At 42.1% G+C, this 56327-nt stretch carries 69 protein-coding genes and 1 tRNA gene (2 of these 70 only partly in view); 52 read left to right on the top strand and 18 right to left on the bottom strand.

Annotation, left to right across the window (positions count from 1 at the left end):
- Both metH and metF read left to right on the top strand, forming a co-directional pair.
- Nucleotides 1-902: the final stretch of a methionine synthase gene (gene metH / locus QEP06_RS11535; RefSeq protein ID WP_285270355.1), read on the top strand. It extends 1759 nt beyond the left edge of the window; the window shows 902 of its 2661 coding nt (coding positions 1760-2661); the start codon falls outside the window, past its left edge; it ends in the stop codon at nt 900-902.
- 134 nt (nt 903-1036) lie between these two features.
- Nucleotides 1037-1993, top strand: a complete 957-nt coding sequence (metF, locus tag QEP06_RS11530; RefSeq protein ID WP_285270354.1) for a methylenetetrahydrofolate reductase [NAD(P)H] — start codon at nt 1037-1039, stop codon at nt 1991-1993.
- 34 nt (nt 1994-2027) lie between these two features.
- Here metF and QEP06_RS11525 read toward each other — a convergent pair whose 3' ends face one another.
- The 5 genes from QEP06_RS11525 to QEP06_RS11505 all read right to left on the bottom strand — a co-directional run bounded on the left by QEP06_RS11525 (nt 2028) and on the right by QEP06_RS11505 (nt 6621).
- Nucleotides 2028-2705 (bottom strand): hypothetical protein, encoded by a 678-nt coding sequence (locus tag QEP06_RS11525; RefSeq protein WP_285270353.1) that lies wholly within the window; start codon nt 2703-2705, stop codon nt 2028-2030.
- A 96-nt stretch (nt 2706-2801) separates the two neighbouring features.
- Nucleotides 2802-3596 carry an SDR family oxidoreductase gene (locus QEP06_RS11520; RefSeq protein WP_285270352.1) on the bottom strand — a complete coding sequence of 265 codons (795 nt, stop codon included), beginning with the start codon at nt 3594-3596 and terminating at the stop codon, nt 2802-2804.
- Nucleotides 3597-3608: 12 nt separating this feature from the next.
- Nucleotides 3609-4829: a 3-phosphoshikimate 1-carboxyvinyltransferase gene (locus tag QEP06_RS11515; RefSeq protein WP_285270351.1), complete on the bottom strand. Its 1221-nt coding sequence runs from the start codon at nt 4827-4829 to the stop codon at nt 3609-3611.
- A 69-nt stretch (nt 4830-4898) separates the two neighbouring features.
- On the bottom strand, nt 4899-5225 hold the full coding sequence (locus tag QEP06_RS11510; protein ID WP_285270350.1) for a nucleotide pyrophosphohydrolase: 327 nt from the start codon (nt 5223-5225) through the stop codon (nt 4899-4901).
- Nucleotides 5226-5241: 16 nt separating this feature from the next.
- Nucleotides 5242-6621 (bottom strand): hypothetical protein, encoded by a 1380-nt coding sequence (locus QEP06_RS11505; protein ID WP_285270349.1) that lies wholly within the window; start codon nt 6619-6621, stop codon nt 5242-5244.
- Between the two features lie 189 nt (nt 6622-6810).
- Here QEP06_RS11505 and QEP06_RS11500 point away from each other — a divergent pair, with 189 nt between their 5' ends.
- From QEP06_RS11500 to QEP06_RS11475, 6 genes are all read left to right on the top strand, one after another.
- Nucleotides 6811-7062 (top strand): type B 50S ribosomal protein L31, encoded by a 252-nt coding sequence (locus QEP06_RS11500; RefSeq protein WP_251834055.1) that lies wholly within the window; start codon nt 6811-6813, stop codon nt 7060-7062.
- A 136-nt stretch (nt 7063-7198) separates the two neighbouring features.
- Nucleotides 7199-8359, top strand: a complete 1161-nt coding sequence (locus QEP06_RS11495) for a GlmU family protein (protein ID WP_285270348.1) — start codon at nt 7199-7201, stop codon at nt 8357-8359.
- 98 nt (nt 8360-8457) lie between these two features.
- The gene (gene trhO / locus QEP06_RS11490; RefSeq protein WP_285270347.1) at nt 8458-9813 is read left to right on the top strand and encodes an oxygen-dependent tRNA uridine(34) hydroxylase TrhO; all 1356 of its coding nucleotides are present in this window, start codon (nt 8458-8460) and stop codon (nt 9811-9813) included.
- Nucleotide 9814: 1 nt separating this feature from the next.
- Nucleotides 9815-11062 carry a peptidase U32 family protein gene (locus QEP06_RS11485; RefSeq protein WP_285270346.1) on the top strand — a complete coding sequence of 416 codons (1248 nt, stop codon included), beginning with the start codon at nt 9815-9817 and terminating at the stop codon, nt 11060-11062.
- The gene (locus tag QEP06_RS11480) at nt 11062-11292 is read left to right on the top strand and encodes a ferredoxin (RefSeq protein WP_251834051.1); all 231 of its coding nucleotides are present in this window, start codon (nt 11062-11064) and stop codon (nt 11290-11292) included. The genes QEP06_RS11485 and QEP06_RS11480 overlap by 1 nt, the downstream gene beginning before the upstream one ends.
- Before the next feature lies 1 nt (nt 11293).
- Nucleotides 11294-11881 (top strand): 5-formyltetrahydrofolate cyclo-ligase, encoded by a 588-nt coding sequence (locus tag QEP06_RS11475; RefSeq protein ID WP_285270345.1) that lies wholly within the window; start codon nt 11294-11296, stop codon nt 11879-11881.
- Here QEP06_RS11475 and QEP06_RS11470 read toward each other — a convergent pair.
- Nucleotides 11818-12402 (bottom strand): hypothetical protein, encoded by a 585-nt coding sequence (locus tag QEP06_RS11470; protein WP_285270344.1) that lies wholly within the window; start codon nt 12400-12402, stop codon nt 11818-11820. The genes QEP06_RS11475 and QEP06_RS11470 overlap by 64 nt on opposite strands.
- Nucleotides 12386-13543 (bottom strand): hypothetical protein, encoded by a 1158-nt coding sequence (locus QEP06_RS11465; RefSeq protein WP_285270343.1) that lies wholly within the window; start codon nt 13541-13543, stop codon nt 12386-12388. Before QEP06_RS11465 ends, QEP06_RS11470 begins: the two co-directional genes overlap by 17 nt.
- 179 nt (nt 13544-13722) lie before the next feature.
- Between QEP06_RS11465 and QEP06_RS11460 the strand changes: the two genes are divergently transcribed.
- Complete coding sequence (locus tag QEP06_RS11460; protein WP_251834047.1) at nt 13723-14052, top strand: hypothetical protein; 330 nt, start codon at nt 13723-13725, stop codon at nt 14050-14052.
- Between the two features lie 54 nt (nt 14053-14106).
- Here the strand turns inward: QEP06_RS11460 and QEP06_RS11455 are convergent, their stop codons facing one another.
- The 9 genes from QEP06_RS11455 to QEP06_RS11415 all read right to left on the bottom strand — a co-directional run bounded on the left by QEP06_RS11455 (nt 14107) and on the right by QEP06_RS11415 (nt 24507).
- Nucleotides 14107-14901, bottom strand: a complete 795-nt coding sequence (locus tag QEP06_RS11455; RefSeq protein WP_425256202.1) for a TrmH family RNA methyltransferase — start codon at nt 14899-14901, stop codon at nt 14107-14109.
- Nucleotides 14873-16378: a DNA recombination protein RmuC gene (locus QEP06_RS11450; RefSeq protein ID WP_285270342.1), complete on the bottom strand. Its 1506-nt coding sequence runs from the start codon at nt 16376-16378 to the stop codon at nt 14873-14875. The genes QEP06_RS11455 and QEP06_RS11450 overlap by 29 nt, the downstream gene beginning before the upstream one ends.
- Nucleotides 16379-16429: 51 nt before the next feature.
- Nucleotides 16430-17191: a DUF5995 family protein gene (locus QEP06_RS11445; protein ID WP_251834045.1), complete on the bottom strand. Its 762-nt coding sequence runs from the start codon at nt 17189-17191 to the stop codon at nt 16430-16432.
- Between the two features lie 332 nt (nt 17192-17523).
- Nucleotides 17524-17605, bottom strand: a tRNA-Leu gene (locus QEP06_RS11440).
- Between the two features lie 52 nt (nt 17606-17657).
- Nucleotides 17658-18494 carry a cyanophycinase gene (locus QEP06_RS11435; protein ID WP_285270341.1) on the bottom strand — a complete coding sequence of 279 codons (837 nt, stop codon included), beginning with the start codon at nt 18492-18494 and terminating at the stop codon, nt 17658-17660.
- 52 nt (nt 18495-18546) lie between these two features.
- Entirely contained in the window at nt 18547-20832 is a 2286-nt protein-coding gene (cphA, locus tag QEP06_RS11430) for a cyanophycin synthetase (protein WP_285270340.1), read from the bottom strand.
- Between the two features lie 214 nt (nt 20833-21046).
- Complete coding sequence (pncB, locus tag QEP06_RS11425; RefSeq protein WP_285270339.1) at nt 21047-22225, bottom strand: nicotinate phosphoribosyltransferase; 1179 nt, start codon at nt 22223-22225, stop codon at nt 21047-21049.
- 92 nt (nt 22226-22317) lie between these two features.
- A complete protein-coding gene (locus tag QEP06_RS11420; protein ID WP_251834041.1) occupies nt 22318-22794 on the bottom strand; it encodes a Dps family protein in 477 nt (158 codons plus the stop codon).
- 84 nt (nt 22795-22878) lie between these two features.
- Entirely contained in the window at nt 22879-24507 is a 1629-nt protein-coding gene (locus tag QEP06_RS11415) for a leucine-rich repeat domain-containing protein (protein WP_285270338.1), read from the bottom strand.
- Nucleotides 24508-24581: 74 nt separating this feature from the next.
- On the opposite strand from QEP06_RS11415, the gene QEP06_RS11410 reads away from it, so the two are divergent.
- The 34 genes from QEP06_RS11410 (at nt 24582) to rplQ (ending at nt 45134) form a co-directional block, all read left to right on the top strand.
- Nucleotides 24582-26192: an ArnT family glycosyltransferase gene (locus QEP06_RS11410; RefSeq protein ID WP_285270337.1), complete on the top strand. Its 1611-nt coding sequence runs from the start codon at nt 24582-24584 to the stop codon at nt 26190-26192.
- 90 nt (nt 26193-26282) lie between these two features.
- The gene (rpsL, locus tag QEP06_RS11405; protein ID WP_031503575.1) at nt 26283-26696 is read left to right on the top strand and encodes a 30S ribosomal protein S12; all 414 of its coding nucleotides are present in this window, start codon (nt 26283-26285) and stop codon (nt 26694-26696) included.
- Between the two features lie 26 nt (nt 26697-26722).
- The gene (rpsG, locus tag QEP06_RS11400; protein WP_122027051.1) at nt 26723-27199 is read left to right on the top strand and encodes a 30S ribosomal protein S7; all 477 of its coding nucleotides are present in this window, start codon (nt 26723-26725) and stop codon (nt 27197-27199) included.
- A 6-nt stretch (nt 27200-27205) separates the two neighbouring features.
- Entirely contained in the window at nt 27206-29323 is a 2118-nt protein-coding gene (fusA, locus tag QEP06_RS11395) for an elongation factor G (protein ID WP_251834038.1), read from the top strand.
- A gap of 19 nt (nt 29324-29342) precedes the next feature.
- Nucleotides 29343-29648: a 30S ribosomal protein S10 gene (gene rpsJ, locus QEP06_RS11390; RefSeq protein ID WP_015806753.1), complete on the top strand. Its 306-nt coding sequence runs from the start codon at nt 29343-29345 to the stop codon at nt 29646-29648.
- 297 nt (nt 29649-29945) lie between these two features.
- Nucleotides 29946-30794: a GLPGLI family protein gene (locus tag QEP06_RS11385; RefSeq protein WP_285270336.1), complete on the top strand. Its 849-nt coding sequence runs from the start codon at nt 29946-29948 to the stop codon at nt 30792-30794.
- A gap of 254 nt (nt 30795-31048) precedes the next feature.
- A complete protein-coding gene (gene rplC / locus QEP06_RS11380) occupies nt 31049-31675 on the top strand; it encodes a 50S ribosomal protein L3 (protein WP_251834036.1) in 627 nt (208 codons plus the stop codon).
- Nucleotides 31666-32295: a 50S ribosomal protein L4 gene (gene rplD, locus QEP06_RS11375; RefSeq protein ID WP_251834035.1), complete on the top strand. Its 630-nt coding sequence runs from the start codon at nt 31666-31668 to the stop codon at nt 32293-32295. Before rplC ends, rplD begins: the two co-directional genes overlap by 10 nt.
- Nucleotides 32296-32298: 3 nt before the next feature.
- The gene (rplW, locus tag QEP06_RS11370; protein ID WP_251834034.1) at nt 32299-32586 is read left to right on the top strand and encodes a 50S ribosomal protein L23; all 288 of its coding nucleotides are present in this window, start codon (nt 32299-32301) and stop codon (nt 32584-32586) included.
- Between the two features lie 86 nt (nt 32587-32672).
- Nucleotides 32673-33494: a 50S ribosomal protein L2 gene (gene rplB / locus QEP06_RS11365; protein ID WP_251834033.1), complete on the top strand. Its 822-nt coding sequence runs from the start codon at nt 32673-32675 to the stop codon at nt 33492-33494.
- 2 nt (nt 33495-33496) lie between these two features.
- Nucleotides 33497-33775 (top strand): 30S ribosomal protein S19, encoded by a 279-nt coding sequence (gene rpsS / locus QEP06_RS11360; RefSeq protein WP_088358800.1) that lies wholly within the window; start codon nt 33497-33499, stop codon nt 33773-33775.
- A 2-nt stretch (nt 33776-33777) separates the two neighbouring features.
- A complete protein-coding gene (gene rplV / locus QEP06_RS11355) occupies nt 33778-34179 on the top strand; it encodes a 50S ribosomal protein L22 (RefSeq protein ID WP_251834032.1) in 402 nt (133 codons plus the stop codon).
- Nucleotides 34180-34186: 7 nt separating this feature from the next.
- Complete coding sequence (gene rpsC / locus QEP06_RS11350) at nt 34187-34942, top strand: 30S ribosomal protein S3 (protein ID WP_251834031.1); 756 nt, start codon at nt 34187-34189, stop codon at nt 34940-34942.
- Between the two features lie 93 nt (nt 34943-35035).
- Complete coding sequence (rplP, locus tag QEP06_RS11345; RefSeq protein ID WP_015806740.1) at nt 35036-35461, top strand: 50S ribosomal protein L16; 426 nt, start codon at nt 35036-35038, stop codon at nt 35459-35461.
- 12 nt (nt 35462-35473) lie between these two features.
- The gene (gene rpmC / locus QEP06_RS11340; protein ID WP_251834030.1) at nt 35474-35662 is read left to right on the top strand and encodes a 50S ribosomal protein L29; all 189 of its coding nucleotides are present in this window, start codon (nt 35474-35476) and stop codon (nt 35660-35662) included.
- A gap of 12 nt (nt 35663-35674) precedes the next feature.
- The gene (rpsQ, locus tag QEP06_RS11335) at nt 35675-35932 is read left to right on the top strand and encodes a 30S ribosomal protein S17 (RefSeq protein ID WP_088263399.1); all 258 of its coding nucleotides are present in this window, start codon (nt 35675-35677) and stop codon (nt 35930-35932) included.
- Entirely contained in the window at nt 35932-36300 is a 369-nt protein-coding gene (gene rplN, locus QEP06_RS11330) for a 50S ribosomal protein L14 (protein ID WP_251834029.1), read from the top strand. The genes rpsQ and rplN overlap by 1 nt, the downstream gene beginning before the upstream one ends.
- A gap of 17 nt (nt 36301-36317) precedes the next feature.
- Nucleotides 36318-36644: a 50S ribosomal protein L24 gene (rplX, locus tag QEP06_RS11325; protein WP_285270335.1), complete on the top strand. Its 327-nt coding sequence runs from the start codon at nt 36318-36320 to the stop codon at nt 36642-36644.
- Between the two features lie 10 nt (nt 36645-36654).
- Entirely contained in the window at nt 36655-37206 is a 552-nt protein-coding gene (rplE, locus tag QEP06_RS11320) for a 50S ribosomal protein L5 (RefSeq protein WP_251834027.1), read from the top strand.
- Between the two features lie 2 nt (nt 37207-37208).
- On the top strand, nt 37209-37478 hold the full coding sequence (gene rpsN / locus QEP06_RS11315; RefSeq protein ID WP_122027063.1) for a 30S ribosomal protein S14: 270 nt from the start codon (nt 37209-37211) through the stop codon (nt 37476-37478).
- 148 nt (nt 37479-37626) lie between these two features.
- On the top strand, nt 37627-38025 hold the full coding sequence (gene rpsH, locus QEP06_RS11310; RefSeq protein WP_285270334.1) for a 30S ribosomal protein S8: 399 nt from the start codon (nt 37627-37629) through the stop codon (nt 38023-38025).
- Nucleotides 38026-38042: 17 nt separating this feature from the next.
- A complete protein-coding gene (gene rplF / locus QEP06_RS11305) occupies nt 38043-38588 on the top strand; it encodes a 50S ribosomal protein L6 (protein ID WP_251834025.1) in 546 nt (181 codons plus the stop codon).
- Between the two features lie 19 nt (nt 38589-38607).
- A complete protein-coding gene (gene rplR, locus QEP06_RS11300; protein ID WP_251834024.1) occupies nt 38608-38955 on the top strand; it encodes a 50S ribosomal protein L18 in 348 nt (115 codons plus the stop codon).
- Between the two features lie 19 nt (nt 38956-38974).
- A complete protein-coding gene (rpsE, locus tag QEP06_RS11295; protein WP_122027067.1) occupies nt 38975-39496 on the top strand; it encodes a 30S ribosomal protein S5 in 522 nt (173 codons plus the stop codon).
- Nucleotides 39497-39506: 10 nt separating this feature from the next.
- Nucleotides 39507-39683, top strand: coding sequence for a 50S ribosomal protein L30 (gene rpmD, locus QEP06_RS11290; protein WP_251834023.1), 177 nt, complete (start codon nt 39507-39509; stop codon nt 39681-39683).
- A gap of 76 nt (nt 39684-39759) precedes the next feature.
- Nucleotides 39760-40206, top strand: coding sequence for a 50S ribosomal protein L15 (gene rplO / locus QEP06_RS11285; RefSeq protein ID WP_251834022.1), 447 nt, complete (start codon nt 39760-39762; stop codon nt 40204-40206).
- Nucleotides 40207-40215: 9 nt separating this feature from the next.
- Entirely contained in the window at nt 40216-41595 is a 1380-nt protein-coding gene (gene secY, locus QEP06_RS11280; RefSeq protein WP_251834021.1) for a preprotein translocase subunit SecY, read from the top strand.
- A 7-nt stretch (nt 41596-41602) separates the two neighbouring features.
- Nucleotides 41603-41818, top strand: a complete 216-nt coding sequence (gene infA / locus QEP06_RS11275; RefSeq protein WP_015806726.1) for a translation initiation factor IF-1 — start codon at nt 41603-41605, stop codon at nt 41816-41818.
- 138 nt (nt 41819-41956) lie between these two features.
- Nucleotides 41957-42073, top strand: a complete 117-nt coding sequence (rpmJ, locus tag QEP06_RS11270) for a 50S ribosomal protein L36 (protein WP_007839480.1) — start codon at nt 41957-41959, stop codon at nt 42071-42073.
- A gap of 9 nt (nt 42074-42082) precedes the next feature.
- Nucleotides 42083-42460: a 30S ribosomal protein S13 gene (gene rpsM, locus QEP06_RS11265; RefSeq protein ID WP_055041710.1), complete on the top strand. Its 378-nt coding sequence runs from the start codon at nt 42083-42085 to the stop codon at nt 42458-42460.
- A gap of 19 nt (nt 42461-42479) precedes the next feature.
- Nucleotides 42480-42869, top strand: coding sequence for a 30S ribosomal protein S11 (gene rpsK / locus QEP06_RS11260; RefSeq protein WP_251834020.1), 390 nt, complete (start codon nt 42480-42482; stop codon nt 42867-42869).
- A gap of 95 nt (nt 42870-42964) precedes the next feature.
- Complete coding sequence (gene rpsD, locus QEP06_RS11255; RefSeq protein WP_251834019.1) at nt 42965-43573, top strand: 30S ribosomal protein S4; 609 nt, start codon at nt 42965-42967, stop codon at nt 43571-43573.
- Nucleotides 43574-43604: 31 nt separating this feature from the next.
- Entirely contained in the window at nt 43605-44600 is a 996-nt protein-coding gene (locus QEP06_RS11250) for a DNA-directed RNA polymerase subunit alpha (RefSeq protein WP_285270333.1), read from the top strand.
- 6 nt (nt 44601-44606) lie between these two features.
- Complete coding sequence (gene rplQ, locus QEP06_RS11245; RefSeq protein ID WP_251834017.1) at nt 44607-45134, top strand: 50S ribosomal protein L17; 528 nt, start codon at nt 44607-44609, stop codon at nt 45132-45134.
- Nucleotides 45135-45356: 222 nt separating this feature from the next.
- Here the strand turns inward: rplQ and QEP06_RS11240 are convergent, their stop codons facing one another.
- Complete coding sequence (locus QEP06_RS11240; protein WP_285270332.1) at nt 45357-45716, bottom strand: hypothetical protein; 360 nt, start codon at nt 45714-45716, stop codon at nt 45357-45359.
- A gap of 272 nt (nt 45717-45988) precedes the next feature.
- Between QEP06_RS11240 and eno the strand changes: the two genes are divergently transcribed.
- The 8 genes from eno (at nt 45989) to QEP06_RS11200 (ending at nt 54274) form a co-directional block, all read left to right on the top strand.
- Entirely contained in the window at nt 45989-47281 is a 1293-nt protein-coding gene (gene eno, locus QEP06_RS11235; RefSeq protein ID WP_251834015.1) for a phosphopyruvate hydratase, read from the top strand.
- 82 nt (nt 47282-47363) lie between these two features.
- A complete protein-coding gene (locus QEP06_RS11230; RefSeq protein WP_251834014.1) occupies nt 47364-48650 on the top strand; it encodes a citrate synthase in 1287 nt (428 codons plus the stop codon).
- Between the two features lie 161 nt (nt 48651-48811).
- Nucleotides 48812-48970, top strand: coding sequence for a hypothetical protein (locus QEP06_RS11225; protein ID WP_285270331.1), 159 nt, complete (start codon nt 48812-48814; stop codon nt 48968-48970).
- A gap of 298 nt (nt 48971-49268) precedes the next feature.
- Entirely contained in the window at nt 49269-49544 is a 276-nt protein-coding gene (locus QEP06_RS11220) for a hypothetical protein (RefSeq protein WP_251834012.1), read from the top strand.
- A gap of 1 nt (nt 49545) precedes the next feature.
- A complete protein-coding gene (gene paaZ / locus QEP06_RS11215; protein WP_285270330.1) occupies nt 49546-52035 on the top strand; it encodes a phenylacetic acid degradation bifunctional protein PaaZ in 2490 nt (829 codons plus the stop codon).
- A 45-nt stretch (nt 52036-52080) separates the two neighbouring features.
- The gene (locus QEP06_RS11210) at nt 52081-52770 is read left to right on the top strand and encodes an SMUG2 DNA glycosylase family protein (protein ID WP_285270329.1); all 690 of its coding nucleotides are present in this window, start codon (nt 52081-52083) and stop codon (nt 52768-52770) included.
- Nucleotides 52770-53537 (top strand): enoyl-CoA hydratase/isomerase family protein, encoded by a 768-nt coding sequence (locus QEP06_RS11205; protein WP_251834009.1) that lies wholly within the window; start codon nt 52770-52772, stop codon nt 53535-53537. Before QEP06_RS11210 ends, QEP06_RS11205 begins: the two co-directional genes overlap by 1 nt.
- Before the next feature lie 8 nt (nt 53538-53545).
- Nucleotides 53546-54274 (top strand): SDR family NAD(P)-dependent oxidoreductase, encoded by a 729-nt coding sequence (locus tag QEP06_RS11200; protein WP_285270328.1) that lies wholly within the window; start codon nt 53546-53548, stop codon nt 54272-54274.
- A 38-nt stretch (nt 54275-54312) separates the two neighbouring features.
- Here QEP06_RS11200 and aspS read toward each other — a convergent pair whose 3' ends face one another.
- Entirely contained in the window at nt 54313-56085 is a 1773-nt protein-coding gene (gene aspS, locus QEP06_RS11195) for an aspartate--tRNA ligase (RefSeq protein WP_285270327.1), read from the bottom strand.
- Nucleotides 56086-56215: 130 nt separating this feature from the next.
- Between aspS and QEP06_RS11190 the strand changes: the two genes are divergently transcribed.
- Nucleotides 56216-56327, top strand: partial view of a thermonuclease family protein gene (locus QEP06_RS11190; RefSeq protein ID WP_285270326.1) — the 5' portion only. Its footprint extends 374 nt past the window's final position; 112 of the gene's 486 nt are visible here — the first part of the coding sequence; the start codon lies at nt 56216-56218; its stop codon lies off the right edge, out of view.

The following is a 56327-nucleotide window of genomic DNA, read 5'->3' as shown; positions in this document are numbered from 1 at the left end:
CGCGAAAATTGGGCGTTCAGGTGATTGAAGACCAGGATTTAAGTGAAATTGCCGAATTTATAGATTGGTCACCGTTTTTCCGGAGTTGGGAATTACACGGCAAATATCCGGAAATTTTGGATGATGAGGTTGTGGGTCGGGAAGCTACAGAACTTTTCCAGGACGCGCAGCAAATGCTCCGGCAGATTATTACTGAAAAGTCGCTAAAAGCCAAAGGGGTCATCGGGATCTTTAAAGCAAACGCGGTGCACGATGACGACATTGCTGTGTACGATAAAAATGGAAGTCAAATTTCAACTTTTCATACACTCCGTCAGCAAGTAAAGCGTTCTGCGGGTAAAGAATATTATGCACTTGCCGATTTCATCGCGCCCGAAACATCTGGTGTACAGGATTATATCGGATGCTTTGCCGTAACGACGGGTTTCGGGACCGAAGAGTTGGTGCAGAAATATAAGAACAGTCACGATGATTATAATGCGATCATGGCGAAGGCATTATCTGACCGGTTGGCTGAAGCATTTGCAGAGTTTCTTCATCAAAAAGTTCGCACTGAAATCTGGGGTTACGCTTCTGACGAATATCTCCGGAATGAGGATCTGATTGCCGAAAAATACCGTGGCATTCGGCCTGCACCCGGTTATCCGGCCTGTCCCGATCATCTCGAAAAACTCACCATCTGGCAGTTGCTTAATGTAAAAGAAAATATTGGTCTTGAACTGACCGAAAGTCTCGCAATGTTTCCTACGGCGGCTGTTTCAGGGTATTATTTTGCAAACCCGCACGCGAAATATTTCGGTGTCGGGAAAATTACCGAAGACCAACTCACCGATTATGCGAAACGTAAGAATGTAGATATTGATTTTGCCCGAAAATGGCTTCGTCCGAACCTGAATGAGTAGATGCCGGAAATCCTGCGTGAGCGATTGCAGTGGAAATCCCGCAGGCCACGCCGAGGAATTGAAACGGAAAGCGCGGTTCTGAGCAAGGGCGCAAGCCCGAGTGAAGAACACGCCCAAATAAATCAAAATAATTAATGAAAATAACCGAACACATAGAAAAAGCGCAGGGCAAAACCCTGTTTTCACTCGAGATTGTACCGCCGCCAAAGGGCACCGGCATTGAAGATCTTTATAAAAACATAGATCCGCTGATGGAATTCAAGCCGCAATTCATCGATGTGACGACTTCGCGTGAAGAATATATTTATCTCGATAAAGGAAACGGACTGATGGAACGGAAAATCACGCGTATGCGGCCGGGCACACTAGGGATTTGCGCTTCCATACAACACAAATACAGTGTAGATACCGTTCCGCACGTGCTTTGTGGCGGTTTTTCGCAGGAAGAAACCGAGTATTTACTTGTTGACTGTATGTATCTTGGCCTTGAGAATGTGATGGCACTGCGCGGCGATGCGATGAAAGGGGAGAATCACTTTGTGCCAACTGCGGGCGGCCACCGGAATTCGGTGGATCTCGTGCGGCAGATTGATAATTTAGGAAGAGGGAAGTTTCTGCATGATGAAAGTGCCTGCAGCGATAGGAGTAAATTCTGCATTGGTGTGGCCGGATATCCCGAAAAACACATTGAAGCGCCATCGATGAAAAATGATCTGAAATGGCTGAAGCAGAAGGTGGATGCGGGTGCAGATTACGTGGTTACGCAGATGTTTTTCGACAATAAAAAGTATTTTGAATTTGTGCGTCAGGCTCGTGAAATGGGAATCAGCGTCCCAATAATTCCCGGCATCAAGCCGATCGCGACGAAATCTCACCTGCAGATGCTGCCAAAAGTCTTCAAGATTGATTTGCCGGAAGATTTGATTTCGCAGGTTGAGAATGCTAAGAACAACGCGGCTGTGCAACAGATCGGTATTGAATGGACCGTGAACCAATGCCGTGAACTACGTAAGTTCGGTGTACCGGTGCTGCATTTTTATTCGATGGGAAAAAGCGATAATATCAAAAAAATCGCGGCTGAGCTGTTCTAATAAAAAAGCGAAGATCATTTCTTCGCTTTTATATTTAATTATTTAAAAAGTTGTTCAGTTTTATCAGATCCGGCTCTGAAGTAAGCTTGATTTTATTCATTTTGATGAAATTTGAAAGTTCAGCTTCACGTTCCGGAAAATTCGGTATCAGGTCCTTTGTATTTTTAGGAATTCTAATCAAACCTGTTTCGGTTTTGATAAAATAGGCCGGCTTCAGTAACTCGAATCTCGCGGGAGTTCCGGGAATCATAGAGTTAGGTGCAGGAACAGCATCGTGGAACTTTGTTATCACCTTTTTGAGCAGACGGTTTTTTCCGCCTGAAAGTTCGAAAAAGTAACCTGCATTCTCATCATGTGTATTGACCAAAACCAGTTTTTCGCCGCTGTTTTCGAAAATGAATTTAGGATAAGATTCTTCCCGCGGAATTTCAAAAACATCTGTATTAACCAATATTTCTACCGTATCCAAAAAGCTGTTGTAGCGAATCGGCACAGAGGCTGAGGTATCGCCTACACGAGCAGGCAGAAATGTTCTGTTGTAATACGGTATGCCCTCAATATCGCTATACTTTATCTTTTGTTTGCCGTTGTTTACTTCGTCGATTAGTTTAGTCCACTTGGCTTGTCTGGCGACCTCGCCCACGGTAATTTGTTGTGCATGAAGGGATACGGACACCGCAAAAAGACTGATTATTGTGTAAATTGTTTTCATCTTTTTTAAAAAATCGGTATTAAAGGTATTGCAAATATACATTATGTGTGAATATGATAAATGTCTTTGCAGATATTATTATTAAAAATGCAAGATTTATGCTTTGTCTAAACTGTTATACTTGCGCATCAGGTTTTCATACATATTTTGCGGAAGCATCCATTTAAGCGGAACACCTATTTTTTGACCGAATTTCCCAAAATAGAAATGTGCTTTCCAACGGCTTGAAGCCAGCAATTTCTCAATATAACGGGCTACTTCCAACGGTTCTGTGCCCTGGTCAACGTGCGAATTCATCAGCGCGTAAACTTTATCGAAAGTTGTGCGGTAGGGTTCGCTGACATTTGTTTTGACGCGGTTTTCGGCAATGTTGGTTTTAATGTCACCCAAATGCAGCGTGCAGGCATCGATATTCCAGGGTGATATTTCGTAGCGGATCGCTTCGGTGACCTTATCGAGGGCAGATTTAGAAGCTGAATAGAATCCGCGGAAAGGCAGGCCCATCTCAGAACCGATGCTTGAAATATTGATTATTTTACCGCTTCGCTGCCCGCGCATTGCCGGCAGCACCGCACTCATCATCTGCACAGCGCCAACCAGATTCAGGTTGAACAGGTTCAGGATTTCTTCTTTCGACGAATCTTCTACCGGACCAACCATTCCCATTCCGGCATTGTTGATCAATACATCGATGCGCCCCGATTTGCTTAAGACTTCCTGAACTGCCTTTTCTACCGCTTCGGCCATGGTGATGTCTGTCGGAATTGTAGTGAAGTAGGGAGATTCTACATTTTTTCGGCTCAAACCAAAAACCTGATGCCCATTTTTGCCAAAGTATTCAGCAAGTACGAAACCGATTCCGGAAGATGTTCCGGTGATTACAATTGTCATCTTATTTAAATATTACTCAGTTAGATACGAGAAATCCTTCCAAAAATCAGGATATGATTTCTCTACCACCTCAGGATTTTCGATTGTTAACGGCTTTAATAGACTGAACGGCGCGAAACTCATGGCCATCCGGTGATCATTGTATGTTTTAATGGAAATCGGCTCGGCGGGACTGAAGAAATGTACAGAGCAGATTTCCGCATCAGTAATCTCAGTTGCACAGCCAATTTTAAATAGTTCATTCTGAAGCGCGACAAGCCTGTCTGTTTCTTTTATTTTTAAGGTTGAAAGACCACAGATCTCAAATGGAATTTGAAGCGCGGCAGCTGTGACACAGATCGTTTGCGCAATGTCTGGCGCGTCGCGAAGATCCAGTTTTATCTTTTTAGGCAATTCAAATGAAGTTTCCGGATAAAGTGAAATCTTCGATTCTGCACCTTCCGAAATGGTGTTAACACCAAAACATTCCCAGTAGATTTCGCGCAGAACGGAGTCGCCCTGTAATGAAAACGGCTTGAAACAGCGTAGATTAAGGCTTTCTCGTGAGATTGCCGCCACAGAATAAAAGTACGATGCAGAGCTCCAGTCACTTTCCACCACGAATGGTGCGGACGAGAGATTAGCGGGATCAAACCCAGCAAAAATCTTTATTGTGTCGCCTTCCCATTCATTTGGGATCTCAAGTGTTCTGAGGATTTTCAAAGTCATTTCAAGATAAGGCCTGGAAGTAACTTCGCCCTGGAGTTTTATTTGCAAACCGTTGTGAAGTTTTGCACCGATGAGCATCAGTGAGGTGATAAACTGGCTGGATACGTTTGCGGGAATAGAAACGGTGCTTTTGGTAAGCTTTTTTCCGGTTATTTTTAATGGCGGAAAGCCTTCATTTTCCAGATACTGAATTTCCGCTCCCAATGTTCGAAGCGCATCGACAAGAAATTTTATGGGACGCTGCTTCATGCGCTCAGAGCCGGTCAGCGTAACGGTTCTGCCTTCATCAATTGCGAAATACGAGGTGAGGAAGCGCATCGCCGTGCCGGCATGATGCACATCGATGATTTCAGAATCGCTTTCCAGCGCTTTTTGCAGCAACTGTGTGTCTTCAGAATTCGAAAGATTCTGGATCCGGAGATTTCCGAACAGCTTCTGTAAAATGAACAAACGATTCGAAATGCTTTTCGAACCGCTTATTTCAATGGTTTTATTGGCTGCAATTGTGGTTTTGTCTAAAAACATTTAATTATAAATATGAGCGCATTCCTAAAGTTCAGCATCTGGTATTTCTCCGAAACGTCCGCGAATCAGCTACTTTAGTTTGTCGTTATTTTGATGACGGTCGAAATCTCGTTCGGTTTTTTTCTTCATTTTATTGTCGAAAGCCTGCTGCAAATCGGTTCCGGTTTGGTTTGCCAGACATAAGGTAACGAACAGCACATCTGCGAGTTCTTCGCCAAGATCTTTGTTTCTGTCGCTGTCTTTTTCGCTTTGTTCGCCATATCTGCGGGCGATGATCCGCGCCACTTCGCCTACTTCCTCAGTCAGCATGGCCATATTGGTGAGCTCGTTAAAGTAACGGACACCGATAGTTTTAATCCATTCGTCTACCTGTTGCTGAAGATTGGTGATTTCCATTGTTCGGTAAACTTGGTTATTCGTAAGCGCCTATCGTAGGAGGATTCTTTCTGGCAACTCCGGCGATATCTGTCGGAAAACCGGCGAGATTCGCACCTTTACCTTTTGCCGGTGAATCGTCTTTTACCCTTAAATTCATTTTGTGGGTGAAATAATTCTGGAATTTCGGGTCTTCATTTTTAATGTTGGTCCCGTCAACAGTATAACCTGCGTCAGTACCGTATTTGAGAAGGTTGTTTTGGAAAACCATCGCGAAAGTCTGTCCCGACGTCTGTTTGAACACGATCGCGTTTTCTTTTTCCGTGTAAATGATTGAATTCCGGATATTCAGCGTCAGCGGCCCGTTCTCCACCGTCGCTCCGTTTTGGTATTCATTCGTGGCATAGATGCCAAGCGCCGGCATGGCGGAGTTCAGATTCCAGTAATTGGCGATGGTCGCGTGAGTGATGTTGTATGTTCCGCCTTTAAAAATACCTATCGCTGCTTCACCAAAATTGTTCATTACCAGATTCGATGTACTGATGTTCGACTTTACCGCGAAAATACCGTACTCCTCGAAAGTATGGATGATCGTATTGCTGATGTTTGCCTGGGTTTCCGTCATTTCGAGTCCGCGTATTCCGCCAAAAAGCTTCGCATAGTTCATGTTGAGTTTAGCTCCGCTCCCGAACTGGATTCCTTTCCAATTTTTCGGAATGGTATCGTAGCGCGTGTCATTGCGGTCACCACGGAAGATCACTTCACTGTTGAGCTGGCCATTCACATTGAGTGTTGCGTTTTCAGAAATCTTTAATCCACCGTTCTTAAAGAAATAGACTTTCGTGCCCTGTTCTATGTTTAATGTTTTGCCGTCTCCCAGCGTCAGGTCACCAAAAATAATTTTAGCTTTTTCGCTGTTCCAGGTGGTGTTTTGCGTCAGAATATTTGGGTTCGTTTCATTTTGAATGAAAAATTCAGCATCCTGAACAACCGAAAAGAGGGTAACATGCTGATTTCCTGCCGGCGACTGTATTTGGATACGGTCTTCCGCGATCGCTTCAGTTGCATTGGCAACGGGCGCAATTTCTACGAAAACATACAAACTGTCTTTTTTTCTTAAAGCCACATTATTGAATTCAGTGCCTGATTTGCCGTCAAGATTGATCCGATATGGAGATGTGGCGCCGGTTTCAAGACTGATTTTAGGAATCATAACGTCTTTGTCTTCATCATTATAGATTTTCACGGCATAGGTTTCCGATCTCACCTGATTGTAAACTGTATCAAGAAAGAGTGTATCGGCCGAAAAACGCAGCAGTTGGGAAGGGTTTTCGAAGCTAATATCGTCGCGGCTACAGGCTGTGGCAGTGAGCATCAGCCAAAAAGCACCGGCAAAAAGAAATAGGAATTTATTCATCGAAATTTGTACGTTGTATTGTTTTCAAATTTAACTAAAATTGTGGAACGGAAAAATAGCGAAAAATTCCGTAGGAGTTTTTGCGAATTACGAAAATATTTGTACTTTTGCGGTCTAAAAAATTAGCGGAGGAAAATCCATTACTACTTCTGAAGCAAAACTTTAATTTTTACTTTAAAATTTTTAATTATGAAAAACGGAATCCACCCGGAAAATTATAGACTTGTTGTTTTCAAAGATATGAGTAATGACGAGATGTTCCTTTGCAAATCTACAGCTGATACGAGAGACACCATCGAGTATGAAGGACAGGAATACCCTTTGATCAAGATGGAAATCTCTTCTACATCTCACCCTTTCTACACTGGAAAAGTGAAATTGGTAGATACCGCAGGTAGAGTAGATAAATTCATGAGCAAATACAAAAAATTCTCAAAATAATCTTTGAGGATACAGAGAATACAAAGTCTTTCAGGTTGCTGAAGGACTTTTTTTTATTGTAAATTTGGGATGCGATGGTGAAAATCATTCCACTTTCTTAACACTTAACTTCAATTCAAAATCTAAAATCATACGTATGCAGCTTGTTTTTTCTGATGCCCAGTTTTGGGAAGATTTTTTACCGCTAACATTCACAAGACCTGTTGCAGAGATGCGTTGCGGGATCCTCACGTTTTCCGAGCGGTGGCAAAAACTGTTGGATTCGGCCCAAATTTCTTACATCACGGAAGACTTTCTTCAGGAAAAATTTCCAAAACCCGAAAAAGTAGAAAGCCTGTTTTTGGTTCCAAATTTTCTTCCGACCGAAAAGGTTTTAGGTCAAATTAAGGATTTGAAAACGGGCGAAGCGCTGGTGTACGATAATGAACTGCTGGCTGTAAAAATCAATATGGACAATTTTTCGTTGAACCAAATTGAAAAAATGACCGATATCGAGGAAAAACTCACGTTCTTCAAACAGCCCACCGATTTATTCTCTTTCAATGAGGAAGCGATAAATTTTGATTTTGACTTGCTCACAAAAGGCCGAAAATCTGCGGAACTTTCCGAAACGAATGGTTTTTTAGGGAATAAACAGGATTTATTCATCGAAGAAAGCGCGGCTGTGGAGTTTTCAACCTTAAATACAAAAACCGGAAAAATCTATATCGGTAAAGATGCTGAAGTGATGGAAGGCTGCAACCTACGCGGCCCGATCGCACTTTGTGAAGGTTCGAAATTCAATTTAGGTTCAAAAATTTACGGAGCAACTACCGTCGGACCACATTCTAAAGTAGGCGGTGAGGTGAATAACATCGTGATTTTTGGATATTCAAACAAGGGTCATGACGGTTTCGTGGGCAATTCTGTGATCGGCGAGTGGTGTAATCTGGGCGCTGATACCAATTCTTCGAACCTTAAGAACAATTATGCAGAAGTAAAACTTTGGAATTACAGAACTAAAAGATTTGCAAACACCGGGCTACAGTTCGCCGGACTGATAATGGGCGATCATTCAAAATCCGCGATCAATACTCAGTTTAATACCGGAACTGTGGTTGGTGTTGCGGCGAATATTTTCAAAAGCGGCTTCCCGCCAAACCTGATCGACAGTTTTTCGTGGGGCGGAATGAAAGGTGATGAAAAATTCAAGCTTGAAAAAGCTTACGAAGTCGCTGAACTGGCGATGGCACGCAGAAAAGTTGCGTTTACGCCACAGGACCGCGACATTCTTAATTTTATCTACACCAATTTCTAATTCTCAATTCTCAATTCTCAAATCTCCAATCCCCAAATTTTCAAATTAGAATCAGTATCTTTGCACCCATAATTTTTCTCACTTAAACCGTTTATAGAATGCAACTGTACAACACTTTAAGCGCAGAAGAAAGAGCCCGTCTTATTGATGAAGCCGGTAAGCAACGCCTTACTTTGTCTTTCTATGCGTACGCCAAAATCTCAGATCCCAAAAAATTTCGCGACGAACTCTTTATAGCCTGGAATGCACTTGATGCGCTCGGCCGTATTTACGTTGCTCACGAAGGAATTAATGCTCAGATGAGTATTCCTGCCGAAAATCTCGAAGCATTCCGCGAAACTTTGGAAGTGTACGATTTCATGAAAGGCATCCGACTGAATGAAGCTGTAGAGCACGATGACCACTCATTTTTAAAGCTTACGATAAAGGTTCGTAACAAGATTGTTGCAGACGGTTTGAATGATGAAACCTTCGATGTGACCAACAAAGGAATTCATTTGAAGGCCAACGAATTCAATACTTTACTCGAAGATCCGAACACAATTGTGGTTGATTTCCGCAATCATTATGAAAGTGAAGTAGGGCATTTCAAAGGCGCGATAACGCCTGATGTAGAGACTTTCCGGGAAAGTTTACCAATCATCAATGATAAACTGCAGGATTTCAAAGAGGACAAAAACCTGCTGATGTACTGTACAGGCGGGATCCGCTGCGAAAAAGCCAGTGCGTATTTCAAACATCAGGGTTTTAAAAACGTTTTTCAGCTTGAAGGCGGCATCATCGAATATGCGAGACAGGTAAAAGAAGAAAATATAGAAAGTAAATTCATCGGTAAAAATTTCGTTTTTGATCACAGGTTGGGCGAAAGGATTACAGATGACATCGTTTCACAGTGCCACCAGTGCGGAAAACCGTGCGATAATCATACAAATTGCTTCAATGACGCGTGTCATTTGCTCTTTATTCAGTGTGATGAATGCAAAGCTGCGATGGAAAACTGCTGTTCTCCAAGATGTCTTGAAACCATTCATTTGCCGCTCGAGGAACAGGCAAAACTTCGAAAAGGTCTGCAGGTAGGTAATAAGATTTTCCGCAAAGGTAAATCTGATGACTTGAAGTTCAAGAAATCTGGTGAACTGCTAGATAAACCTTTAGCAAAGGCGGTTACAAAGAATATCCGGCAAAAAATTTCGGTGAAAAAAATGCTGATTGGCAAAGCTGAACATTATTATCCTAAGTCGAAAGTCGCTCAGTTTCTGCTTGAAGACGGCGAAGTTTCTGTAGGTGATAAAATTTTAATTTCCGGACCCACAACCGGTGAGCAGGAGATGGTTTTAAATGAACTTTTTGCGAACGGAAACGCTTGCGAAACAGCGAAAGCAGGCGATCAAATAACGTTTCCTTTGCCATTCAGAGTTCGTCTTTCCGATAAGTTGTTTAAGATTTTAAATTAAAATGACGGCTTCAGGAAAAATGGAGTTGATGTCACCAGCCGGTGATTTCACTTCGATGCAGGCTGCTTTGGACAGCGGTGCAGATTCCGTTTATTTCGGTGTAGAACAGCTGAACATGCGCGCACGGGCGTCGATGAATTTTACAATCGATGACTTACCGGAAATTGCCAGAAGATGTTCGGAGAAAGGAGTTCGAACGTATCTAACTTTAAATACGATCATCTACGATCACGATTTATCTTTAATCAGGACACTTTTAGACAGGGCGAAGGCTGCCAATCTTACGGCTGTAATTGCCATGGATCAGGCTGTAATTTCGTACGCTCGACAGATTGGGATGGAGGTTCACATTTCCACGCAGATCAACGTCACCAACATCGAAACCGTGAAATTTTATGCGCTGTTTGCTGATACGATTGTGATGAGCCGCGAGCTCAGCATTACTCAAATAAAAAAAATCTGCGACCAAATCGTTAAAGATGATGTACGGGGACCTTCCGGAAACCTTGTTGAGGTGGAAATTTTTGGTCACGGTGCCTTATGCATGGCGGTTTCGGGGAAATGTTATTTAAGTTTACATTCTCATAATTCATCGGCGAACAGAGGCGCCTGCAAACAGAACTGCCGAAAAAAGTACACAGTTATCGATCAGGAGACGGGTTTTGAGATAGAACTCGACAACGAATATATGATGTCGCCGAAAGACCTGTGTACCATCAGTTTCCTCGATCAGGTGGTTGAATCAGGAGTAAAAGTTCTGAAAATTGAAGGTCGCGGCCGCGCACCGGAATACGTAGCGACTGTTACCAAATGTTACCGCGAAGCGATCGACGCCATCTTCGACGGAACCTACTCACCCGAAAAAGTGGCTGACTGGATGGCTAGGCTCGAAACCGTGTACAACCGTGGTTTCTGGTCTGGTTATTATTTAGGTCAGGAACTCGGCGAATGGTCTGAAACCTCGGGTTCAAGTGCGACGCAGAAGAAAGTGTACATCGGAAAAGGCCGCCACTTTTATCCAAAATCAAATGTGGCTGAATTCTTAATTGAAGCGTACGACCTCGCGGTAGGCGACAGAGTTTTAATCCAGGGACCTACTACGGGTTCGCAGGAAATGCTGCTTGAATCAATGATCGTCGATCAAAAACCTGCCGCAGAAAAAGCTTCAAAGACTGATGTCATCACTTTCAAAACAGATTTTCGTGTGCGACCTTCGGACAAACTCTACAAAATTGTACCGAATAACTGATGGTGATCGTGACCTTGCAGCGCGAAAAGTGCATTGGCTGTAACTACTGCGCAGAATTTGCGCCTGAATTCTTCCGGATGTCCAAAAAAGACGGTAAATCTGTGTTGCTGAAAACACTCGATAAAAAGGGTTTTTATACATTCAAAACGCCTAATCATGAGGCTTTTGACCCCTGTGAAAAGGCTGCAAAAGCCTGTCCGGTAAAAATAATTTCGGTAAAAGCGATATAAAATGACCAAAGCTGACATCAGAATAAAATACCGACAAAAGCGTACGATGCTCTCGCAGCAGGACGTAGCGGAATTGTCCCGGAAGATTTTTGAAAATTTCAGTAAGTACTTTGAGCTAACTGAAGGTCAGAATATTCACTGTTTTCTTACAGCATACTCTAAGGAGGAAGTACAGACTGAACTTTTCATTCAATATTTCAGGATCAGTAACTGTAAGATTTTCGTTCCGAAAGTTGTGGGTGAGAAGATGATCGCGGTAGAACTGTTACCGCAAACCTTCTTACTTCCGAATAAATGGGGGATTCCTGAACCGAAGACGAACACTGAAATTAAAGGTGTAGAATATGATCTCGTAATCGTTCCTTTAATGTACGCAGACCAGTTTGGCAACAGGGTGGGTTACGGCAAAGGATTTTACGATCATTTTTTTGCTGATATTAATCCGCAAGCGAAGAAAGTGGGAGTCAATTTCTTTCCGCCGGATGAAATCATCGATGATGTATGGGATGAAGATATCCCGCTGGATTATCTTGTGACGCCTACCGCGGTGCTGTCATTTGGCACCGGTGCATCAAAGTTTACAAAGTAAAACTTGAATTCTTTTTTGAATTTTACCGGCGAAGGACGAAGGATATATTCCGCATTTTTAAAGAAAATTCCAAGCGTTCGGTTGCTGTCATCAAAATATTCCACATCAAACTTCGCAAAATCCAGTGTGTCAGAACCCACGATACGCTTATTCACAGCTAAATTGCCCACTTTGGCTGATGCTACATTCAGGCTGTCGAGTTCTGCGAGCAAAGGTGCGAGCTTGGTAGAGTCAGGATTTGCAAAATATCTCTGCATCTGTGCGTAGATCACTGAATCTATCTCTGTATCACGGTTTCCCGAGGTGTAGAGCGTGGAAAGATCAAGCAATTCCTGAATTTTCTGCTTTGTGATAAAAGAAATCGCCTGAGCGCTGTCCATCTTATTTGCCGGATAAGAGACTTTGTTGGTGTTGTTCCGGATTTTTTCCAGGTCAGACGGACCTTTAGTTTCCTTATTACATGAATAAAGTGTCGCGAGCAACAGAATAAGGCTGTAAAATAATCTATTTGTTTTCTTCATTGGTGCCGATTTTAAATTTAATCATCACTATTTTCCCGGATTGATTGGTCTGTGTATCAATCACTTCAAGGTTTTCCAGGGAGGTTGACGGTAATGTTACGAGATTGATGTACCGCTGTTTATCCATTGTTTCGACGCCATAAAACTGATTGTCGAAAACCTGATAAATCAGCGCATTGTCGCTGATCAAATAGTTCAAACTTACCCGTTTCTTTTTCAAGTCTGTTATAGATTTCGAATAATAAAAGAGCATGATCGCGTAGTCGTTGGGCTTCAATTCGATGTTTTCCGCTTCCGGCGCCGTTTCCAGATTACGCTGTATGGTGTCCGTTCGGTAATAAGGAGACGAAACAACCATCGTAAGGTCCTTTGATTTTGTGGTGTACACAAAAGGTTCATTCGGTTTCGCGGAATAGAGGATTGGCGATTCATTTTCTTTCAGTATCTGCACCTGTAGTTCCGCATTGATTTTCGAATTGCGGTCAGCATCGATGAAGCTGTAATAATATTTTTTACTGAACAATTCGTCTTTAAATATAAGAAGACCTACAGCCAATGCAAGCAATACTGAAATGCCAAGCCAAACGTACTTTTTGATCACCGTAAAAGCAGACTTGGAATCCTGCGTGTCGTAAGTTTCGAGCGAAGAGGTATTTTGTTTAATTACTTGATTATCAGTATTTGATTTTTGTAAAATATCGTTTTCATCAGTTTCTGAACTGCTGGTGGGCAGTCTTTTTTCCTCATTTTTCTGCGCGATGCGGGAATCAGAACTTGCTTCAGGAATTAAATCTCCAGTAGCACTATTTTCTACTGCTTCTTCTCTTTCCTGTAACACTTCGTCGGCGAAAAGATGATTCTTTTTAAAGTCGTACCACGAGGCGTATCCTGCATAAACAGAGAGCAAATTGAGCATATCGATACGCGGAAGCTTAGTTACAGGTGAGGTTTTGAAATAGGTATAGAAAGTCTTCTCACTGATGTTTCCTTTCGCGATTTTACGCAGATCCTCCTGAAAATAAATAATGTCAATCCCTTTCCACTTAGAAATTTCTTCAAAGGACGGGCTGTGATTTTCCAAATATCGGCTTTCAACCTCCTTTTTGAGTTGTTCAAAATGTAAAATATCTAAATGGCTCAATGTAGTCGTTTTATTTAATGTCCTGATTTACAGGTGTTGTATTTTGTAAAACAGCTTTACAAAGGTATTACAATTAATTTGTGCATACAAATTTATTATCCGTTCTACCTTTGTCCTGTTCAAATAGAGATACTTGAACGGATTTTTAAAAGAAACAAAAACAATTAAATTTATTTATTATGAAAAAGTCATTCTTCGTAGCTGCTATCGCTGCTGTTGCTCTTGTAGCTTGTAACAAATCTGAAACTGTAGAAACTGCTAACGGTGTTGATTCAGCTGCTGCTGCTGCTGTAGATTCTTCAGCTGTTGTTGCTGATTCTGCTGCTTCTGTAGTTGATTCTGCTGCTGCTGTAACTGTTGACGCTGCTGCTGATGCTGCTTCTGCAACTACTGCTGCTGGTGCTGATGCTGCTAAAGATGCTGCTAAAGCTGCTGGAGATGCTGCAACTGGTGCTGCTGACGCTGCTAAAGATGCTGCTAAAGAAGCTAAAGATGCTGTAAACAAATAATCAGCATTATTTACACAAACAAACCGCTCGTGCTTTCAGCATGAGCGGTTTTTTTTATGGCCTCGCCTGAAGTTTTTGTCTGCTGATTTCGTAGGCCGTGATTGCTACGGCATTGCTTAGATTCAATGAATCGATCGTGCCCGACATCGGTATCAATGTATTCCTCCCGATATTTTCCCAGAATTCACTCAAGCCGGAATGTTCTGTACCGAAAACCATAGCGGAGCGAGCGGTCAACTCTTCTGCAAAGAGATCGCCCGCTTCTGCTGACATCATCGTGGTGTAAATATTAAACTTATTCCGCTCTAAAAACTGAACAGCACTTTCGTTTGTTGCAGCAAAAACATTCATCCCAAACAGACAGCCAACGCTGGACCTGATCACATTGGGATTGTAGAAATCTACTTTCGGATCTGTAATCACGAGTCCATCAATTCCGAAAGCTTCACAGCTTCGCAATATCGCACCGAGATTTCCTGGTTTTTCTATTCCTTCCAAAATAATGACGGCTGAATCCGGTTTGGGTTGGAAATCCTCAAGCAAAGCATTCTTTGTCTGATAAATGCCGATGATTCCTTCGGATGTCCCGCGGTAGGCGAGTTTTTCGTAAACTTTTTCGGACACGAAATGTACTTTTCCCTGCGGTATCGCGGCTTTGAAAATACCTTCGCAGATATAGAACTCCTCACTTTCAAAACCAAACTGCTGCGCTCTCGTATTTTCCTGCTGGCCTTCCACAGCAAACAACCCCGATTTTTTGCGGAAACGGTTATCACTCAAAAGCCGTGTAACGTGCTTGATTTTCTCATTTTGCAGACTCTCAATCATTGGTAGGTTGGCTTTCATCATTTTGATAATCGATTTCTTCTACGTTTGCACGTTCAAGTAGCGCTCCGGGCAAATTTTTCTTTGGTTTTATGCCCAGTTGACGCAGTTTTTCGGCGGAACGTACCAGGTTTCCGTTGCCCGAAGCCAGTTTTTTCATCGCATTTTCATAATCTACCTTCGCACCGTCCATTTTTTTGCCGATGCTCAGTAAATCAGATACGAATCCTTCAAATTTATCATAAAGCGCTGCGGCCTGCCGTGCGATCTCTTCTGCATTCTGGCTTTGGTCTGCACGTTTCCAAACATCAGAAATAAGTTTAAGGTAGGCAATCAAGTTCGTCGGACTTAGCAGAATCACGTGTTTATGGTAGGCGTAATTCCAAAGTTGCTGATCATATTGCACAGCGGTAAGGAAGGCCGGCTCCACGGGGATGAACATGATGGTGAAATCTAAGGCTTCCTTCAGATTATCATACCGCTTCAGCGCCAGTGTATCAATATGTTTTTTGATTGCAGCTACGTGAAGATTGAGATTTTGCTTCCGTTCTTCTTCGGTTTCGGCAGAGCACATCCTTTCGTAAGCGTTCAGCGAAACTTTAGAGTCGATGATAACGATTTGGTTTCCGGGAAGTTTCAGTACAAAGTCTGGGCGTTGGTTTTCGCCGGTTTCGGTCTTAATGTTGTATTGGGAGAAATATTCACGGTCTTTGCAAAGTCCTGAATCTTCCAGAATTCTTTCGAGAATCATCTCGCCCCAGTTGCCCTGCGTTTTAGTCTGACCTTTCAATGCCGTTGCCAGATTATTGGCTTCCTGGCTTACTTTCGTAGTCTGCTCCATCATCAGTTTGATGGTGCTATTTAACGAGTGACGCTCGCGGGCTTCGTTATCATAGACTTCATTGACGCGTTTTTTAAAAGTTTCCAGATTTTCACCTAACGGTTTCAGCAGCGTGTCAAGGTTTTCCTTGTTGGCTTCGGTGAATCTTTTTGATTTCTCTTCAAGAATCTCATTGGCTAAATTTTTAAATTCACTCTTCGCCATTTCCTGAATTTTCACAATCTCGGATTTCTGATTGTCCAAAAGTTGTTGCAAACTTTCATTTTGGGCAGAAAGTTGGGATTTTATCGAAATCAGGTTTTGTTTTTCATCAAGCAAACTGCGGATTTCTGTGCTTTGTTTTTGGTTAAGTTCCTGCTGTTCGGCAATCTTCTGATTCTGAGAATTGTTTTCTGCCGAAATTTTCGCTATCTCATTCTTCAGCTGATTCAGGATTTCCGTCTGTTCGCTGTTGGTTTTCTTTTCTGATTGGTACTGGTTTTCCAACACGCTGATTTTCATTGCCGAATTTTGGAAATCGGAACTGGTTCTGATAAAGTTATTGTTTAGTTCATCGAACATTTTTCGCGGAACATGGGCAGATTTCAGAATAAAATATAAAATAACAGTGCCCAGAATTGCACCCACGACCAGTCCGATAAGCAGAGATGTAGTTTCCATGTTTCAAAAATAGGAAGAAAAAAAGTGATTTGAAGCATCCTTTTCAAAGTCTCAGACTATTGTGGCAGACAGTATTTCGATATTTTTATGAACGTCACTGCTTTCGCAGGATTTTAATTTTTTCAGGATGTTTTCAGGTGTTTTTTCGGAAACGATAATGTTTCTGGCTACCAAAGTCGCTGCGTTGTCGATCATCCTAATTAATGAAGGCCGAATTATCTGAATGGAATTCGAAAGAATAAAAGCGCTTGCCCACGACGTATCGCGCGCTTTCGAAATCGCAAAATCGAGCATCACATTGTCCTGCCCATTTGAAAGTTCATCGATTATGCTAACCGGATAACAGATTTTGTTCAGCGAATCCTGAACATTTTGGCTAATGGCTGCAATCACGTTATTGATAGTGTTGAAGTCATTTTTCAGCGGCGTGATCCTACGGTAAGGCATTACAGAAGCCGCCGAAACTCCCAGATCCAGATTGATATGCGCATTGATGCCAAGAAGAATGTGCTGCATGATCAGCAGGTCCTTATTTTTAGCTGCTTCGAACGCGGTGAACCACGCGTTGGTGCATTTTCTTCCGTGACGGTAATTTTCAAAAGCCTCCAGGTAGCGGCTGGCAAAAGCAACATCCAGCCGCTCCATCCGCGGCCCGTCTTCGAATTTATTCTTTTTAATGCCGTGCGCTACGGCTGCAGTCATACATTTGTAAGTGGAGGCGAAATAGCCCGCAGGGTTTTTCGTCACTTTGCTCCAGGCAATAATATCGTCGAGTCGCTGCAGGACTTCGTCAATGTTGGTCGGGGTTTTCATCAGTTTGTGTTTGAAGGTAAAATTAAAGTTTTTACCGCACATGAAACAGCTTTAAATTTAATTTAAAGATTCCGCACATTGTCATTATGAATAGTTCTGAAAAATAAGTCAAGTATTTAATACTGAAGAAGATTTAATAAAATACTTCATACAGAAGATTCTTTTCTGATCGGGGGTGGAGGGACGTTTAGTAAGTGCTTAGTTATGTCAGAAAACGGGCGCGAAATATGAAAAACAATTTGTTTGTCAAATGAATTATCAGAAGTGATCTGCAGTTTATTTGCCCTTAACAAACCAAAAAAAACGCTCCCAAATCTGGGAGCGCTGTCTTGTGCCCGGAACAGGACTCGAACCTGCAAGCTTGTGGGCACCCGCACCTGAAACGAGCGTGTCTACCAATTTCACCATCCGGGCTAAAGGAGTGCAAATATAATTTTTTTAGTTCAACACAAGGTGATATTTCTGCTTATTTTTCAGCGTCCGGCGGATTGATGATTTTCAGACGCATCTCCTTTAGGTCAAAGATGTCATGTTCGCTCATCAGATGGATGGTCATATTTTCAAATGACAAAGGTGCGCCATCCACAACCTCAAGAAGGTTGCTGCCACTGATCTTTCTACCGTCGAGCAGAATTGCCATGCCGGAACCTACTGCTTCCATTTTATCGCGGTGAATCAGCAACGCTGTATTTTCTTCGAGGCCCACGCCCAAGATCGTGGGGTTACTCACCACAATCTCAAAAAGCCGTGCTATTCGACCACGTTCGATGAAATGTGTGTCAAATATAATATTGTTGACCAAACCGAGTCCGGTGGCGGTCTGCACTTCACCTTTGTACGCGGCATCATCGCTGTTTCCCTCAATGATCATACTGTTTGATGCAGCGGCAGCGCCTGCGGAAGTTCCTGCATACATGAAATCGGGATCTTTGAGTTTTTCCAGCAGCATTTTGTAGAATTCGGTGCCGCCCAGGATGGAGGTAAGCGCAAGCTGGGTTCCGCCGGTCACAAAAATAGCGTCAGCTTCTTTCAGACGACGCAGGCTGGTGGGCTTTTCCGCGTCTTCTCTGGTGCGGATCATCAGCACGCCGCAATTATCAGCTCCGGCTTTGTGGAATGTCTTCAGATATTCCTTCCCCATTTCTTCCGGAATGGTAGATGCAGATGTAATGATCTCAATCCGCGACCGCTTTTTGTGCTTTGTTTCATCTACAAAACGCTGCAAAATGCTGAGGTCTGAAAAAGGATCCGTATTTCCGTTTTTGTCTTCGGCGCCGCCAATCACCAGAATTTTTCCTTTCATATCAAACTTTATTTTATTCTTTATCTAGTCGATTCTTTAAAATAAATTGTTGCTAAAATTGCTGTACAATCTTGGTCACATTTTGATAGTTGTCGCTTAAGGCTACCACCAGATCGCTGGTTCTTGCAATGGAAAGTGCATGTCTTATTGCGTCTTCCTCATCCGGAATCAGTTCATAGCCAGCGCAGCGCTTTCCTTTTTTCATTCCCTCAATCATTAATGAATTCATTTCTGCGAGTTCGCGGCCACGAAGACTGTGTTCCTGTCTTACGATGATATGGTCGAACATATTAGCAGCTATCCGTGCAAGCTCGATTATATCCTCATTACGCCGGTCACCGACTGCCGCGACAATGCCAATTTTCCTTCGCTGCGAGCTGTGGCAGAAATAATCCTGAAGAGCTGTTAACCCGTGTGGATTGTGTGCGTAATCTACCAACACCTCAAAATCCCGCACTTTGAAAAAGTTCATTCGGCCGGGTGTAAGTTCGGGACAGGGCGAGAAATTCCGTAGCGCGTAACTGATCTGTTTGGCTGTAAAACCGTAAGCGAAAGCACCAGCGGCCGCAGCCAAAATATTAGCTGTCATGCACCGGGAGGTTCCATTGAGTGTCAATGGAAATTCACTGAGCGTTCCCAGCACATTTTCTTCATCATCTTTTTGTATAATAATCCTGTCATCAGAAACGAATGCAGCCAGACCACCATTCGCAAGGTGTTTCAGTATTTCGGAATGATCTGCGTCTAAGGAAAAATAGGCGATGTTGCACGAAAGTGTTTTTGAAATATTGAGACAGTGAATATCTTCTGCATTTATGACCGCCCAGCCCTCGGGTTTTACATTGCGTACGACGGTAGCCTTTACTTCCGCAAGTTCTTCGAGTGTATTGATGTTTTTAAGACCTAAATGATCCGCTGCAATGTTGGTCAGAATGCCTACATCGCAAAAATCAAACGCTAACCCCGAACGCAATAAGCCACCACGGGCCGTTTCGAGCACGGCAAAGTCGACCATGGGGTCGCTTAGAACCAGTGAAGCGCTGGTTGGACCAGAACAGTCGCCGGCCGCAATTTGAAAATCACCGATGTAAATGCCGTCTGTTGTTGTATACCCCACCATGTGTCCACAACTTTTGGCGATATACCTGAGAAGTCGGGTAGTGGTAGTTTTACCGTTGGTTCCTGTGACAGCGAAAACCGGAATACGTCCGTTTGATTCACCGGGAAAAAGCATGTCGACAATTGCCGCGGCTACTTTCCCGGGATTTTCATTGGAAGGGGAAAGATGCATCCGCAGGCCCGGCGCCGCATTCACTTCTATTACCGCACCACCGTTTTCTGTAAGTGGAGTGTGTAGGTCTTTTGCGACCAAATCAATACCGCAGATATCAAGTCCAATGATGGCAGCGATGCGTTCCGCCATAAAAACATTAGCGGGATGCACTTCTGCAGTCACATCTGTCGCTGTACCTCCGGTACTCAGGTTTGCAGTGGATTTTAGAACCAGGGTCTCGCCCGGTAGCAGTACGGTTTCAAGCGATAAATTTTTTTTTTTAAGCAGATTCTCTGTATCACAATCGAGGGTGATTTTGGTCAGCAGTGCTTCGTGGCCATCTCCGCGTCCGGGTTCTTTGTTTATTTCTTCGATAAGTTCGGAAATGGTATTCGTTCCGTTACCAACCACGTGCGCAGGTTGCCTTCTGGACGCCGCGACGAGTTTACCACCGATGACAAGCAAACGGTGATCGTGACCCGCGATGTAATTTTCAACCAAAACTTCACTACTGAATTTCTGTGCATGTTGAAATGCTTCCTCTGCCATTTCAATACTCTCAATTGCTACGGTGACACCTTTTCCCTGGTTTGCATCAAGCGGTTTGATGACAATTGGGAAACCAATTTCTTCGACGGCCTTCTGCAATTCGGCAAGTGACTTGCAAACAATCCCGCGTGGAACAGGAATCTGCGTTTTTTGCAACAAAATTTTAGTCTCAAACTTGTCATCCGCTGTTTCGGTGGCGATACATCCTGTGTCACCAGTAATAGTCGCACGGATGATTTTCTGCTTCTTACCGAATCCAAGTCTGATCTTTGAACGTTCATTCAGCCGTTGCCAGGGAATTCCGCGCCGTTCAGCCTCTTCAATGATGCTCAGTGTACTTGGGCCCAGGCCAGTCTTATGTTTTGCCTGTTCATAAAAATTCGGAGAAGGTACCAGTGGATTTTCAGTCTGCAAACCTTCGGTATCCGGGACCGAAAAATCTTCATCAGAATTTATATTTTCTAAGGCAGCTTCGTACTCGTTTAGATCAGACGGATGCCTGTTTTTGCCATTCATAGTTTATTGTTTTTAATGTGTTGCAGCAGGTTTTTTGTCTATATCCTGAAATTGCCCGCATCAAAACAAATGCCATGAAATCACCCGTAATCAAGTCAAAATTTTTACTTAAAGTGCTCAACTGCTGATTAAAAGAATTCAAAAACATAAAAAAAAGCGCAAATACCCGGAGGCATCTGCGCTTATAAGTTTGTAAATGTACATTGAAGAATGATCAGTTTTTTATCCTTAAAAATTCTTTAGCCAATTCAGTCATCTTTGGGTCGCCAGTGTACTTTCCGTGCTCGTCTGAAAGCTTGACAGTAGGAATCCAGTCGCCGGTTACAGATTTTGCGGCGGTAAGTTTTATCACGATATTCATCGGCTTCAAACCGACATCATTGGTCAAATTGGTTCCAATACCAAACGAAATTCCGATTTTTCCGCGGCAGGCTGCTGTGATTTCGGAGACTTTTTCAAGGTTCAGCCCGTCGGAAAATATGATGAATTTAAATAATGGATCAATGCCATGTTTCCGGTAGTGAGCGATTGTCTTGTTTGCAAATTCGATCGGGTCACCGCTGTCGTGCCGTACTCCATCAAAAAGCTTCGCGAATTTTTTGTCGAACTGTTCGAAGAAGACGTCCGTGGTGTACGTATCAGACAAGGCTACACCTAAATCTCCCCGGTAAACATCCACCCAATGCTCCAGTGAGATTGCGTTCGCCATCTTGAAACCATATTCAGCGGCGTGGAACATAAACCATTCATGTGCATGGGTTCCGATGGGTTTTACGCCATATTTCATCGCAAAGTGAACGTTCGATGAACCTATGAAACCCGATGTTTTATCTCGCGTAAGAACGTCCATTACAAGATTGTGTACCTGATAAGAATGTCTGCGGCGCGTGCCAAATTCAGCAAAACTGACACCCAGACCTTCGAGTTTCCGTGCTTTTTCTAATGTCTTGGAGATCACGGCGTCATCGTTATCGCGTTCTAGGGCATTCATTACATAATGAAGTTCCGAGATCAAAGCCAGTAGTGGCACTTCCCAAAGAATGGCGCGGTACCATTCTCCTTCAACCGTCACCTCAATGTCATTGCCGTCTTGTGAGATCTGAACTTCGCGCGGATCGTAATGGTAGCCACCAAGGAAATCGAGGTAGGGCAGATCGAGATACGGACATGTGACGCGCAGATATTCTTTTTCTTCTTTCGAAAGTTTCAGTTCGGCCATGGCATCTACCGATTTGCGGAGTTCCTGATCAAAATTTTCGGGGAAGTGATGCTTTCCACGGTTGATGAACCGGTATTGCACGCGTTCATTCGGGAAGAGTTTCACGACCGCATTCTGCATCGTGAATTTGTAAAAATCGTTGTCTAGGATTGATTTCAGGGTGATAAGGCTCATGTCAGGCTTCTTTAGTAACAAATTTAAGACTTTAGACAGTAAAAAATCGCCCTTGTAGCAAAGGCGATTTTATGCTGTGATTTATTGATTTTTTATTTACCAAGGTAAGAGTTGTACATCCAAACCTCTTTTTCCTGCTCGGTGATGTAGTCGCTCATTTGCGAATTGGTACCTTCGTCACCTGCTTTTTCAGTGTAATCGAGGATGTCACGCTGTCGGTCAATAATTATCTTGAATGAGGCGAGAATGTTTTCGACACATTTGGCTGCATCTGAAACTTCGCGACTTTCTTTGATTGTTGACATCGCAAGATAATCACTGTAATTGTGGTTTGGAGTTGCGCCAAGCGTAAGGATTCTTTCTGCAATCTCGTCGATCTTCAACACTAAGTTGTTATAAAGTTCCTCAAATTTAGGATGAAGTGTGAAAAACTGATTTCCTTTGATGTTCCAGTGGGCTCCGCGGGTATTCTGGTAAAACACCGAATATTCTGCGAGCAACACGTTTAATTTTTCCGCGATTTGTTGGGCATCATTTTCATTTAGCCCGATGATTTTAGTATTATTCATAATATTTACTATTTATTTCAAAGGTACAAGTTGCCGAAAGTCGTTCAAAAGCTGTGCCTTTTCTGCTAAATGCAAATAACTGCGTTAGTGTTTGATGAATTTAAATGATTTCAGTGCGTCCGCAGTTTTTATGGAGATTACGTAAGTTGCTGACGGCAGCGCCCGTACATCAATCTGTTTCGATTTTGTAGTGAGGAGTAGCTTGCCGCTGAGGTCGAAAATATAGATGTTTTCGATATGTATCTGGCTGGTTTTGATGTTCAGATAATCGCTGGTAGGATTTGGGTAGATGATGAGGTCCTTCAGTACTTCCTCTGTTGCAAGCTGTTTCACAAGGGTGACCGGCTCGCGGAAGAAAGAAATTTCGAGAATTTCCTTTGGCAGTTTTTCAAAAAAGTATGCCTCGCAAGTGTACTTCGTATAATCTGATTCTTCTGTTTTACTGATAAAATAGCTTTGCGTGGTTTGTGGCGTTTTTTCTTCTAAATTCTTATACCACGAAAACTGATATTCAGGACCTGAAAGCGATTGCGGAATAGACGCGCTTCCTCCAAGTGGCGCGGCCAGAGTTTGAGCTTCGTCGTACCGCTGAGGCGAATAGGTGAAATCTGTCACTGGATTTTCCTTTAAAACAAAATCTTTGATTTCCTGCTTGCTGAATCTGTTGTTTTCAAGGAATGTAAGTGCAGGAATTCCGTCCGGAATAGTGCCGGAAAGCTGATTTCCGATAAGGGAAAGCATCTGCAGGCTTTTATTTTGGAGCAAAACCGCCGGGAAAGTTCCCTCGATAAGGTTGTAGTCCAGATAGAGTTGGGTAAGTTTTTTTAATGGTGCCAACGATGCAAAACCACCGGAAAGTTTATTGGAAGAGAGATTAAGATGGATGAGATTCGTAAGCTGCGCCAATTCGGCCGGGAAGGTTTCAATCTCGTTATTGGAGAGTGAAAGCCACTCAAGACTTTTCAGGGATGTAAGCGTGGTGGCATAATTTGAACTGAAGAGATTCGCGGAAACATCCAGTGATGTAAGCGGCAAAGTGGAAATTTCCGTGGGAATTCTGGTGAGTTTGTTGCCTGAAAGATTCAGTTCTGTGACATTACTTAATGTAGACAACGCTGAAAAGTTCTGCGAAATACTGTTGCTGCTGAGATTTAATGATTTTAAAACTGTCAGTGCAGTGATTTTGGAGGGAACTGCCGTGAGGCCAATCGCGGAGAGATCCAGGATTTCCAGCTTCTTAAAATTTTCAATAAAACTGCCGACATCATTAAAGACAAAGAAATTGTTGCCCAAAGAAATTTCGGTAAGATTCAAAAGTGGAGTAACGGCCGCAGAAGGATCGCCGGTGAGGCGGTTATTGCTGATATCAAGACGTGTCAGATTAGCCAGCCCGGAAATAGAATTAGAAACTTCGCCGGTGAGTTGGTTTGAACTCAAATCGAGCCGTTCCAGCTTGGAAAACGTGCTGAAGTAAATGGGAAAAGCGCCTTTCAGTGCGTTACCGCGAAGGTTGATCTCAATCACGTTTCCATTGCGGATTTTGATGCCGTACCAGTAACGCGGGTCTTTTTCAAGGTCCCAGGTTTGGCTCCATCCTGAGCCGGAAGTGCTGTTGTAGATGTTTACCAGCGCGGTTCGTTCGGCAAATGAGATACTGTATTTTTGGGCAAAAAAGAGCTGAGAAAAGAATAAAAGGAGTAAAATTTTCTTCACCGGATTCGTGTTTTGTAAGATTGCAAATATAAACATAAGTTGATTTCAATGACGGAAATTTGCATATTTGCCTAATGACGAAGTATTTATATATACTAATGCTGTGTTTTACGGCAATCACCGGGTTTTATTTTTTTTTGAGTTGGGCGCAACTGCCACCGGGACAACGGTATATTTACCCGATTGATGATGTTTATATCCACTTGGCTTTGGCCAGAAATTTCGCTGAACTCGGCGTTTGGAGCGTGAATATTTCTGGGTTCGACAGTGCTTCGTCATCTATATTATATACGCTGCTGCTTGCGGGTCTCATCAGGCTGTTCGGAGACTGGGAATATTATCCGTTATTGCTGAATGTTGTATTCGGATATCTCACGGTCTATTCGGTTTACAGATATTACAAAGATTTCTACGGTTCTGCGGAACTGAAGTGGGCTGCTGCATTAATTTTGTTCTTTCCATTGGTATATGTCATGGTTTTGATCGGGATGGAGCATACGATACAGATGTTTCTGATGGTTTTGGCTGTGTATTTCATTCGCCGGAATGTAAAGTCAGATTTTAGATGCAAAGATTTCTTGCTGCTGCTTACCGTAACTTTTTTTCTGTCGATGGTCAGGTTCGAAAGTATGTTCTTTACTGTTTCACTGGCATTCGCGCTTTTTCTGAGGAAAAATTATTTAAAGGGAACATTGATTTTGGTTGCAGGGTTTATTGCCATCGTGGTTTTCGGAATTATTTCTGTGCAAAACGGGGGTTTCTTTTTTCCGAATTCGGTGATGGTAAAAGGGAGTTATCCGGCCGAAGACCATATTTTCATGAGCATGTGGCAACTATTCGAAAACGGAATTTTACTTAATGTCAGCTTCTATAAATGTCTCTTCTTTCCATTAGTGATTATAGCGGTTTATCTTTTTGAAAAATACCGCGCAGCGCGATTAAAAAATCTGTTAAACGAAACGCTGCTCATCGTGGTGGTTCTTACAAGTGTTCTGCATGCGTTATTCGCGGTGCTGATGTATCGGTATGAGAATTATTTAATGATTTCACTGCTGCTGATTTGTATCCCAATTATCACACATTTGCATGAAAAATACAGGAAAACAGAACTGAACAAAAGCCTTTTAAAAATACTGACGCTGGGTAGTATTACTGCAATTGTACTTATATCTATATATCGTTTTGGCTATCATCATTTGCCGTTAACCTATATGAGTAAAGGTATAAACAGCCAGCAGGTGGAAATGTCGAGATTTTTGGGTAAATATTATAAAGGAGAAAAAATAGTGGCCAATGACATAGGCGCCATTTCGTACTTCAGTGGTGTGCAGTTGCTGGATATTGTGGGGCTTGGAAGCACCGATATTGCAGAGGAAATCGTACGGAATAAACATCTTTCTGCAGAAGAAAATGCATTTAAAAACAAAAAATTCATCGTGGAATACGCAGCAAAAAACAAATTTAAGGTAGCAGTGATCTACCCTGAATGGTTTCCCGGCGGTGTGCCCGATGAATGGATCCCGGTAGCAACTTGGAAAATCCCCGAACCTTATGGGCCCGCGCGGCAACGCATTGTCTTTTACGCATTAAGGTCCGAAGAAGAAGCATCGCTGAGGAAAAACCTGATGGAATTTGATAGGAATCCGAACGTTAAACAGGAGTTATTGAATAAAGTGACAAAATAAGTGGCATATATTGCATAAATAATTATAAATCAGTGTTTGCAGGTTTAAAATTATTCCCTACTTTTGCACCCTAAAATAAAAAGCAATTAAATGCCTACTATTCAACAATTAGTTAGAAAAGGAAGAGTCGCACTTACCAAGAAGAGTAAATCGGCTGCACTTGATTCCTGTCCACAAAGACGAGGTGTATGTACAAGAGTATATACTACCACCCCGAAGAAACCTAACTCTGCACTTAGAAAAGTTGCAAGGGTAAGACTTTCTAACGGGAAAGAAGTCAACGCTTATATCCCGGGCGAAGGACACAATCTTCAAGAGCACTCGATAGTATTGGTACGCGGAGGAAGGGTGAAAGACCTACCGGGAGTACGTTATCACATTGTTCGTGGAGCTTTGGATACCGCAGGAGTAAACGGAAGAACTCAGAGAAGATCCAAGTACGGAGCTAAGAGACCAAAACCAGGTCAGGCAGCTGCAGCACCTGCTAAAGGCAAGAAAAAGTAATCATTAAATTTTAAAGAAACGAAACAATGAGAAAGACGAAAGCGAAAAAAAGACCGTTGTTACCGGATCCTAAGTTTAATGATCAGCTGGTAACAAGATTCGTAAATAACCTGATGCTTGACGGTAAGAAGTCAATCGCATTCAAAATTTTCTATGATGCATTAGATATCGTAGAAAGCAAAAAAGGAGAGAACGAAAAAACTTCTCTTGAAATCTGGAAAGATGCCCTTACCAACGTAATGCCACACGTAGAAGTACGTTCACGCAGAATCGGTGGTGCAAACTTCCAGATCCCAATGCCAATTCGTGCTGACAGAAAAATCTCTATGGCGATGAAGTGGTTAATCAAATATTCTAAAGCTAGAAACGATAAATCAATGGCTCAGAAATTGGCTGCTGAAGTTATCGCTGCTGCAAAAGAAGAAGGTGCTGCTTACAAAAAGAAAACAGACACTCACAGAATGGCTGAAGCAAACAAAGCATTTTCACACTTTAAATTCTAATCTGAAATGGCAAGAGATCTTACCCTTACAAGAAATATTGGTATCGCTGCTCACATTGATGCAGGGAAAACCACCACGACAGAAAGAATTTTATTTTATTCCGGAAAAAACCACAAAATCGGTGAAACTCACGAAGGCGGTGCTACAACTGACTGGATGGAGCAGGAAGCTGAAAGAGGGATTACCATTACATCTGCAGCAGTAACTGTAGACTGGAAATTCCCTACCGAGCAAGGTAAAGCACTTCCGGATGCGAAAAACTATCACTTCAACATCATCGATACACCGGGACACGTTGACTTTACCGTAGAGGTAAACCGTTCTCTTCGTGTACTGGATGGTCTTGTATTCCTTTTCTCTGCGGTAGACGGGGTAGAACCTCAGTCTGAAACCAACTGGAGACTTGCGGACAACTATAAAGTTGCACGTATGGGCTTTGTAAACAAGATGGACCGTCAGGGAGCTGACTTCCTGAACGTTTGTAAGCAGGTGAAAGAAATGCTTGGATCCAATGCAGTTCCAATCGTATTGCCAATTGGTGATGAAGCAGACTTCAAAGGAGTTGTAGACTTGGTGAAAAACCGTGCTATTGTATGGCATGATGAGAACCACGGTTCTACTTTTGATATTGTGGAAATCCCGGCTAACATGGCTGACGAAGTGAAGCAGTTCAGAGCTCAGTTGATCGAAGAGATCGCTGCGTACGATGAGAACCTTCTTGAGAAATTCATGGAAGACGAAAATTCCATCACTGAAGAAGAAATTCACGCGGCACTTAGAGCTGCAACATTGGATATGAGCATCATCCCAATGACTTGTGGTTCATCATTCAAAAATAAAGGTGTACAGTTCATGCTTGACGCTGTTTGCCGTTACCTTCCTTCACCAATGGATAAGGAGGCCATCGACGGAACAGACCCAAGGACAGACGAGCCTATCTCTAGAAAGCCATCAGTGGCTGAGCCTTTCGCGGCGTTGGCATTTAAGATTGCAACCGATCCTTTCGTAGGTAGACTTGCATTCTTCAGAGCTTACTCAGGAAGACTTGATGCAGGTTCTTATGTATTGAACACAAGATCAAACAGCAAAGAAAGAATCTCACGTATCTTCCAGATGCATGCGAACAAGCAAGAGCCTATCGAATATATCGAGGCTGGAGATATCGGTGCAGCTGTTGGATTTAAGTCTATCAAGACTGGTGATACACTTTGTGACGAAAAACACCCAATCGTACTTGAATCTATGGTTTTCCCGGATCCCGTAATCGGTATCGCGGTAGAGCCTAAGACGAAAGCTGACCAGGATAAAATGGGTAACGCTTTGGCTAAATTGGCTGAAGAAGATCCTACTTTCCAGGTTAAGACTGACGAAGCTTCAGGACAGACCATCATCTCAGGTATGGGTGAACTTCACCTCGACATCATTGTTGACCGTATGAGAAGAGAGTTCAAGGTTGAAGTAAACCAGGGACAACCTCAGGTAGAGTACAAAGAAAACCTTACAATGTCTGCAAACCACAGAGAAGTTTACAAAAAACAATCAGGTGGACGTGGTAAATTTGCTGATATCGTGTTCGAATTGGCTCCGGCTGATGACAACAAGCCAGGTCTTGAATTCATCAATGAGATCAAAGGTGGTAACATTCCGAAAGAATTTATTCCAGCTGTAGAAAAAGGTTTCAAAGAAGCGATGAAGAACGGTCCTTTGGCAGGTTTCGAAATCGAAGGTATCAAAGTGACATTGAAAGACGGATCTTTCCACCCGGTGGATTCAGATGCACTTTCATTCGAACTTGCTGCTAAGATGGGCTTCAAGGAAGCTGGTAAGAAAGCCAAGCCGGTGATCATGGAACCTATCATGAAAATCGAAGTGGTAACGCCGGAAGAATACATGGGAGATATCGTAGGTGACCTTAACAAACGTAGAGGAACCATCAACGGTATGGACGATAGAAACAACGCGAAAGTAATTAAAGGATTCGTTCCACTTTCAGAGATGTTCGGATATGTAACTACACTTAGAACACTTTCTTCTGGTAGAGCTACATCTTCTATGGAATTCGAGAAATACGAAGCAGCTCCTTCTAACGTTGCTGAATCTGTAATCGAAAAATCAAGAGGGTAATCTTTAAATCTAAATTAAAATGTCACAAAGAATCAGAATAAAATTAAAATCTTACGATTACAGTTTAGTAGACAAGTCTGCTGAGAAAATCGTAAGAACGGTAAAAGCAACCGGTGCGGTAGTAAACGGCCCGATTCCTTTGCCAACGAACAAAAGAATCTTCACAGTTCTTCGTTCACCTCACGTAAACAAGAAGGCAAGAGAGCAGTTCCAGCTTTCAGCTCACAAGAGACTGATGGATATCTACTCTTCATCTTCTAAAACTGTAGATGCCCTGATGAAATTAGAGCTTCCTTCAGGAGTTGATGTAGAAATTAAAGTGTGATTTTGGCGGCTTGCTTTTAGCCAATCGCTATTAGCTATCAGCCAGAAGCCACTTTGCTATGATAGAAATCCCTTTTCGAAAGAAGAGGGATTTTTTTTGGCTTAGGAGCAACAAGATATTTGCTGTTTGCGAAATCCCGTCCCGCTTTTCACTGCAATCTTTTTTGGGCGCGGCGCCAGCCGCGCCCAAAAAAGGATTTCCGTTGCAATCGGGGCTAAAAGTCAGGTATCTCTTCTTTTCGTAAGTAGGTGAAATTATTTATGGATTTTAAATAACTTTATTCTAAAATTTAAAACCATGAAACCATTCAAACTGCTTATTCCCATATTGCTCACATTTTCTTTCTTGGCTACAGCACAAACGCACAGATTCATTTACGCATTTCAGTTTAAAAGCGATTCTCTGGCAAAAGAGTTCCGCGAAGAGAATATGGTGCTGGATGTAAACACACAGGACGTGAAATTCTATCCGTACATGTATGCCGAAAACGATTCCCTGAACAAAGTGCGCGACTATAAGAATATCATTTGGGATGACAGTGTTCCCACGCTCTCGCGCAAACGAAACTCGAACGAGAACGTAAGTTATTTTTTCAGCGGCGATTATTTCAGTATTACCACAGCAGATCCGGTCATCTGGCGGCTTACTGAAGAGACAAAGAGATCGGCCGACTATACCTTGCAAAAAGCCACAACCAAATTTGGCGGCAGAAACTGGACGGCCTGGTTTAGCAAGGATGTTGTAGTGCCCGAAGGTCCGTATAAATTCCGTGGTTTGCCCGGACTTATCTTTGAGTTGTATGATGACCGTGATCAGTTTAGGTTTTCACTGGTTAAAAGTCAGAAGTTCAAAGACACCTATGATACTTCAGGCTTTCTGGAGTCGTTTGCCGGCAAGAAGCCTTTGGCAATTAGCGAAAAAGTCTGGGTAGCCAAGCAACTGGAGCAGTACAATGATCCCCTGCGGCAGTTTAAGGAGGCCTTTAAAAACAATACCGATCCAAGCGCGAAGTTTATGTATGGCGGCACGCAGGTGATCAGTCTGGACCAGTTCAAAACCATGTCGGATGATGCGCAGGCAAGGATGCGGCGGGAGAATAATCCGATAGAGCTCAGTAAGGCAATCCGTTACCCGCAACCTAAGTGATTATGCTCCAAAATGGCGCGTGAAAGCGGACGGAATTTCAGATTTCGTAAAGATTGATAGCAGTACCTCAGGATTTTTCTGAGGTATTTTCATACTGTGCTGATTTTCAAAATATTTTTGCCACAGTGTTTGTCATTTCAGAAAATCTTCATACATTTGCACACTCAATTTAGGGAAGAAGTATGCCTATTTCAAACGTAGAAATCACCTCGCCCTGTGTTGAATACAGAGAACACATATAATATATATAAATAATGTCAGGTATTATTGGTAAAAAAATCGGGATGACTTCCCTGTTCGACGAGAACGGCAAAAATATGCCGTGCACCGTTATTCAGGCTGGTCCTTGCTCGGTTTTACAGGTCAGAACCTTAGAAAAAGATGGGTACAAATCTGCTCAGCTTGGTTTCGATGACAAGAGTGAAAAGAACGTTGGTAAAGCGTTAGCCGGCCATTTCAAAAAGGCTGGTTCTGCTCCTAAAGCTAAATTGGTAGAATTCTATCATGAATTCGTAGACAAATTAAGCGTAGGAGATGAAGTGAAAGTTGATCTGTTCGCAGAAGGCGAATATGTAGACGTAACAGGAACTTCAAAAGGTAAAGGTTTCCAGGGGGTTGTGAAAAGACACAACTTCGGTGGGGTAATGCAGGCAACCCATGGTCAGCACAACAGATTGAGAGCCCCAGGTTCCATCGGTGCAGGATCAGACCCGTCAAGAGTATTCAAAGGGATGCGTATGGCAGGTAGAATGGGTGGTAAGCAGGTTACTGTACAAAACCTTCAGGTGTTAAAAGTAGATCAAGAGCAAAATCTTTTAGTAGTAAAAGGTGCTGTTCCGGGAGCGAAAAATTCTTATGTAATTATCAGAAAATGGAACTAACAGTATTTAATACATCAGGAAAAGAAACCGGAAGAACAGTTGAGCTAGACGAAGCAATCTTCGGCATTGAGCCTAACCAGCATGCGGTTTACTTAGAAGTGAAGCAATATCTTGCCGCTCAGCGTCAGGGGACACATAAATCTAAAGAAAGAAGCGAGATTACAGCTTCTACGAGAAAGCTTAAAAAACAGAAAGGATCCGGATCTGCGAGATATGGTGACATCAAGTCCCCAACTTTCAAAGGTGGAGGTAGAGTTTTTGGTCCAAAACCAAGAGACTACAGATTCAAACTGAACAAAGCTTTGAAGAGACTGGCTAAGAAGTCTGTTCTTTCTCAGAAAATGAGAGATAATTCTATCAAAGTTCTGGACGCGATCAACTTCGATGCGCCTAAGACTAAAGAATTTATCAACTTGAACAATGCATTAGGTTTCGAAGGTAAAAAATCTCTGTATATTTTGCCTGAAGCTAACAAAAATGTATACTTATCATCACGTAACTTGCCTAAGACTAAGGTGTTGACTTACAACGAGATCAGCTCTTATGATTTGGTACACGCAGGTGAGATTGTATTTTTGGAAGGTGCTATCGAAAAATTTCAGGAAAACTTAAGAAAATAAATCATGTCTATTATCATTAAACCTATCATTTCAGAAAAAGCAAACTACCTTACGGATTTGAGAGGCGCTTATTCTTTCTTCGTAGACACGAAGGCGAATAAAATCCAGATCAAGAAGGCGGTAGAAGCTGCTTACGGTGTGAAAGTGGCAGACGTAAGAACCATGATTTACGCTCCGAAAGTTTCAGCTAAGCACACCAAGAAAGGCTTGCAGATTGGTAAGACCAACAAATTGAAGAAAGCCGTTGTTTCCCTTGCAGAAGGTGAAGTGATCGATATCTTCGCAGTATAAATAAAGCATAAGCTTAAGCTTTGCAAAGAGCTTCCCGGCTTTCCCGCATACAGCTTAAAGCAATTTAATAATTATAATCAATAGTAATGTCTGTTAGAAAATTAAAACCTATCACCCCGGGACAGAGATTCAGAGTTGTAAATAACTTTGAGGAAATTACTACCAACAAACCAGAGAAGTCTCTAACAGTTGGTATTAGTAAGTCAGGTGGTCGTAACAATACTGGTAAAATGACCATGCGTTACACCGGAGGTGGACACAAACAAAAATACAGAATTATCGACTTCAAGAGAAATAAATTCGATGTTGAGGCAACGGTAAAATCTGTAGAATATGATCCGAACAGAACTGCTTTCATCGCACTTTTAGAGTACGCAGACGGAGAGAAGAGATACATCATCGCTCCGAACGGTATCAAAGTAGACCAGAAAGTAATCTCTGCGGAAACAGCGGAACCTAATGTAGGGAACGCAATGAAGTTGAAGAACATCCCATTGGGTACTGTAGTATCTTGCATCGAGCTTCGTCCAGGTCAGGGTGCGGTAATGGCAAGAAGCGCAGGATCTTCAGCTCAGTTAACTTCAAGAGACGGTAAATATGCAATCGTGAAATTGCCTTCAGGAGAATCAAGAATGATCCTTACTGAGTGTATGGCTATGATTGGATCTGTATCTAACGGCGATCACCAGCTTACAGTTTCTGGTAAAGCAGGTAGAAGCAGATGGTTAGGCAGAAGACCTAGAACAAGACCGGTAGTAATGAACCCAGTAGATCACCCAATGGGAGGTGGTGAAGGACGTTCATCTGGTGGTCACCCAAGATCTAGAAACGGTATGCCATCGAAAGGTTACAAAACAAGAAAGAAAAACAAAGCGTCTAACCGATTTATCGTATCTAAAAGAAAATAATCATGGCAAGATCACTTAAGAAAGGACCTTTCATTCATCATACTTTAGATAAGAAGGTTCAGGCAAATATAGAAGCCAATAAAAAGACAGTAATTAAAACTTGGTCCAGAGCATCAATGATCTCCCCGGACTTCGTAGGACAAACCATCGCAGTGCACAACGGTAAATCTTTTATCCCGGTATATGTTACTGAAAACATGGTAGGTCACAAGTTAGGCGAATTTTCTCCGACAAGATCTTTCAGAGGTCACGGTGGTAACAAAAATAAAGGAGGTAGATAATCATGGGATCAAGAAAAAGAGAAAGTGCATTAGCACGTAAAATAGCAAACCAGGATGTGGCAAAATCGTTACATAATGATTGCCCGTCTTCTCCGAGAAAAATGAGATTGGTAGCTGATATCATCCGTGGTGTAGAGGTAGAAAAAGCTTTATCCATCCTGAAGTACTCTAAGAAAGACGCTTCAAACAAGTTGGAAAAAGTACTTCTTTCTGCAATGGCCAACTGGCAGACCAAAAATGAAGGTGCAGATATCGAAGAAGCTAACCTGATCGTGAAAGAAGTTTTCGTGGACAGCGCAAGACAGCTGAAAAGACTGAGACCGGCACCACAGGGTAGAGGTCACAGAATCCGCAAAAGATCAAACCACATCACGCTAATTTTAGGTACTAAAGACAACAAATAATCAAGGTATGGGACAGAAGACAAATCCAATTGGTAACAGATTAGGTATCATCAGAGGATGGGATTCGAACTGGTTTGGTGGTAAAAACTACGGCGACAGAATCGCTGAAGACTACAAGATCAGAAGATACCTTGAAGCAAGATTATCTAAAGGTGGTATTTCAAGAATCTATATTGAAAGAACCCTGAAATTAGTTACAGTGACAATCACTACTGCAAGACCGGGACTTATCATCGGGAAAGGCGGCCAGGAGGTTGACAAACTGAAAGAAGAGTTGAAAAAGATCACTGATAAAGACATCCAGATCAACATTTTCGAAATCAAAAGACCAGAGCTTGACGCAGTATTGGTTGCAGACAGCATCGCAAAACAGATAGAAAACCGTATTTCCTACAGAAGAGCTGTGAAAATGGCAATTCAGTCTACCATGAGAATGGGTGCAGAAGGAATCAAAGTAATGATCAGCGGTCGTTTGAACGGAGCTGAGATGGCAAGAAGTGAGTCTTTCAAAGACGGAAGAATCCCATTGTCAACTTTCCGTGCAGATATCGATTATCATATCGGTGAAGCACTTACACAGTACGGTAAACTTGGTGTAAAAGTTTGGATCATGAAAGGTGAGGTATATGGTAAAAGAGACCTTAGCCCACTTGTAGGACAACAGAAAAAAGGAGCACCTTCAGGAAGAGGCGACAGAAATGATCGTAATGACAGAGGAGACAGAGGTGGCGACAGAAGACCAAGAAGAAACAACAACAACTAAAATTTTAGATATAAATTTTGAATTTTAAATCACCGTTACTTTTTTAAAATCTGAAATCTAAAATCTGAAATCTAAAATCTAAAATTTAAGACAATGTTACAACCAAGAAGAACCAAATTCCGTAAAGTTCACAAGATGAAGATGAAGGGAGTGGCCCAAAGAGGGAACCAACTCGCTTACGGAACTTTTGGGATCAAAGCAACAGAAGGTGCTTGGATCACTGCAAGACAAATTGAAGCAGCGCGTATTGCTGCTACAAGATATATGAAAAGAGAAGGTCAGCTATGGATCAAAATCTTCCCGGATAAGCCTATTACCAAGAAACCAGCCGAAGTACGTATGGGTAAAGGTAAAGGTGCTGTGGAATATTGGGTATCTGTAGTGAAGCCAGGTAAGATAATGTTCGAAGTTGGAGGGGTTCCTTATGAAGTAGCAAAAGAAGCATTGCGTCTTGCTGCACAGAAGTTACCGGTAGTTACCAAGTTTGTAGTCGCTAACGATTTTGTTCAACCTCAATAATTTTTTAAAGAAATGAAAAAAGCTGACATCAAAAATCTAAGCGCTGAGGATATTCAGAACAAATTGACTGAAGTAAAGGCAGATTTTAACAAAATGAAATTAGCCCACGCTATCAGCCCGATTGAAAATCCTATCCAGATCCGTGATATGAGAAAGACAATCGCAAGACTGGAAACTGAACTAACACTAAAACAACAATAAGAATTTCATTTTATCATGGATAGAAATCTAAGAAAAGAAAGAATCGGAATTGTTTCCAGCAATAAAATGGAAAAGACCATTGTTGTAAGTGAAACTACCAGAGTAAAACACCCAATGTACGGTAAATTCGTCCTTAAGACGAAAAAATATACCGCTCATGACGAGAACAATGAGTGTACTGAAGGCGATACAGTATTGATTACTGAAACAAGACCTTTAAGTAAAAGTAAGAGATGGAGATTAGTAAGAATCATTGAAAAAGCTAAGTAATGTTACAAACCGAATCAAGATTAAAAGTTGCTGATAACACAGGTGCCAAAGAAGTACTGGTTATCAGAGTTCTGGGAGGAACCAGAAGAAGATATGCTTCAGTTGGTGATAAAATCGTAGTTACTATCAAAGATTCTACACCACAGGGTAACGCAAAGAAAGGAACAGTTTCCAAAGCTGTTGTAGTAAGAACGAAAAAAGCAGTAAGAAGAAAAGATGGTTCATACATCAAGTTCGACGACAATGCTTGCGTACTTCTGAACGCAACCGGCGAAATGAGAGGAACACGTGTTTTCGGACCTGTTGCCCGTGAACTGAGAGATAAAGAATACATGAAAGTCATTTCATTAGCTCCTGAAGTACTTTAATTTTAAAATTTACAAAAATGACAAAGTTAAAAATCAAAAGAGGAGATAACGTAATCATCACTACCGGCAAGAAAGAAATTAAAGGTAAGACTGGTGAAGTTATTGAAGTGATCCGTAAAGAAGGCAAAGACGCCAGAGTGATCGTTGCAGGTTTGAATATCGTTAAAAAACATACTAAACCTTCAGCCGGTAACCCACAGGGCGGAATTGTAGAGAAAGAAGCATCGATCCATATTTCCAACGTAATGCTTGTTGACAAAAATGGTAAAGCTACCAAAACTGGAAGCAAAGTAGAAGGTGATAAGAAAGTGAGAGTGGCTAAGTCAACCGGTGAAACTTTATAAATAAACAACGATGGAATATACAGTAAGACCAAAGAAAAACTATAAAGAGAAGATCGTTCCGGCAATGATGGAAGAATTTGGGTACAAATCTGTGATGCAGGTACCTAAATTAGAGAAGATCGTTATTTCACAAGGTTTGGGTGCAGCTACTGCTGACAAGAAAATTGTGGATTATGCAGTAGAAGAACTTACCGCAATCACTGGCCAAAAAGCTGTTGGTACTATCTCTAAGAAAGATGAGGCAGCTTTCAAACTTAGAAAAGGTATGCCGGTAGGAGCAAGAGTTACTCTTAGAGCTGATAAGATGTATGAGTTCTTAGACAGACTTACTTCCTCAGCTTTACCACGAATCAGAGATTTCTCTGGTATTAAGGCAGAAGGTTTTGACGGAAGAGGAAATTACAACCTGGGAATCACTGAGCAGATTATTTTCCCTGAGATCGTAATCGACAAAGTGAAAAAAATCCAGGGGATGGACATTACTTTCGTTACTACAGCAAAAACCGACAAAGAAGCAAAAGCATTATTAACGCATTTTGGTATGCCTTTTAAAAAGAACTAAAAATGGCTAAAGAATCAATGAAAGCGCGTGAGCGCAAAAGAGAAGCTACAGTAGCTAAATATGCTGAGAAAAGAAAAGCTTTGAAAGAAGCCGGAGATTACGAAGCACTTCAGAAGCTGCCAAAAGACGCTTCACCCGTAAGACTGCACAACCGTTGCAAACTTACAGGAAGACCAAGAGGTTACATGAGAACCTTCGGTATTTCCAGAGTAATGTTCCGCGAGATGGCCAACCAAGGTCTTATCCCGGGCGTTAAAAAAGCTAGTTGGTAATACATTTAGAACAATCGAGATAGTAAAGTTGATTGTGAGAATCAAGAGCCAAGAAGCAGGAGCCAGGATGTAAGTCTTGAATCTTTTGTCTCGGTTCTTGAATCTCAATCAAAACTAACTATCATAAACCAATAATTTAAATAGAAAAATGGTAACAGATCCAATTTCAGATTTCCTAACCAGAGTAAGGAACGCACAAAGCGCAGGCCACAAAGTGGTGGATATTCCTGCATCGAAAATCAAAAAGGAGATTACAAAAATTTTGTTTGAGCAAGGCTACATCCTGAACTATAAGTTTGAGGACAGCGCTGTTCAGGGAAACATCAAAATCGCTTTAAAGTACGACAAATCAACCAGCAAACCTGCCATCAAGAGCATCCAGAGAGCTTCAAGACCAGGTCTTCGCCAGTACAAAGGTTCTGAGGAACTGCCAAGAGTACTGAACGGTTTGGGTATCGCGATCGTATCTACATCACGTGGTGTGATGACAGATAAGAAAGCACGTCAGGAAAAAGTGGGTGGAGAAGTAATCTGCTATGTTTATTAATTTTTAATCAAAGGAAAATGTCAAGAATTGGTAAAGCAATTATAGAAATTCCCGCTAACGTTACCGTAACTGAAAAAGACGGACTGGTAACTGTGAAAGGCCCAAAAGGTGAACTTACACAGCAATTAGCCGAAGGAATTACGCTAAAACAGGAAGACGGCGTGCTTACACTAGACCGCGCGTCTGAAGCTAAACAGCACAAAGCATTACACGGTCTGAACAGAGCGTTGATCAATAACATGGTTCAAGGTACATCTGAAGGATGGACAAAGAAACTTGAACTGGTAGGGGTAGGTTACAGAGCTTCTAACCAGGGGAACCGTTTAGAAATGGCTCTAGGATTCTCTCACGGTATCGTGATGGACCTCCCAAAAGAAATTATAGTAGAAACTTTATCTGAAAAAGGTAAAAACCCTATTATTACATTAACATCACACGATAAACAACTTCTGGGTATGGTGGCTGCAAAGATCAGATCTTTCCGTAAGCCTGAGCCGTACAAAGGAAAAGGTGTAAGATTCGTAGGAGAAATTGTAAGACGTAAAGCTGGTAAATCTGCTTAATTTTTAAAAACTTAAGAAAATGGCACTAAGCAAAGTAGAAAAGAGAAATAGAATTAAGAGAAGAGTAAGAGGAAAGATTTCCGGCTCTTCAGAATTACCACGTCTGTCTGTTTACAAAAGTAACAAAGAAATTTACGCTCAGTTAATCGACGATAAAGAAGGTAAAACTTTAGCATCAGCTTCATCCAGAAGCCTTAATGCTACAGGTACAAAAGTAGAGATCTCTGCAGAGGTAGGTAAAGCAATCGCTGAAAAAGCTAAAGCTGCAGGAATTGAAAATATAGTGTTCGACAGAAACGGATTCGTTTACCACGGTAGAGTGAAAGCTCTAGCAGACGGAGCCAGAGAAGGCGGATTAAAATTCTAATCAATAAATTTCGGATAATATGTTAGGACTAGATAATATAGAAAAAGTAAAACCGGGAGGATTAGAACTTAAAGATCGTCTCGTAGCTGTGAACAGAGTAACGAAAGTTACTAAAGGTGGACGTGCTTTCGGATTCTCTGCCATCGTGGTAGTAGGTGACGAAGCAGGTACCGTAGGTTTCGGACTTGGTAAATCTAAGGAAGTTGCTTCTGCTATCGCTAAAGCGGTGGAAGATGCTAAGAAAAACCTGGTAAAAGTTCCGGTAATCAACCATACAATCCCTCACCAGTCTTCAGCAAGATACGGTGGTGCAGATATCTTCCTTCGTCCAGCTTCTCACGGTACCGGGCTTATCGCCGGTGGTGCTGTAAGAGCGGTATTGGAGTCTGCAGGTGTACACGATATTCTTTCAAAGTCTAAAGGTTCATCTAACCCGCACAACGTAGTGAAAGCTACTTTCAAAGCATTGTTAGACATCAGAAGACCTGAAGATATCGCTAAACTGAGAGGAGTTTCATTAAGTAAAGTGTTTAACGGTTAATATTAAAACAATGGCAAAAATTCAGGTAAAACAAGTAAAGAGCGCTATTGGTAGAACTAAAACCCAAAAAAGAACGCTTGAAGCATTAGGATTGAAGAAACTTCACCAAGTTGTAGAACATGACGACAGCCCGGCGATCCTTGGGATGGTACAGGCCGTAAGTCACTTAGTGGAAGTTCAAAAATAAGAAAATAGGTAAGGGAAAGGAGACTCTCGCAGATTGTCTCCACTCTCTAATCTTAAACTCTCAAATCTAAAACATAATGAATTTAAATAATATCAGACCGGCATCAGGTTCTACTCACAATTCCAAAAGACTTGGTAGAGGCCAGGGAAGTGGAAAAGGCGGTACTTCAGCTAAAGGTCATAAAGGACAGAAGGCAAGAGCAGGTTACTCTCAGAAAATCGGTTTCGAAGGTGGACAGATGCCTTTGCAAAGAAGATTGCCTAAATTCGGTTTCAATAACGTAAACAGAAAAGAGTACAGAGCAATTAACATAGATACCATTCAGCTTTTGGCAGATGCAAAAGGCATCACCGAGATCACTAAAGACATTTTAGTAGAAAACGGATTGGCTAAGAAAAGCGAAATCGTGAAAATCATGGGTAGAGGCGAATTGAAAACAGGTGTTTCAGTTTCTGCACACAAATTCACAAAATCTGCTGAAGAAGCAATCGCTAAAGCAGGAGGTAAAGCAATTACTCTTTAATCTACACGAATGAAAGAATTTATACAAACACTGAAAAACATCTGGAGCTTAAAGGAACTTAGAGACAAAATACTCTTCACCTTAGGTTTAGTCCTAGTGTATAGATTCGCATCTTATATTTCCCTACCCGCCATCAACATGGCCGAGGTGGGGAATCTTTTGGATCATTACCAGAACCAGGGTGGCAACAAGCAGGGAGCAGGTCTTCTTGGGTTGCTTTCTTCTTTTACGGGAGGTGCATTCAGCCGGGCGTCTATCATGGCACTCGGTATTATGCCTTATATCTCCGCATCAATCATCGTACAGCTGATGGGTATGGCAATTCCATATCTTCAGAAGCTGCAGAAAGATGGCGAGAGCGGTAGAAATACATTGAACCAAATTACAAGATGGTTAACCATTGCAGTATGTTTAGTACAGGCTCCTTCTTACCTTACATCGATCACGCAGATGTTCCTGCCGCACGCACAGTTCGGCTCGGCATATTACGTGCACCCGGAATCTATTATGTTCTGGCTGCCGAGTATCGTGATCTTGGTAGCAGGTTCTGTATTCGCAATGTGGTTGGGTGAAAAGATTACGGACAAAGGTATCGGTAACGGTATTTCCATCCTTATTATGGTGGGTATCCTTGCAGACCTTCCGGGCGCGTTTATTCAGGAAGTAGCAACACAGACAGGTAAAGGCGGATTGGGAACTATTATGATCCTTATCGAAGTTCTTTTCTGGATGTTGGTGGTGCTTTTAGCAATCATACTCTCGGTAGCTGTAAGAAAAATTCCAATTCAGTACGTAAGCCGTGCGCAGGCACGTGGCGGAGCAAACAGAAACTTAATGCAGGGCGCCAGACAGTGGATCCCACTTAAGGTAAATGCATCCGGTGTAATGCCGATCATTTTCGCGCAGGCGCTGATGTTTGTACCTGGGCTTTTAACTAAAGTAGATGAGTCTAACTCATTCCTCGCAGGTTTCAAAGACGTTTTCAGCTGGCAATACAACGTGCTTTTTGCAGTGTTAATTATCATCTTCTCGTTCTTCTATACTGCAATCACCATTCCGGTGAACCAGATGGCAGACGATCTGAAGCGTAACGGCGGGCTGATTCCGAAGGTGAGACCGGGGAAAGAAACAGCTGATTATCTGGATGATATTCTCTCGAAAATTACTTTGCCAGGCTCAATATTTTTAGCTATCTTTGCAGTCCTTCCGGCAATAGTGCACGGAGCGTTTGTTCAGACGGATAGATTTGCCCTGTTTTTTGGGGGCACATCGCTGTTAATTATGGTTGGGGTGATCCTCGATACGGTTCAACAAATCAATACGTATTTGCTGAATCATCATTATGACGGACTGATGCAATCGAAACTATCCAGAACAACAAACCCATAATTCGTAAATGGCAAAACAGAAACATATTGAACAGGACGGCGTGATTACCGAAGCACTTTCGAACGCGCAGTTCCGTGTTGAACTTGAAAATGGGCATATTCTTATTGCCCATATTTCTGGTAAGATGCGTATGCACTATATCAAGCTTTTACCTGGTGATAAGGTAAAGCTTGAACTTTCTCCTTATGATTTATCAAAAGGCAGAATCACATTCAGATACTAGTCTTGGAGAAATCCATAGATTACTATATAGAAAACAGAATAAAACCAGTGCGGTTTTATTGATCATTTAAATATTTAAACAAAAGGGGGTGAAGTACTTTGAAATTCATCTAACCGTTGGAAAATTAACTCAAAACAAATGAAAGTTAGAGCATCTATCAAAAAAAGAAGTGCTGATTGCAAGATCGTTCGTCGTAAGGGCGTTCTCTTTGTGATCAACAAAAAGAACCCAAAATTTAAACAAAGACAAGGCTAAAATTAAATTATGGCGAGAATTTCCGGTATTGATTTACCAAAAAACAAAAGAGGCGTTATCGGCTTAACTTACATCTACGGAATCGGAAGAAGCACTTCGTCCGAAATCCTGAAAGCAGCCGGCATCAGCGAAGACAAGAAAGTCAACGAATGGAATGACGATGAATTGGCATTGATCAGAAACTACATCACTGAAAACATCAAAGTAGAAGGTGAATTGCGTTCTGAAACACAATTGAACATCAAGCGATTGATGGATATTGGTTGCCAACGAGGAATACGTCACAGACTGGGATTACCTTTAAGAGGCCAAAGAACTAAAAACAATTCTAGAACCCGTAAAGGAAAGAGAAAAACTGTTGCTAACAAGAAAAAAGCAAGTAAATAATCTTTAGAATTATTAAATAATGGCAAAACAAACAAAAGTTGTTAAAAAAAGAAAAGTAAAAGTTGAAGCGATTGGTGAAGCACACATCCAGGCGACTTTCAACAATATTATTATTTCTTTGACGAATAAAAGCGGAGAAGTTATCTCTTGGGCATCTGCCGGAAAAATGGGGTTCAGAGGTTCTAAAAAGAATACTCCTTTTGCAGCTCAGATGGCTGCTGAAAATTGCTCTCAGGTAGCACATGATGCTGGCCTTAGAAGAGTAAGAGTTTTTGTAAAAGGTCCTGGCGCGGGTAGAGAATCTGCGATCAGAACCATTCACAATTCAGGAATTGAAGTTAGCGAGATCATTGATGTGACTCCAATGCCACACAACGGATGTAGACCACCAAAAAGAAGAAGAGTATAATCTGGAATTTTAAATTTTGTGATTTTTAAATTTTGAATGTTTTCATTTTTAAATCTAAAATCTAAAATCTAGAATCTAAAATCTTAATAAGAAATATGGCAAGATATATTGGACCAAAAACAAAGATTGCAAGAAAATTTGGAGCTGCAATCTACGGAGATGACAAAAACTTCGAGAAAAGAAAAAACCAACCACCGGGACAACACGGTGTGAATAAAAGAAGAGGATCAAAGAAGTCTGAGTACGCTGTTCAGCTAATGGAAAAGCAGAAAGCAAAATACACCTATGGTATTTTGGAAAGACAATTTGCAAACCTATATGAAAAAGCACAAAGAGCAAAAGGCGTTACAGGTGAAGTTCTTTTACAGCTTTGTGAGTCTAGATTAGACAACGTGGTGTACAGACTTGGTTTTGCTAAAACCAGAGCAGGTGCACGTCAGTTGGTTTCTCATAGACACATCACTGTAAACGGAGAATTGGTGAACATCCCTTCATATTTGCTTAAGGCAGGTGATGTAGTAGCGATCAGAGAGAAATCTAAATCTCTAGGTGTTATTGCAGATTCATTGGCTTACAAAGCAAATTACGAGTGGTTACAGTTCAACGACGAGAAGAAAGAAGGTACTTTCGTGTCTGCACCGGAGAGAATCCAGATCCCGGAAGACATCAAAGAACAGCTGATCGTCGAACTTTACTCTAAATAATTTTTCAAATTTTTGCTCAACCCCCAATTATATGGCAATTTTAACATTTATTAAACCCGATAAGGTAATCCTGCTAAACTCCGATGATTTCAAAGGTAAATTTGAATTCAGACCGTTGGAGCCAGGCTTCGGATTAACGATCGGTAATGCTTTGAGAAGGGTATTACTCTCTTCTCTGGAAGGATATGCTATCTCATCTATAAAAATAGAAGGCGTAGAGCACGAATTTTCAACTATTCCCGGCATCATTGAAGACGTTACAGAAATTATTCTGAACCTGAAACAATTGAGACTTAAAGCTAAATCTGAATCAGCAACCGCTGAGACCGTGACGGCTAAGGTATCCGGACAAACTACTGTAACTGCAGGTGACTTAGGAAGATCTATCCAGGGCTTCGATATCCTGAACCCTGAACTGGTGATCTGTAACCTGAACAAAGAGGTGAAGTTTGAAATGACTTTCAACATCGAGAAAGGACGCGGGTATGTTCCATCGGAGCAGAATAAGTCTGGCAGCGCGCCAATCGGCACCATCGCTATCGACTCGATCTTTACACCGATCAAAAAAGTACAGTACAGCATTGAGAATTACCGTGTAGAGCAAAAAACAGACTACGAGAAACTCGTTTTGGATATTGAAACTGATGGCTCTATCAGCCCTCAGAATGCTTTGACAGAAGCTTCTAAGATATTGATTTATCATTTCATGTTGTTCTCTGATGAGAGAATTACATTAGAAACAGAAGCGGTGAAAGCCTCAATTCAGTACGACGAAGAAACCTTGCATACAAGACAGCTCCTTAAATCTAAATTAACAGATATGGATCTTTCTGTAAGAGCGTTAAACTGCCTGAAAGCTGCGGAAGTGGAAACATTGGGCGAACTGGTTTCTTATACAAAGTCTGATTTGATGAAATTCAGAAATTTCGGTAAAAAATCATTAACAGAATTAGAAGAATTAGTGCATGCAAAAGGTCTTAACTTCGGTTTCGACGTTGCTAAATATAAATTAGACGCTGATAAATAAAAAACAATGAGACACGGTAAAAAATTCAATCACTTAGGAAGAACGTCGTCGCACAGAAGCGCAATGCTTTCCAATATGGCGTGTTCCCTAATTGAGCATAAAAGAATCAACACTACGGTTGCTAAGGCCAAAGCGTTGAGAGTTTTCGTTGAGCCTATCCTCACAAAAGCAAAAGAAGATACTACGCACAACAGAAGAACAGTTTTTTCTTACCTGCAAAGCAAAGAAGCGGTTACTGAATTATTCAGAACAGTTGCTCCTAAGATTGCAGAGAGAAACGGTGGTTACACAAGAATCATCAAAACTGGTTTCCGTCCCGGTGACGCTGCAGATACTGCAATGATCGAGCTTGTAGATTTCAATGATATCTACAACCCGAACGCGGAAGAGAAGAAAACAACAAGAAGAAGCAGAAGAGGTTCTTCAGCAGCCAAAGCAGAAACCGTAACGGCAGAAGCTCCAGCAAAAGAAGAAACAAAGTCTGAAGAAACTACCGGCGAAGCCGCAGAATCTTCAGATCACAAAACTGACTAATCCTCAGTTTTATAATTCCCCAAAAAAGCCACTCAATTTATTTTGAGTGGCTTTTTTATATTTTATATTTAAAGTTGAATTCTTCGTCTCGAGAATAATTCAACTACTCAACAACTCAAACACTCAACCACTCTCCACCTCCAAACTCTACAGAGTTTTAAATCTGTAAAACCTCAATAACTCAATTACGCCCAACTCAATTACTCTCAAACTCTCCAATTCCTACTGCCCTCTCGCTTTCTTCAGCCTGATCACGTTATCGCCCTGCGTGATTGTAACGCTGTCATTTTTCACCGCAATTTCAAAATCGTAATTTCCGTACAGACTGTCAAATTTTAGCGGAGCCGAAATGGTTTTATTATTGCTGCGGATGCTGATGCTTTTGTCATCGTCATTATTTTTAAATGTTACAAGTGCCGAAGAACCGTCTTCAGCAACATACCGAAGGGTTTCATCTTCATTTTTGGCATCAGCAGAGGTGTTTTGTTGCTCTACCACGCCTTTGTTGCCATTTTCAGATTTACCGCACGAGGTCGCGAGTGTCGCTGCGATAGCTATACAGATTAAAAAGGTCTTTTTCATAATTTAATTTTTGCATTTCATTTTAAAGTATCTACTAATTTAAGGAAAAGAAACAGACCGAAAAGCAGTGAAGAGGTTATCTGGTTAATTTAACAACATTTCATCCTGCTTTTTTACGCGCGCAGTCTAGCAGTTTAAAATAACGGCCAAAGCCGATTTAGAACTGTGGTATTCTATGCTTTGATGCATATAATTTCCGCCCGCGAATCCCGAAAATACGAGTATTTTAACTAAATTTGTAAGAACATTATTAAAGTTTAAAAAACATCAATATGAGTTACATTTCTTACATCGAGGCCCGGCAGATTCTAGATTCTCGCGGTAATCCTACAATCGAAGTTGACGTATTCACCGAAAGTGGCGCAATGGGCCGTGCCGCAGTACCATCCGGTGCTTCTACCGGTGAACATGAAGCCGTAGAACTGCGTGACGGTGGTTCAGATTATCTGGGAAAAGGCGTGATGAAGGCCGTAGAAAATGTAAGAGAGATCATCGCTCCTGAGCTTGTGGGCATGCCGGTTTATGACCAAAATTATATCGATCAGATTATGATCGATCTGGATGGTACCAAAAACAAAGGAAATCTTGGTGCAAACGCAATCCTTGGTGTCTCTTTAGCGGCTGCAAAAGCTGCTGCGACCGAGCTCAGAATGCCGCTTTACAAGTACGTTGGTGGAGTCAATGCAAACACACTTCCTGTTCCGATGATGAACGTAATCAACGGAGGTTCACATTCAGATGCGCCCATCGCTTTCCAGGAATTCATGGTAATGCCGGTAAAAGCTGATTCTTTCTCGCACGCTTTAAGAAAAGGTACTGAAATCTTCCACAGCCTGAAAAAAATCCTTCACGATCGTGGCCTTTCTACAGCCGTAGGTGATGAAGGTGGTTTCGCGCCAACTTTCACCGGAACCGAAGATGCTTTGGATACATTGCTTCAGGCCATCGAAAAAGCAGGCTACAAGCCGGGCGACGACATCATGATCGCGCTTGACTGTGCTGCTTCAGAATTCTACAAAAACGGAATTTATGATTACACGAAATTCCAAACTCCTGATTCTGCTAAATTCAGCAGCAGCGAGCAGGTTTCTTATTTAGCAGAATTGGCTTCAAAATATCCGATCATTTCCATTGAAGACGGTATGCACGAAGACGATTGGGCAGGTTGGAAAGAACTTACCGATAAGATCGGCGACCGTGTTCAGCTTGTTGGTGATGATTTGTTCGTAACCAATGTGGAGAGACTTTCAAGAGGTGTAAAAGAAGGTATTGCGAATTCAATCCTTGTGAAAGTAAACCAGATCGGTTCATTATCTGAAACAATGGACGCTGTACAGATGGCTCAGCACAACCGTTACACTTCGGTAATGTCTCACCGTTCGGGTGAAACCGAAGATTCTACCATTGCAGATCTTGCGGTGGCAATGAACTGCGGTCAGATCAAGACTGGTTCTGCTTCCCGTTCAGACCGTATGGCAAAATACAATCAACTTCTTCGTATAGAAGAGGCATTGGGTGAAAGCGCGTACTTTCCGGGATTAGATGCATTTAAAATAAACCGTTAATAGAAAATAAATATCAGGATGAGCTCACGCGGGCTTGTCCTTTTATTTTAATAATTATAAATTCGTAAAAAAATAAATTAAAATGTCAGATAATAAAGTAGTACTGAACTACGACGGAAATTCGTTTGAATACCCGATTGTAGATAGCACCATCGGTGACAGAGGAATTGATATTTCTAAACTTAGAGACCAAACCGGTCTTATCACACTCGATCTTGGTTACAAAAATACAGGCGCAACCCTCAGCGACATCACTTATCTTGATGGCGACAACGGTGAACTTTACTACCGCGGCTATCCGATTGAGCAGATCGCGGAGAAATCAAACTTCAGCGAAGTAATGTACCTTTTGCTGCACGGCGAACTTCCAACCCAGGATCAGTTTTTAAAATTCGAAGGTGGAATTAAAAAATACAACTACGTCGCAGACGAAATGAAGAAAATCCTGGACGTATTCCCACGTTCAGCGCATCCTATGGGCGTACTTTCTTCGCTTACATCTGCACTTACAGCATTCAACCCGAAAGCTGTGAATGTAAATTCAAAAGAGGAAATGGATGAGGCGGCAGAGATGCTTTTGGCTAAATTCTCTCACCTTTGTGCTTGGACTTACCGTAAAAAACTCGGTCTTTCTATCAACCACGGCGATAATAACCTGAACTATGTAGAGAACTTCTACAAGATGTGTTTCCGTCGTCCGAATATGGATTTCGAATTGGATCCGGTTGTGGTAGGCGCATTGGATAAGTTATTAATCCTTCACGCAGATCACGAGCAAAACTGCTCTACTTCTACCGTAAGAATGGTTGGATCAGCTCACACAGGACTTTTCGCTTCAGTCTCAGCAGGTATTTCGGCACTTTGGGGCCCACTTCACGGTGGTGCCAACCAGGCAGTGATCGAAATGCTTGAGATGATCGAGCAGGATGGTGGTGACGTTGCTAAATATGTTGAGAAAGCGAAGAACAAAGACGATAACTTCCGTTTGATGGGCTTCGGACACCGCGTTTACAAAAACTTCGATCCACGTGCTACCATCATCAAGAAAGCGGCAGATGACATCCTTACAGCACTTGGAATTGAGGACAAAGCGTTGGATATCGCGATGCAACTTGAAAGAGTAGCGCTTGAAGACGAGTATTTCGTAAGCCGTAAACTCTATCCAAACGTAGATTTCTACTCCGGAATCATCTACAGAGCGTTAGGAATCCCAACTGAAATGTTCACCGTAATGTTCGCATTGGGTAGACTTCCGGGCTGGATCTCTCAATGGAAAGAAATGCGTTTGCATAATGACCCGATCGGCCGTCCAAGACAGGTTTACCAGGGCGCGCAAAAACGTGATTATGTAGACCTGAGCGCAAGATAAATTTTGCAGATTTTTATACCATCCCTTTCGGTTTTTATCGGAAGGGATTTTTTTTTGGGCGCCATTTCCGGCTGTCGCTACTCGCTTCCCGGCGCCTGGCGTCGCCGGGAGAGCTCAAACAGGCCGCTCCATCCGGGGCGCGGGCACCGCAACGTACAAAAGTGGATTCACAACCGCACGACATGCTTCCGCACGCGCAGGAAATGCTTCCACAAGTGAAAGAAATGGTTCCGCAAGTGAAAGAAATGGTTCCGCAACCGCAGGAAATGGTTCCGCAACTGCAACAAATGGTTCCGCAAGTGCAGGAAATGGTTCCGTAAGTGCAGGAAATGGCATCGCAATAATGCGGGGCCATTTCTGTTGTTGATTATTCGACAACTGAACTTAATTTGCTTTAATAAATTCAAAAATATCTTATAAAATTAACAATAAAATAAAATTTAATGAGAGTTGTAAGGCTATACACTCATCCCTGCATCAATGCAGCTGCACAAAAACTGAAAATTTCAGTATCTTAACACGCAGAAAGTTCAGCTTTAAAAGGAAAACCGCGATTTCAAGGTTGTGGCAATTTTCGGCAAATGTTGGCTTTCTGAGCACACGTTCAAATAAAATTTAATGTTCCGAACCTTACACAGAAAATGGCTCGCGCTGGGCCTCATCACGCTGCTGGGCCTCAATTTCCTGGCTGTTTATATCCTTAATCAAAGCATTGAGAACCGCAAACTTCTCGCACACGCTTCAGCAGAATTGAAAGAATCGCTCCAACAGAAGGATCTGCAGAGCGACCTCATCATTTCGGCCATATTCACGTTGGATGTAGTGGTGATTTTGGTGGTGCTCTACCTCCTTGTGAAGACACTTATAAAGAAAATGAAAACCCAATCAAACTAAGATGAAACTCAAAAATTATATCGCTGGCCAGTGGATCGAAGGGTCAGGTGAAGAAATTCCATTATATAACGCCGTTAATGGCGAGCTTGTCGCAGTTTCCGATACTTCCGGCCTCGATTTTCAGCACGCATTAGATTACGGCAGAACCGTAGGTTACAAAAATCTGTCATCCATGACTTTCTATGACCGTGGCGAAATGCTGAAAAAAGTGGCGCTATATCTTCTCGAAAGAAAGAAGAAATATTACGAACTTTCCTATAAAACAGGCGCCACACACGCTGATTCGTGGGTTGATATCGAAGGCGGTTTCGGTACTTTTTTCACCTATTCCGGCCTGGCGAAAAGGATGCTTCCCAACACGCCGTTTTGGGTGGATGGCGACACGCAAAAGATTTCTGCAAACGGAACTTTCCTTGGCACGCACATCCTCACGCCCAGCGAAGGTGTTTCTGTACAGATCAACGCTTACAATTTTCCGGTGTGGGGAATGATGGAGAAATTATCAACTTCACTGCTTGCCGGCGTACCCAGTGTGGTGAAACCTGCATCAGCGGGTTCTTATCTTACGAACGCCGTATTTTCGGACATGATCGAAAGCGGGATTCTCCCCGAAGGTGCCCTTCAGCTCGTGTGCGGTGAACCGGGAAATATTCTGGATTATGTTCAGGATGGAGATTCCGTTTTGTTCACCGGTTCTGCAGCTACCGGCAGAAAATTGAAATCTTTACCTTCTGTTTCCAGGAATTCTGTGCGTTTCAACATGGAAGCTGACTCACTTAACGCTTCGATTTTGGGCTTGGATGCAAAACCGGGCACACCGGAATTCGACCTTTTCATCAGGGAAGTCCGTAATGAGATGACCACAAAAGCCGGCCAGAAATGTACCGCCATCCGCAGAATTATCGTTCCGGAAAATCTTGTTGGTGATGTTCAGAATGCTTTAAGCAAAGCTTTAAACCAAACAAAAATCGGGAATCCATTAAACCGCGAAACCCGTATGGGCTCCATCGTTGGTAAAAAAGAAATGGAAGTTCTGCAGGAGAAAATCAAGCTTCTGAAAGCAGAGACAGAACTTGTTTACGATGGTAAACACGAACTTGTGGATGCTGATTATGAGAGCGGCGCCTTCATGTCGCCAAAAGTTTTCTACAACGATAAACCTTTTGAGAAAAATTGCTCTCACGAAGTTGAAGCTTTCGGTCCCGTTTCAACGATCATGCCTTACAATGACGCTGACGAAGCTGCAGCCTTGGCAAAACGCGGCAAAGGAAGTCTTGTCGGCTCCATCGTTTCGCACGACGAAAAATTTGTGGCTGAAACTTCCTGGAAGATGGCTTCCTCTCACGGACGGATTTTCGTCTTGAACCGAGATAACGCGAAAGAATCTACCGGCCACGGGTCGCCGTTACCCACTTTGATGCACGGTGGTCCCGGAAGAGCCGGAGGTGGCGAAGAAATGGGCGGTTTGAACGGACTCCATTTCTTCCTTCAGAAAACTGCAATTCAGGGTTCGCCGGATATTTTGACGGCGATCACAAAAATCTACCAACAAGGAGCCGATAAAAAATATTCGGATAAGCATCCATTCAATAAATATTTTGAAGAAGTTGAAATCGGCGATTCTCTTGAAACTGCCGGTAGAACCGTCACAGAAGCTGATATCGTCAACTTCTCGAATGTTTCCTGGGACCATTTCTACGCGCATACCGATGCTACAAGTTTGAACGGAACAATTTTCGACAAAACCGTGGCGCATGGCTATTTCATTCTTTCAGCAGCTGCCGGTTTATTTGTTTCGGGCAAAAAAGGTCCTGTCATCGCGAATTACGGACTCGAAAATGCAAGTTTCTTCAAGCCTGTTTACGCCGGTGACACAATTACGGTTTATTTGACGGCGAAAGAAAAGATTAATAAAGGCGTAAAAGGCAGAAATATTCCGTCCGGTGTTGTGAAGTGGCTGGTGGAAGTGGTGAATCAGCGGGATGAAATTGTATGCGTTGCTACCATTTTAACACTTGTTGCTAAACAATCACCTTTCATTCAGCTGCACGCAAAATCTATCCAAAAAATGCTGAACGGCTTGACGGAAAATTCTGAAAGAAAATTCGGAATGATGTCACCTCAATTGATGGTGGAACATTTGGAAGAAGTGTTGCGAAACGGTTTCGGTGCTTTAGAGCCTTCTGATTTCCCTGGAATTCCTGCCGATAAACTCGAGCTGCTTCAGGACTGGATTTATACAGATCAAAAGATTAGACCGGGCGCGAAATATCCACTTTTAAAAGAAGGTGAAGAGCCGCAACTTCGATATAAAAATCTTACCGAAGCCAAAGAAAAACTTCTTGAAACTTTAAAAGAATTCCTGATTTATTACCGTGAAAATCCGCAAGCAGAACATTTTCACCCACGTTTCGGAATGCTGAACAAGGAAATGATGGAACTGTTCCACAGGAAGCATTTTACACATCATTTTGAACAGTTTGGATTATAAAAGGAGCGCACAGATTTCACAGACTCAAACCACAAAAAAAATAGTTTGAAAACCTTCGGTGAGAAAGTTGTAGAATTCAACAGCAATTTGAAATATACAGGAAATCTTCCAAAAGATTTTCAGGTGATGAACCCGTTTCTCGACAATCCCGAGACTTTGGCGGTGATGCAGCAATTCTATGAAAAATTTTACCATGATAATCGAGGTAGAAAATTCATTATCGGAATCAATCCCAGCCGCCATGGAGCGGGAGTGACTGGTGTTCCTTTTACCGATACCAAAAGGCTGGAAAGCGCCTGCGGAATAAAAATGGACTCGGCGCGTACGCATGAAGTTTCTTCTGTTTTCATCTATGATATGATCGAAGCTTTTGGCGGCGCGGAACAGTTTTACAGTGAATTTTATATCAATTCACCTTTCCCGTTGGCCATCACCAGACATACCAAAAACGGCATTTATCTGAATGCCAATTATTATGATGACAAAAAACTTTTTGGATGTGTGGAGGATTTTATGGTAGAGTCTTTAAAGAAACATATTGACTTGGGATTGGACACTTCAGAAGTTTTTGTGCTCGGCGTGAAGAATGCCGCTTTTTTAAAGAAAATCAACGACCGCGAAAAGCTGTTCGGTAAAATGACGGTTTTGGAACATCCACGATATATTCAGCAGTATAAAAGCAAGGAAAAAGAACTCTACATAGACAAATATTTAATTGCCTTAAATAAAAAATAATGAACAACGGATTCGTAAATACAGCAATCAAAAATCAAATTTCCGAAATCACTTTCGGTACCGAAAAGAGCAACGCTTTACCCGGTGAAATCCTGGAAAAACTGGCCCAAACGATTCTTTCTGAAGGCGCAAAACCTGAGGTAAAAGCCATTCTTTTAAAATCAACCGGGGAAAAAGCGTTCTGTGCAGGTGCAAGTTTCGATGAACTGCTCTCCATTGAAGAACTGGAAACTTCTAAAAATTTCTTTGGCGGTTTTGCAAAAGTCCTTAACGCGATGAGAAAGTGCGGAAAATTAGTCATCGTGCGCGTTCAGGGAAAAACCACCGGCGGCGGCGTAGGAATCGCGTGTGCAGCAGATTACTGTTTTGCCACCAACGATGCAGCAATGGCTTTAACGGAATTGAATTTAGGTATCGGACCTTTCGTTATCGGGCCGTATGTGGAGCGCAAAATCGGTAAGTCAGCGTACACGGCAATGTCTGTCGATGCCGATTTCCGAACTGCGAAATGGTGTGAAAAGCACGATGTCTATCATTCTGTTTCGGCTAATATCCTCGCGATGGACGAGCAGATTGAGATGTTCCTCAGTAAACTTTCAGCAAGAAGTGCCGAGGCTTTGGCTTTGATTAAAAAAGTTTCCTGGGAAGGAACGGAGCATTTTGATGACCTTATGCCGGAGCGTATTCACATGAGCGCAAGTCTGATTCTGAAAGATTCAGCCAAGAAAAATATAGAAAGTATTAAAGAAAGACTTCGCGCAAAATAATTGGATAAATGCCGGAAATTTCTAAAACTGTTCTCGTTCTGGGCGCCAATTCCGATGTCGCCAAACAGTGTATTTTGCAGTACACCGAGAAAGGCTTTACGGTTTTGGCAGCTTCGCGTGATTTAATTTCACTTCAATATTTTATCAAAAAAAATCATCTGGAAAATAGGGTTCAGGTGATTTTCTTTGATGCTTCCGATTTTTCGTCTCATCAGAAATTTTATAATGATCTTTCTGTAAAACCGCATATCGTTGTTTACGCAGCCGGATTTTTAAGACAGAATAGTGAAGCAGTTAATAATTTTGACGATGCGTTCCAGATGATGAATGTGAATTATGCCGGTGCGGTTTCAATTTTAAATATCATCGCCAATGATCTTACCAATAAAAATCTGGAAAGAATCATCGGTTTATCCTCACTTTCCGGAGTTCGCGGCAGAAAAAGCAATTATATTTACGGAAGCACAAAAGCGGCTTTCACAACTTATCTTTCGGGCTTGCGTCAGGATTTAAGTTCTAGAAATATTGTCGTCAATGTAATCGTGAGCGGTTATATCGATACCAAAATCAATGAAGGTTTATCGCTGAATAAATCTCTGATGATGCAGCCCGATTATGTTGCTCAACATATCGTCAATGCGGGGAATTCTTTCACTATAGTTCCGAACTGGAAATGGAAAATCATTTACTGGATTCTGAAATTTTCACCCGAATTTCTGGTGGCGAAACTGCCTTAAAATATTTATAAAAAAAGAGGAAGCTAAACTTCCTCTATTTATGATTGTAATGTAGAATTAATCTTCAGGTTCAATTTCAATTCAAGCTCATCCAACTGTTCCTCAGCAATCGCCGCAGGCGCATCAATCATCACATCTCTTCCGGAATTGTTTTTCGGGAATGCGATATAATCGCGGATCACTTCATTACCGTCAAGAATCGCAACCAAACGGTCGAAACCTAATGCCAAGCCAGCGTGTGGCGGCGCACCATACTGGAAAGCGTTCATCAGGAATCCGAATTGTGCTTCTGCGTCTTCTTTTGTAAATCCTAATAAATTGAACATTTTGGCCTGCAAATCTTTATCGAAAATTCTTACGGAACCACCGCCGATTTCATTTCCGTTCAGGATAAGGTCGTAAGCGTTCGCTCTGGCTTTTCCGGGGTCGGTTTCCAGTAAATGTATATCTTCCGGTTTTGGGGACGTGAAAGGATGGTGCATTGCGTGAAATCTTCCCGTTTCTTCGTCCCATTCCAACAGTGGGAAATCGATGACCCAAAGCGGCGCAAATTCATCGCCTTTTCTTAATCCCAAACGATTTCCAAGCTCCATTCTCAAGGCAGAAAGCTGGGTTCTTACTTTATTTTCGTTTCCGGACATCAGCAGGATTAAATCTCCCTCTTTTGCCCCGAATTTTCCTGCGATTTTCTTTAAATCATCTTCGTTGTAGAATTTATTTACCGAAGAAGTTATGACACCGTCATTTTGATATTTTACCCAAATCATTCCGGAAGCGCCAATCTGTGGACGTTTTACCCAATCGATAAGTTCATCGATTTGCTTTCTGGTGTAATCTGCCGCGCCTTCTACATTGATTCCGACAACCAGTTCTGCATCATCGAAAATCTTGAAGTCTTTTCCTTTCACTAAATCATTTACTTCCACGAACTCCATTCCGAAACGGATGTCCGGTTTGTCATTTCCGTATTTTCTCATGGCATCTGCGAAAGTCATTCTCGGGAATTTTCCAAAGTCTTTTCCTGTGATGTCTTTCAGTAAAGTTGCGGTCATTCCTTCGAAGATTTCCAGAACATCTTCCTGCTCTACGAAAGCCATCTCGCAATCGATTTGGGTAAATTCCGGCTGTCTGTCAGCTCTTAAATCCTCATCACGGAAGCATTTCACGATCTGGAAATAACGGTCCATTCCGCCAATCATCAGCAATTGCTTGAAAGTTTGCGGAGACTGCGGCAATGCATAAAACTGCCCCGGATTCATTCGGCTCGGCACCACGAAATCTCTCGCTCCTTCGGGCGTAGATTTGATGAGAACCGGTGTTTCAACCTCAATGAAACTCTGGTCAGAGAGGTAATTTCTTACTTTCTGCGCCATTTTATGACGGAAAATCAACTTGTCTTTTACCGGATTTCTGCGGATGTCGAGGTAACGGTATTTCATTCGAAGCTCTTCGCCACCGTCGGTTTCATCTTCAATGGTAAATGGCGGAAGCTGAGATTCATTTAAAACAATAAGTTTTTCAACTAAGATCTCGATTTCTCCGGTCAGGATGTTCGGGTTTTTGCTCGCTCTTTCAATCACTTTTCCTTCTATCTGAATCACGAATTCGCGACCCAATTTTTTAGCCTCTTCAATCAATTCGGCAGAAGAACGGTCCTGATCGAAGACCAGCTGCGTAATTCCGTAACGGTCCCGGAGATCAATCCACATCATAAAACCTTTGTCCCGAATGGTCTGAACCCAACCGGAAAGGGTTACATTTTCATTGATGTTTTTAAGCGTGAGCTCTCCGTTGGTATGCGTTCGGAACATGTTTTAAGCGTTTTTTAATGATGAATTTTTCGATTGCAAAGATAAGTCATTTGGCCTAAAGTTCACTTGCATCTGGAGACTGTCAACGGGATTATTTGAGTAGTTTTGGGCAAAATTTTTAAATTTAATTATGAATAAAATATTGTCTCTCGCCTTCTTAATCCTTTTTTCTCCTAACATTTTCAGCCAGCATATCACGGCAAAAGTTATTGGTGTAAAAGACGGCGATACCATGGAGATAC

Source organism: Kaistella rhinocerotis (assembly GCF_030243905.1).
GTDB lineage: Bacteria > Bacteroidota > Bacteroidia > Flavobacteriales > Weeksellaceae > Kaistella > Kaistella rhinocerotis.
This window is presented reverse-complemented; position numbering and strand designations above follow the sequence as displayed.

Coding starts and splice junctions, on each gene's coding strand:
- QEP06_RS11385 (WP_285270336.1), top strand. CDS start 29,946: ATGAAACCATTCAAACTGCTTATTCCCATATTGCTCACATTTTCTTTC.
- rplE (WP_251834027.1), top strand. CDS start 36,655: ATGGAATATACAGTAAGACCAAAGAAAAACTATAAAGAGAAGATCGTT.
- rpsN (WP_122027063.1), top strand. CDS start 37,209: ATGGCTAAAGAATCAATGAAAGCGCGTGAGCGCAAAAGAGAAGCTACA.
- rplQ (WP_251834017.1), top strand. CDS start 44,607: ATGAGACACGGTAAAAAATTCAATCACTTAGGAAGAACGTCGTCGCAC.
- rplD (WP_251834035.1), top strand. CDS start 31,666: ATGGAACTAACAGTATTTAATACATCAGGAAAAGAAACCGGAAGAACA.
- QEP06_RS11455 (WP_425256202.1), bottom strand. CDS start 14,901: ATGATGAAAGCCAACCTACCAATGATTGAGAGTCTGCAAAATGAGAAA.
- rpsL (WP_031503575.1), top strand. CDS start 26,283: ATGCCTACTATTCAACAATTAGTTAGAAAAGGAAGAGTCGCACTTACC.
- rplP (WP_015806740.1), top strand. CDS start 35,036: ATGTTACAACCAAGAAGAACCAAATTCCGTAAAGTTCACAAGATGAAG.
- cphA (WP_285270340.1), bottom strand. CDS start 20,832: ATGAATGGCAAAAACAGGCATCCGTCTGATCTAAACGAGTACGAAGCT.
- QEP06_RS11475 (WP_285270345.1), top strand. CDS start 11,294: ATGACCAAAGCTGACATCAGAATAAAATACCGACAAAAGCGTACGATG.
- rplB (WP_251834033.1), top strand. CDS start 32,673: ATGTCTGTTAGAAAATTAAAACCTATCACCCCGGGACAGAGATTCAGA.
- QEP06_RS11470 (WP_285270344.1), bottom strand. CDS start 12,402: ATGAAGAAAACAAATAGATTATTTTACAGCCTTATTCTGTTGCTCGCG.
- QEP06_RS11450 (WP_285270342.1), bottom strand. CDS start 16,378: ATGGAAACTACATCTCTGCTTATCGGACTGGTCGTGGGTGCAATTCTG.
- QEP06_RS11220 (WP_251834012.1), top strand. CDS start 49,269: ATGTTCCGAACCTTACACAGAAAATGGCTCGCGCTGGGCCTCATCACG.
- pncB (WP_285270339.1), bottom strand. CDS start 22,225: ATGAGCCTTATCACCCTGAAATCAATCCTAGACAACGATTTTTACAAA.
- QEP06_RS11230 (WP_251834014.1), top strand. CDS start 47,364: ATGTCAGATAATAAAGTAGTACTGAACTACGACGGAAATTCGTTTGAA.
- QEP06_RS11250 (WP_285270333.1), top strand. CDS start 43,605: ATGGCAATTTTAACATTTATTAAACCCGATAAGGTAATCCTGCTAAAC.
- rpmC (WP_251834030.1), top strand. CDS start 35,474: ATGAAAAAAGCTGACATCAAAAATCTAAGCGCTGAGGATATTCAGAAC.
- rpsC (WP_251834031.1), top strand. CDS start 34,187: ATGGGACAGAAGACAAATCCAATTGGTAACAGATTAGGTATCATCAGA.
- QEP06_RS11445 (WP_251834045.1), bottom strand. CDS start 17,191: ATGAAAACCCCGACCAACATTGACGAAGTCCTGCAGCGACTCGACGAT.
- rplX (WP_285270335.1), top strand. CDS start 36,318: ATGACAAAGTTAAAAATCAAAAGAGGAGATAACGTAATCATCACTACC.
- QEP06_RS11205 (WP_251834009.1), top strand. CDS start 52,770: ATGAACAACGGATTCGTAAATACAGCAATCAAAAATCAAATTTCCGAA.
- rpmD (WP_251834023.1), top strand. CDS start 39,507: ATGGCAAAAATTCAGGTAAAACAAGTAAAGAGCGCTATTGGTAGAACT.
- metF (WP_285270354.1), top strand. CDS start 1,037: ATGAAAATAACCGAACACATAGAAAAAGCGCAGGGCAAAACCCTGTTT.
- secY (WP_251834021.1), top strand. CDS start 40,216: ATGAAAGAATTTATACAAACACTGAAAAACATCTGGAGCTTAAAGGAA.
- rplC (WP_251834036.1), top strand. CDS start 31,049: ATGTCAGGTATTATTGGTAAAAAAATCGGGATGACTTCCCTGTTCGAC.
- rplF (WP_251834025.1), top strand. CDS start 38,043: ATGTCAAGAATTGGTAAAGCAATTATAGAAATTCCCGCTAACGTTACC.
- rpsS (WP_088358800.1), top strand. CDS start 33,497: ATGGCAAGATCACTTAAGAAAGGACCTTTCATTCATCATACTTTAGAT.
- rplR (WP_251834024.1), top strand. CDS start 38,608: ATGGCACTAAGCAAAGTAGAAAAGAGAAATAGAATTAAGAGAAGAGTA.
- infA (WP_015806726.1), top strand. CDS start 41,603: ATGGCAAAACAGAAACATATTGAACAGGACGGCGTGATTACCGAAGCA.
- QEP06_RS11525 (WP_285270353.1), bottom strand. CDS start 2,705: ATGAAAACAATTTACACAATAATCAGTCTTTTTGCGGTGTCCGTATCC.
- rpsM (WP_055041710.1), top strand. CDS start 42,083: ATGGCGAGAATTTCCGGTATTGATTTACCAAAAAACAAAAGAGGCGTT.
- rpsE (WP_122027067.1), top strand. CDS start 38,975: ATGTTAGGACTAGATAATATAGAAAAAGTAAAACCGGGAGGATTAGAA.
- rplV (WP_251834032.1), top strand. CDS start 33,778: ATGGGATCAAGAAAAAGAGAAAGTGCATTAGCACGTAAAATAGCAAAC.
- QEP06_RS11420 (WP_251834041.1), bottom strand. CDS start 22,794: ATGAATAATACTAAAATCATCGGGCTAAATGAAAATGATGCCCAACAA.
- fusA (WP_251834038.1), top strand. CDS start 27,206: ATGGCAAGAGATCTTACCCTTACAAGAAATATTGGTATCGCTGCTCAC.
- rplW (WP_251834034.1), top strand. CDS start 32,299: ATGTCTATTATCATTAAACCTATCATTTCAGAAAAAGCAAACTACCTT.
- QEP06_RS11515 (WP_285270351.1), bottom strand. CDS start 4,829: ATGTTTTTAGACAAAACCACAATTGCAGCCAATAAAACCATTGAAATA.
- QEP06_RS11435 (WP_285270341.1), bottom strand. CDS start 18,494: ATGAAAGGAAAAATTCTGGTGATTGGCGGCGCCGAAGACAAAAACGGA.
- QEP06_RS11520 (WP_285270352.1), bottom strand. CDS start 3,596: ATGACAATTGTAATCACCGGAACATCTTCCGGAATCGGTTTCGTACTT.
- QEP06_RS11500 (WP_251834055.1), top strand. CDS start 6,811: ATGAAAAACGGAATCCACCCGGAAAATTATAGACTTGTTGTTTTCAAA.
- rpsJ (WP_015806753.1), top strand. CDS start 29,343: ATGTCACAAAGAATCAGAATAAAATTAAAATCTTACGATTACAGTTTA.
- rplN (WP_251834029.1), top strand. CDS start 35,932: ATGTTACAAACCGAATCAAGATTAAAAGTTGCTGATAACACAGGTGCC.
- paaZ (WP_285270330.1), top strand. CDS start 49,546: ATGAAACTCAAAAATTATATCGCTGGCCAGTGGATCGAAGGGTCAGGT.
- QEP06_RS11485 (WP_285270346.1), top strand. CDS start 9,815: ATGACGGCTTCAGGAAAAATGGAGTTGATGTCACCAGCCGGTGATTTC.
- QEP06_RS11495 (WP_285270348.1), top strand. CDS start 7,199: ATGCAGCTTGTTTTTTCTGATGCCCAGTTTTGGGAAGATTTTTTACCG.
- rpmJ (WP_007839480.1), top strand. CDS start 41,957: ATGAAAGTTAGAGCATCTATCAAAAAAAGAAGTGCTGATTGCAAGATC.
- eno (WP_251834015.1), top strand. CDS start 45,989: ATGAGTTACATTTCTTACATCGAGGCCCGGCAGATTCTAGATTCTCGC.
- rpsG (WP_122027051.1), top strand. CDS start 26,723: ATGAGAAAGACGAAAGCGAAAAAAAGACCGTTGTTACCGGATCCTAAG.
- rplO (WP_251834022.1), top strand. CDS start 39,760: ATGAATTTAAATAATATCAGACCGGCATCAGGTTCTACTCACAATTCC.
- rpsH (WP_285270334.1), top strand. CDS start 37,627: ATGGTAACAGATCCAATTTCAGATTTCCTAACCAGAGTAAGGAACGCA.
- QEP06_RS11200 (WP_285270328.1), top strand. CDS start 53,546: ATGCCGGAAATTTCTAAAACTGTTCTCGTTCTGGGCGCCAATTCCGAT.
- rpsK (WP_251834020.1), top strand. CDS start 42,480: ATGGCAAAACAAACAAAAGTTGTTAAAAAAAGAAAAGTAAAAGTTGAA.
- QEP06_RS11510 (WP_285270350.1), bottom strand. CDS start 5,225: ATGGAAATCACCAATCTTCAGCAACAGGTAGACGAATGGATTAAAACT.
- QEP06_RS11410 (WP_285270337.1), top strand. CDS start 24,582: ATGACGAAGTATTTATATATACTAATGCTGTGTTTTACGGCAATCACC.
- QEP06_RS11460 (WP_251834047.1), top strand. CDS start 13,723: ATGAAAAAGTCATTCTTCGTAGCTGCTATCGCTGCTGTTGCTCTTGTA.
- QEP06_RS11505 (WP_285270349.1), bottom strand. CDS start 6,621: ATGAATAAATTCCTATTTCTTTTTGCCGGTGCTTTTTGGCTGATGCTC.
- QEP06_RS11480 (WP_251834051.1), top strand. CDS start 11,062: ATGGTGATCGTGACCTTGCAGCGCGAAAAGTGCATTGGCTGTAACTAC.
- rpsD (WP_251834019.1), top strand. CDS start 42,965: ATGGCAAGATATATTGGACCAAAAACAAAGATTGCAAGAAAATTTGGA.
- QEP06_RS11240 (WP_285270332.1), bottom strand. CDS start 45,716: ATGAAAAAGACCTTTTTAATCTGTATAGCTATCGCAGCGACACTCGCG.
- aspS (WP_285270327.1), bottom strand. CDS start 56,085: ATGTTCCGAACGCATACCAACGGAGAGCTCACGCTTAAAAACATCAAT.
- trhO (WP_285270347.1), top strand. CDS start 8,458: ATGCAACTGTACAACACTTTAAGCGCAGAAGAAAGAGCCCGTCTTATT.